This is a genomic window from Rhodococcus sp. DMU1, from assembly GCF_012272955.1.
In the GTDB taxonomy this organism is placed as follows: Bacteria; Actinomycetota; Actinomycetes; order Mycobacteriales; family Mycobacteriaceae; genus Rhodococcus; species Rhodococcus aetherivorans.
Map to the genome: position 1 here is coordinate 4,965,065 of NZ_CP050952.1, position 57,671 is coordinate 5,022,735.

Sequence of the window (57,671 nt, forward strand, 5' to 3'; positions counted from 1 at the left end):
CGGGGCGCGGCGGCTCACCGGACGGCGACCACGGCGTGGGTCCGGCGTCGCGCTGCGGTGCCGCCCAGCGCGGTGCCGACGAGCGCGGTGCCGCCCAGCGCGGTGCCGACGAGCGCGGTGCCGGGCCCGCGCACCGCGCGCACCGATCGTGGATCCGCTCCTCGAACGGGCCCATCACCCGGCCGCACCGCACGCACCTGCTCGGCCTCATCGCCGCCCACGCCTCCCGCCACTCACCGACTCGTGTCCGCTCCATCCTCGTCGGCGTCGGTCACGGTTCGGTCGCGGGGGGAGGTCGACGCTGTGGTCGCGCCCGGATTCGGGGCCCGCGTCCCGTCGAACAGGTGCGGTGGACGGAACCGGACACCGACACACGTCGCGACAGTTGTCGATGTCCGGGACCGTTGTCGGCGACGGGCTCAGTCCACCTGCGGCGCCCACTGGACACCGTTGATGTGGGCGCCGCCGTCGACGAACAGCGTGTTGCCCGTCACGTAGCGGGAGGCGTCGCCGGCGAGGAACACCGCGACGGGCCCGATGTCCTCGACCGGATCGCCGATCCGGCCCATCGGGTTGGCCGCCGCCGACGCGGCCGCCATCTGCGGGTTGGCCTCGGCCACCCGCCGGAACGCCTCGCTCTGCGCGCCCGGGCAGATCACGTTGCAGCAGATCTGCTTCGGCGCCCATTCCCGCGCGGCGGTGCGGGTGAGGGTGCGCAGCGCCTCCTTGGCGGTGTTGTACTGCACGGAGTACATGTGCGCGTTGACGCCGTTGAGGGAGCACAGGTTGATCACCCGGCCGGTGCCGCGACGCTCGAGTTCGGGCAGGGCGCGCCGCATCGCCCAGAACGCGGCCATCACCGCCATGTCGAAGCCGCCGCGCAGCTGCTCGTCGGTCATGTTCTCGAACCGGGCGTAACCGGAGCTGCGCCACGCGTTGTTGACGAGGATGTCGAGGCGGCCGAACCGCTCGACCGCGGCGTCGACCATCGCGTGGACCTGGCCCTTGTCGGTGATGTCGGTGCGCTGGAAGTGGGCGCGCACGCCCCACTCGTCCCGCAGCCACCGGGCCGTGCCGGCGCCGGCCGTCTCGTCGATCTCGGCGACGACGACGTCCGCGCCCTCCCGCGCGAACGCCGCGGCGATGCCCCGGCCGATGCCCATGCCGGCGCCGGTGACCAGCGCGACCCGGCCTTCGAGTGCTCCCATCGGTGTTCTCCTCCTAGCGGGGCCGCGGCACCGTCCTGTCGACGAACAGCCCCTCCACCGAGACACACAGCTGCCCGTCGGCCGTCGCGATGCTGCCGACGGTGCGGATCTTGCGGCCGTCGACGGAGACGAGCCGGCCGGTGACGACGAGCGGCTCGAACAGCGGCGTCGGCCGGTGGTAGTTCGTGACGAGGTTCGCCGTCATGCCGGACTTGCCGCCCCAGGCGTTGGCGACGCCGAGCACGTGGTCGAGGATCAGCGCGGATACGCCGCCGTGCACGCATCCGGGCGGGCCCTGGTACGGCAGCGTGAGCGTGACGGTGCCCTGTACCGAGCCGTCCTCGAGGCCCTCGAGGACCAGGGGCGGCGCGATCGCGTTCTCGGGGCCGGTGACCGGGTCGTGCCGGGTGACACCCTCGCCGTTCCACATGTCGATCAGCCGCTCGGCGACGGCGGGTGCGTGCTCCTCGAGGTGGTCGGCGATGCTGTCGAGTTCCTCGGCGACGCGGTCGAGGTTGGCGTTGCCCCGGTCGGTGCGCAGCATGGCGTCGACCACGCGCCGCGCAGCGGCGGTGGCCCGGTCGACGGGTGCGTCCTGCGGCGCCGACGTCAGCACCGTGCGGTGCGCGTGGGTGGCGGCGGTGGGATGGGTGCCGGTCTTCACGAGCGGACCTCCATCGTGGCGTGGGTGAGGACGGGGGCGCCGTCGCGCTCCGGGCAGGTGGCGAGCAGCGTCAGCCGGTCGCCGTCGCGCCAGACGGCGGTCTCGAGGGTCTCGCCCGGGAACAGGGAGCCGGCGAACCGCACCGAGAAGTCCCGCACCCGGGTGGGATCGCCGTCGAGGATGCCGTCGACGACGGCCTTGCACACGATTCCGTACGACGCGAGGCCGTGCAGGATCGGCCGGTCGAAGCCGGCGGCCCGCGCGAACGCCGGATCGGCGTGCAGCGGGTTCATGTCGCCGCTGAGCCGGTACAGCAGCGCCTGCCGCGGGCTCGTCGGGGAGACGAGGACCGCGTCCGCCTCCCGATCCGGAATCGACTGGGCCGCTTCCGGTCCGGGCTCACCGCCGAAGCCGCCCTCGCCCCGGGCCCAGATCTGCATGCCGGTGGTCCACAGCGGGGCGCCCTCGGGGGTGGCGGCGGACTGCTCCAGCACGATGACCGCGGCCTTGCCCTTGTCCCACACGTGCGCCACCCGCGACGAGATGTGCGCCGTGCCGGAGATGGGGATCGGTGCGTGCACCTGCAGCGACTGCCCGCCGTGCAGGATCCGGCGCAGGTCGATGTCGATGCCGGGCAGGTTCATTCCGGCCGGCTTCAGCGCGCCGGCCGAGATCCCCTGACCGGCGACCATTGCGAACGTCGGGAGCACGCGCAGGTTCTTCTCGTACACCCAGCTCAGCTCGGCCGGGTCGAGTCCGTCGCCCCCGGCGCCGAGACCGAGGTGGTAGAGCATGACGTCGCGGTCGGTCCAGATCGCTTCGCGCACCGCGGGTTCGGCGGACAGGGCGACGTTCGGGTCGATGGGCACGGTCAGTTCTCCTCTTCGTCCGCGGAACCGGCGCCTCGTTGCGTCGATGTCATCGCCGTGCTCACTTTCCGGGTTCGGGGTCGCGGGGCAGGCCGAGCAGCCGCTCGCCGATGATGTTGAGCTGAACGTTGGTGGTGCCGCCGGCGATCGACATGCACTGCGAGTTGAGGAACATCTGCGTCGCCGACCGGCGGTGCTGCCCGCCGAGCAGGGCGCGCGGCCCGGCCCAGTCCATCGCGACCTCCCACACCTGCTGGATGTGCTCGACGCCGAGCAGCTTCGCGACCGAGGACTCGGCTCCCGGCTGGGCCCCGGCGAGGGACCGCAGCGTGGTGCGCAGGCCCATCAGACCGCCGGTCTGGGCGTCGCACAGCACCTTTCCGAGCGTGGTGGCCTGCTCGTCGTCGAGGCCGCCGGGCAGTCCGGCCGCCAGCTCGAGGAGGGCCTCACCCCCGGAGCCGAGGGACGAGTCGTGCGAGAGGGAGACGCGTTCGTTGGCGAGGGTGGTGCGGGCGAGCTTCCAGCCGTCGCCGGGCTCGCCGACGAGGCAGTCGTCGGGGACGAACACGTTGTCGATGAAGACCTCGTTGAACAGGGCCTCGCCGGTGATCTCGCGCAGCGGGCGGATGTCGAGCCCCTCGCTGCTGCGCATGTCGACGAGGAAGTACGACAGGCCCTTGTGCTTGGGCACCGAGGCGTCGGTGCGGGCGAGGCAGATGCCCCAGTGGGCGTCGCGCGCCATCGAGGTCCACACCTTCTGGCCCTGCAGCACCCATCCGCCGTCGACCTTGGTGGCCTTGGTGGTGAGCGACGCGAGGTCGGAGCCGGCGCCGGGCTCGGAGAACAGCTGGCACCAGGCGATCTCGCCCCGCAGGGACGGCGGCACGAACCGTCGCTGCTGCTCGGGGCTGCCGTGCGCGATGAGGGTCGGCACCACCCAGTTGCCGATGATCATGTCGTGCGGCGTCAGGTTCGCCGCGCGCAGCTCCTCGGCGATCACCAGCTGGGTGACGGCGTCGGCGCCCTTGCCCCAGGGTGCGGGCAGATGCGGTGCGGTGTATCCCTTCTCGGCGAGATACCGCGTGCGTTCGCCGCCGCCGAGGTCGACGGCCGGGGCGAGTTCGTCACGCACCCCGGTGCGGATCTGCTCCGCCTCCGGCGGCAGGTCGATGCCGAGGACGCGGCGGGCGCCGCGGCGGGTGAGATCGGTGACGCGCCGGCGCCAGGACGCGGTGGAGCCCAGCAGGATTCGCAGCGACTGTGCGCGACGCAGATACAGGTGCGCGTCGTGCTCCCACGTGTACCCGATGCCGCCGAGGATCTGGATGCAGTCCTTGGCCACGGCGAAGGCGGCCTCGGGGGCGGTGGCGCCGGCGACGGCGGCCGCGAGGGACGCCTCGTCGGCGTCGGCAGCGCCGGGCGTCAGCGCGCGGGCGGCGTCCCACGCGCACACGCGGGCCTGCTCCGCGAGCGTGAGCATGCGCGCCGCCCGGTGCTTGACGCCCTGGAACTGGCCGATCGGGCGGCCGAACTGGCGGCGCACGGCGGCGTAGTCGGCCGCGGTGCGCACGCACCAGTCCGCGATTCCGGACGCCTCGGCCGCGAACAGAGTGGCGGCGAGGTCGGTGACCCGCTGCGGCTCGATCCGCAGCACGTCCGCCGCGGCGAGCGCGAAACCGTCCACCACGATCTGCGAATTGCCGCGCACCACATCGTGGCTGGGCAGGTCCTCGAGCTCGAGTCCGTCCCGGCGCAGCAGCACCCAGGCCCGGTTGCCGGCGTCCTCGGCGGCGACGAGCAGCAGGTCGGCGGTGTGGCCGCCGAGCACGTACCCGGACCGGCCGGACAGCGTGGTGCCCGAGGCGCCGCGCTCCACCTGCAGCGTGCCCGGGTCGAGGGCGATGCCGGCGAGCGTGGATCCGTCCGCGAGGCCGGCGAGCTCGCCGGTCCGGCCGGCGTCGCGCAGCACGGCCGCGGTCAGCACGGTCGGCAGGAACGGGCCCGGCACCATCGACCGGCCGAGTTCCTCGGTGACGACGGCGAGTTCGACGAGGCCGCATCCGGCGCCGCCGACCTCCTCGGGAAGGTGCAGGCCGAGCACCCCGAGCTCGGCGAGCGAGCCCCAGAACGCCGGGCGGGTGTCGGTCTTGGCCTCGACGGCCTCACGCAGCACCTCGGGGGTGACGTGCCGGGCGGCCCAGCTCCGCACCGAGTCGCGCAGGTCGCGATCCTCGTCTGTCAGTCCAATGGTCATGTCGGCCTCGTGGATTCGATGGTGTGGTCAGATGCGTTCGATGACGGTGGCGGTGGACAGTGCGCCGCCCGCGCACATGGTGACCAGTGCCGTGGACCGGTCGGATCGTTCGAGCTCGTGCAGTGCGGTGGTGAGGAGCCGGGCGCCGGTCGAGCCGACCGGGTGGCCGAGGGCGATGGCGCCGCCGTTGACGTTGACCTTGGACAGGTCGGCGCCGAGCACCTGCGCCCACGACAGCACGACCGACGCGAACGCCTCGTTGATCTCGACGAGATCGATGTCGCCCAGTGTCATGCCGGCCTTGTCCAGGACGTTCCGCGTGGCGTCGATCGGGCCGTCGAGGTGGTAGTAGGGGTCCGACCCGACCATTCCCGAGGCGACGATGCGTGCGCGGGGCCGCAGGCCCAGTTCCTGTGCGCGCTGCGCGCTGGTCAGCAGGACGGCGGCGGCGCCGTCGCTGATCTGCGATGCCGACCCGGCCGTATGGATGCCGCCCTCCACGACGGGCTTCAGGGCGGCCAGCCCCTCGGCGGTGGTCTCGCGCAGGCCGCCGTCGCGGGTGACGACGGTGGTCTCCCCGGTGGGCACGCCGTCGGCGAGGACGGGCGCCTCGGTGGGCACGATCTCGCGGTCGAACCGGCCCTCGGCCCAGGCCCGGGCGGCGCGGCGCTGCGACTCGAGGCCGAAGGCGTCGGTGTCACCCCGCTTGATGCCGCGATGGGTGGCGATGCGCTCGGCCGACGTGAACTGGTCGCCCATGTCGATGGTCCAGTCGTCCGGATACGGGTTGCCGGTCTCCGGGGTGAGTGCCTGGCCGAGGAAGACACGGCTCATGGACTCGACACCGCAGCCGATGCCCGCGGAGATCTGCCCGGAGGCGATGAGGCCGGCGACGATGTGGACGGCCTGCTGGGAGGAGCCGCACGCGCAGTCGATCGATGTGGCGGCCGTGCCGTAGGGCAGGCCGGCGTGCAGCCACGCCTGCCGGGTGATGTTGTTGGACTGTTCCCCGGCCTGGGTGACACAGCCGCCGACGATCTGACCCACCTGGTCGGGGGCGAGGCCGGCGCGGTCGAGCACGGCGCGCTGTGCGGTGCCGAGCAGGGTGGCCGGGTGCAGACCGGCCAGGGCGCCCCGGCGGCGGCCGATGGGGGTGCGCGCCGCCTCGACGATGACTACCTCGGTCATGAACAAGCTCCTCGGACGTGAGTGCTGGGCTGGAAGGCAATCGGACGCGCCGACGGACGAACCGGGAACGCGTTCATTTTTGGAATGTATTCTATTCACTACGCCGAGACAATGGCCTGTCGGCGGCGAGGCTGCTCTCGCAATGAGCTACCAGTATGCATGCGCACGTCGCGCAGCCGACCGGCCCGCGCGACCGTCGCCGATAGAAGAATTCATTTCAGTACTGTGCGGGCACGGCGCCCCGGCGGGGACCGGCGCGGCCCGGCGTCAGGCGGACGGAGCGGGCCGCGCGTTCGACAGGCCCGCGAGCAGCAGCTCGCAGGCCACGCGCAGGTCCGACTCCGCATCCGGCACCGAGATCCGGCCGTTGAGACTCGACTGGATGATCCCGAACCACGCCTGCTCGAGCACCCGCACGAGCGTCGCATCCCGTTCGGTGACGTACTCGAGCCCGGCCGCGCGGTAGAGGACCTCCCGGAACCGGCGGTCGATCTTGGCGACGTCGGGGATGGCCGTGGCCTTTGCGGTGCTCGTGGACTGGATCATCGCCGCCGCCAGCAACGGCCGTCGCCGCAGCGCCCGGGTGGCCCGCACGAGAGCCTCGTAGATGGCCTCCTGCGGAGTCGAATCCGGGTTCGGGCGCTGGGTCATCCGATCGCTCATCTGCTCGATCTGGTCGACCATCACCGCCACGAACAGGTGCGTCTTGGACGGGAAGTAGCGGTACAAGGTGCCGATGGCCACGCCGGCCATCTTCGCGACCTCATGCATCTGCACCCGCTCGAGTTCCTTCTCGGTTGCCAGGCGCGCCGCCGCGTCGAGGATGCGGCCGAACCGTGCGCGCTGCTCGGCGGACGTCGGCTCCGCGGCGTCCCGCGCTTCGGCAACTCTCGGCACCGTGGTTCCTCCGTCGTCTCGTACCTGCGGCTACGCCGTGCCGCCCAGCGTCCCTCATCCTGCGTCGCGCCGGCAGAAATCTTCCGCTCAGTGGGACCTGCCCTGGACTGTGCCGCACCCCTGCGTCCGGGTTCGACGTCCACGCCCAGGCCAGATGGAGAATACCGAACCGGGCGATCCCATGTGGTTGCGCGGCACGGTGCTTACTTGCGTGTTCCGACGCGCGCAGGAAGCATCGACGCGCGCGGGAAGGACCGGCTCAGACGAGGTTGTCCTCCACCGGCAGCCCGAACACGCCCCGGCCGTACAGGGCGAGGGCACGTTCGGGATCGTTGGCGACGTGCACGCTGCCGGCATGCGCGTCGCGCCACGCCCGCTCGACGGGGTTGCCGCGGCCGAGCGAGTTGCCGCCCGCGGTCTTGAACAGCAGATCGATCGCCTCGACGGCGCGCTCGGTGCCGCGCACCTGATCGCGGCGCACCCGCAGCCGCATGCTCGTCGGCAGCGGCTCCCCGGCCACGGCCAGCTCGTACAACTCGCGGATGTTGCGGTCCGTCTGCAGGATCGCCGCGTCGATCTCGGACGCGGCGCGGGCGACGGCGACCTGCGCGAACTGGTCCTCGGCGAACCGGCCTCCACCCAGGCTCAGGCGCACCCGGTCGCGCATCGCGCTCAGGTACTGCTCGTAGCATCCGGCGACCGTCCCGATGACCGGCGCGGCAACGGCGGTGGTGAAGACCGCCGCGAACGGCAGCCTGAACAGCGGCCCCGGGTTGACCTTGTGCCCGGGGGCCCGCAGCTGCGCGAGCTCGTAGTTGCGCACCGTCCGGTGGTGCGGGACGAACGCCTTCTCCACGGTGATCTCGTTGCTCGCGGTGCCGCGCATGCCGACGACGTCCCACACGTCCTGGATCCGGTAGTCGGTGCGCGGCACGAGCACCGTCATGAAGTCCACCGGCCGGCCCTCGGCCCCGACGACGAGCGCCCCGAGCAGCGCCCAGGACGCGTGTTCGCAGCCGGAGGAGAACCGCCAGCTGCCCGACAGCTCGAAGCCGCCCTCGACCGGGACGAGCTCGCCGACCGGTGCGTACGACGACGACAGGAGCGTCGACTCGTCCTGTCCCCACACGTCGTCCTGTGCCCGCGCATCGAACAACGCCAGATGCCACGAGTGGACGCCGAGGATCGAGGCCACCCAGCCCGTCGAGCCGCAGGCACCCGAGATCGCCCGCACCACCTCGTAGAAGCGCACAGGGTTGCTCTCCAGTCCACCGTGCCGGGCGGGCTGCAGCATCCGGAACACTCCCGCGGCGGCCAGGTCCTGGACGGTCTGGTCGGGCACCCGGCGCGTTTCGTCGACGCTGCGGGCGCGCTCCGCGATGGACGGCAGCAGCTCGCGGACCTTCGTCAGCACGTCGTCGGACATCGGTGTGTCTCCTTCGCGACCCGGACGGGTCACCGTGGCAGGAACAGGCACCCCATCCTGCGGTGCCGTCCGGATACACCGCCGCAGACGGTCCCGGACAGTGGGATGCGCTCCATCCCCGGTGAGCGGGCTCACCTAGCGTCGAGCACACGGTCGCAGGCGGCCACCGTCCCCCGGCCCACCCGCGCACAGCACCGGTGCCCGAGGTGCTCCATCCGATACGACATTCCATTCGAAAGGACGGACGACAGTGAGCTCCAGCAAGTCCGACGACGTCGAAGTTCGCGAGATCGAGGCCGGTTCCGCGCCCACCCGGTTCGCCCGCGGCTGGCACTGCCTCGGCCTGTCCGAGTCCTTCAAGGACGGCAAGCCGCACTCGGTCCATGCCTTCGGCACCAAGCTCGTCGTGTTCGCCGACAGCAACGGCGACCTGAAGATCCTCGACGCGTACTGCCGGCACATGGGCGGCGACCTCAGCCAGGGCACGATCAAGGGCGACTCGGTGGCCTGCCCGTTCCACGACTGGCGCTGGGGCGGCAACGGACGTTGCACCGCAATCCCCTACGCCCGCCGCGTTCCGCCGATCGCGAAGACCCGCGCCTGGCACACGCTCGATCAGGACGGGATGCTGTTCGTCTGGAACGACCCCGAGGGCAACCCGCCGTCGGCCGACGTGACCATTCCCCGCATCGCCGGCGCGACGAGCGACGAGTGGACCGACTGGGTCTGGTACACCACCGAGGTCGACACCAACTGCCGCGAGATCATCGACAACATCGTCGACATGGCGCACTTCTTCTACGTGCACTACTCGTTCCCCACGTATTTCAAGAACATCTTCGAGGGGCACGTCGCGACGCAGATCATGCACGGTCAGGCGCGGGAGGACATGCGGCCGCACGCCGACGGCCAGCCGAAGCTCGTCGGCAGCCGCTCCGAGGCGGCGTACTTCGGACCGTCGTTCATGATCGACGACCTGCAGTACAAGTACGAGGGCTACGATATCGACTCGGTGCTGCTCAACTGCCACTACCCCGTCACCGAGAACAAGTTCGTCCTGATGTACGGGATCATCGTGAAGAAGTCGGACGCCCTCGGCGACTCGGCCGACGAGACGGCCCGCAAGTTCGGTGACTTCATCGCCCGAGGCTTCGAGCAGGACGTCGAGATCTGGAAGAACAAGACGCGCATCGAGAATCCGCTGCTGTGCGACGAGGATGGCCCGGTCTACCAGCTGCGCCGCTGGTATGAGCAGTTCTACGTGGACGCGGCCGACGTCAAGCCGGAGATGACCGAGCGGTTCGAGTTCGAGATGGACACCGCCCGCCCGGTGGCGGCGTGGATGAGGGAAGTCGAGGAGAACCTCGCCCGCACGAAGGACGCCGAGGAGGCGGCGAATCCCGATGCAGCCCCTGCAGTGCACTGAGTGCGGTGCCCGCGTTCTCGTTTCGAAGAACAGCTGGGAGCACACCTCCGTCCAATGGAACGAACAGGCCCGCGCGCGGTGCCCCGAGATGCGGGAACGGGGCGGCCGGGACGACCGCCCCGGGGCTCCGCGCCGCGGCTGCGCCCGGCTCGCCGAGACGATCACGCGGGCCGCGACCGAGGGCCGCATCACCGTCCTCGACGACACCCCGGTGCCGGGGCCGATCGTCCAGTAAATCAGCTGGAAAGGAACTTTCGTGATCAACGTCCAGCAGTACGGCCCGTGGGCCGTCATCGCCGGTGGCTCCGAGGGCGTCGGCTCCGCCTTCGCCGACGAGCTGAGCAAGGCGGGGCTGAATCTGGTGCTCATCGCCCGCAAGCCCGGCCCGCTCGAGGAGACCGCGGAGAAGGTGCGCAGCAACGGCGTCCAGGTCCGCACCCTGGCACTCGACCTGCTCTCTGCCGACGCCGTCGAGCAGATCCGGCAGGCGACCGACGACGTCGAGGTGGGCCTGCTCATCTTCAACGCCGGCGCCAACAGCTACGGCAACGAGTTCGTCACCGGCGACCTCGACGGCTTCCGTGGCGTCATCGACCTCAACATCCATCGGCAGCTCGAACTCTCGCACCTGTTCGGCGCGAAGATGAAGGAACGCGGCCGGGGCGGCATCATGCTGCTCGGTTCGCTCGCCGGCTACATGGGGGCGGAACACCAGAGCATCTACGCGGCGTCCAAGGCGTTCAGTCGCGTGTTCGCCGAAAGCCTGTGGCTCGAGCTCGCCCCGCACGGGGTACACGTCGTCGAACTCGTCCTCGGCGTGACCCGCACCCCGGCGATGATCCGCGCCGGGCTGAACTTCGACATCCCCGGCATGCTCGTCGCCGAGCCGGAGGATGTGGCCCGCGAGGGGCTCGAACACCTCACCGACGGGCCGGTGTGGGTCGCCGGCGGCAACTACGACGCGGCGGTCAAGCGCAGCGGCTTCCCGCGCGACACGCTCGTCAAGGGCGCGGCCGACGCCATGCGCAAGCTGCTCAACCGCGGCTGACTCGCTCGCATCGCAGGGCCGGCATCCGGAATCGGATGCCGGCCCTGCGACGTCCGTTCCGAGCGCGAGAAACCTCACACCGGTTCCCCGGGCTCCGTTGGTGTGAAAGTGTCGACGGGCGGGTACCTTACCCGGGATCGGGTCGGCCGGGCGGCGCACATTCCATGACAGTCGGTCCACCGTCGACTTGCTGCGCCGGCAGGCCGGCCCGATCCACCGGAGCCGACGGCCGATGCCGTTCGGACACGGCTCAACCGCGGCGGATCAGGCCGTCGGCCGGGGGGACGGACGCACCGGCGGGGTGGGCGGGACCTGGGAGCTCGGCGCCTCGTCGGTGGGCGCGGAACGCCACTGCGCACCGAGCAGGGCCCCGATGATCTTGTCCTGCACGAGGACGAGGATCAGGGTCATGACGCAGCCGTAACCGAAGATCACGACGAGCCACGGCAGGTTCGGCACGGGCGCACCGTCGGGCAGCAGAACCGACAGGTTCGTCACGAGCTGCGTCTCCACGACGCCGAGCAGCACGGCGGGGACCATGCCGGGCGGGTGCGGCCCCCCTATGCGAGTGGGTGCATTGCGAGGACGAGGAAGACCACACGCCACTCCGATGCCCATCACGAGTCCGAGCGGTACGCCGGGCAGAGCGTTCTTCACGACGAGGAACGCTTCGCCCCCGGCAACGCCGCACGTGAAGCCGAGGAACATCCCCAACAGGGCGTGCGGTGGAGCCTGCAATGCGAAGTACAGCAGGACTGGCAAAATGACCATCGGACGGTAGAGCGCGAACGGTGTCGAGGCCTGGAACGGAATCATAAAGACGGTGATCAGCACCGCGCCGAGTACAGCCTGGACCAGAATTACATTGGTCTGCACCGACATTCGATTGATTCCTTGCAAGTGATGGTTGGGCTGGGCCCGCTCGCCGCCGACATGCCGAAGTCACTTCGAGGGGCGCCCTCGAGTGGGAAGTACGGCGAACCCGAGCCGGCACTGTCGGGCGGCACGGCCGAACCGCTACAGGTCGGACCGGGAGAGTTTCAAGATCTATCTTCCCCGATCGGTGCGCAGCAAAATGCCATCTGAACTGTACTTATACGCCCATTCGCGACCCCGTTTCGCTGCCGGGTACTCGAGGGTCGGGGGGTGGCCGCAGCGACCGCCGAAACCACGATCAGTAGAAGAACCAGAAGCCCCTCCGACACCGGCTGTCACCACCCGAACCGGGCGGCCGCAACGGCGAAACGACCTGTGCGCACAGAAGAGCGCGGCCAGGATCCCCAGCGCATTGAAGGTGAGAAGCACACCATTCGATCTCCCTGTCTCGGTGGGCGCGTCAGGCACATCCGCCGTCTCGTCGTCCAGCTGTGCCTACACCAGGGGGCAGGCAGCGCCGCGGTGCGCACACGTCGTAGGCCAGCAAAGCCCGGGGCGATGTGGGGGCAACTTCATCGGCGCGCCGCCCGTACCGGGTTCCACGGGTACGGTCGCCAGCGGCACGGCGACGCCTGGACACTGCGTGTTCGGCTGTCCGCCCTGTGCAGGGAGGGGCTCGTCGAGTACTCGGTGTCGTCTCGATTGCTCGCTGTCGTCGCCGGCTGCCAGGAGGTACAAACGGACCGGATCGAGACGGAAGGGAACGCGCCGTGACCACGCACGACGTTCGGGCACTGGTCGCCCGGTGGCGTGCTCTACCGGAGAACGAAAAGGTCTATCGGCGGCGCGCCGCCGTGGTCGATCACGTGATCCACAGCATGGCGATGGAAGGTGAGCCGGTCTCCGACCGGTGGATCGAGCAGGCACGGCAGCGCCAGCGGGTAGTGCTGGGCTCGCACTGATCGTGCACGCACGGATCCGCGCAGCAGCGGCGACCGGCGGGTGAGCCGGCGGAGCCGGTCGATACCGGCAACCCCCGCCAGTTCGAGACGGTTTTCGGGACCAAAACCCACCACCAGGTCGCCGATCTGATCGCCGAGCCGCTACGCTTGCTGCTCGACGAGCTGGCCTCCGGTCACGTCACCGACGAGGCAATGGACGTGGACCTGCTCCGCGAGTTCCATCGCCGGATCCTGATCGACGTGACGCCCGACATCGCCGACAGGTGGAGCAGGAAGCCGGTCCGGGTGGGAGACCACTATCGCCGGAACACATTCATATGGACCGGGAGATGCGGGAGATGTTTCACAGCTTCACCGGCCGGCTCGACTACTGCGCCGGCGACGTCGAGCGTCAACTCGAGGCCCTCGCCTACCTGGAAGCTCAGGCGCTGCCCGCGCATCCGTTCGAGGACTTCAACGGCCGAGCGGTCCGGGTGATGGTCGCCGAAGCGATGCGGCGTCTGGACTTTCCGGTCTCGAGCTCAGCGTCGAACGGGACACCGCCGAGCATGCCCGGAAGCCCTCACCCGATTCCCACCACCCCCTGGGACTTACCCCAGGGTACCGCCCGTGAGCACGGTCGAACATGCTGAACAAGCACGCCCAGCAGGGTTCCGAGCGAGTACGAACGCGGCTGTGCTGCGGACTGGGCCGAATACCTCGACCAAGCGGAGAAAGCGCGTACCGAGTGCGCAGACCCGCGGCGGCGGTGCCGAACCGAAGGCCCGGCCCGCCGCGACGCAAGGCTGCATGCATGGCGTGCATGCAGTGCATGCACCTCTCCGCCAGCCCGTTCGATTCATCCCGTCGGGACACCGCCACCCTCCCTGGTACGTGGATGATGCAGTTCCGTCACCGGATGCACCGACTGGAGGCCGGGCGCGGAAGACGAGAAGGGCCGGCTCGTACTGTGCAACCCCTGCAAGGCGCAGTCCGAACTGGCCGCCCTGCAGTGTCGCACGCTCGGTCGAGAGCGGCCCGAAATCGAACCGAGAAACCCCGCCGGAGAGAGTTTGGGGGGCAACTCCGGCGGGGCCTCGTGTCACCGTGCAGGGGGATGACGGTGACGTCCCAAACCCTACCGAACAGACACCGGCGTTGCGAGGTTCCCTGCCCGCCCCTGTCCGCTACCGGTGACCCCGGGAGTCGAACCATCACGCCCGCGCGACGCTGCCGCTCGTTCTGTCAGGCCCCGAGTTCGTGTTCGCGGTCGCGACCAGAAGGACCGTTGATGTTCGATACCGCAGATGCGGCGCCCGCGGCCTGGTTCGTGAAGCAGCATCGATCAGGACCCGAGGGAGAGGTGTCGCCGGTGCACTCATGATTGTCCATGATTGATAATTCCGGTTATCCATCAATCACGCTGGGAAGCAATGCGTTCCGGTCGGCAGCCGGCGTGTGATTCACCGCCCAACCGCGCGGTTCCTGCCGGAAACATCCTACGAACGCGAGCTGCTCCTATGCCTGTCGACAGACATCGCGACGGACCTTGGGCCCGGCAGAACCGCGTCAGGGCCGTCGGTGTTAGGGACGTGCTTCGGATAGCAGGGTTCTGCCGATCGGATAGCGCGAGTATGAGCTTCGGGTAGCGGTGCCGGTGCCTGTGTGTTCGTTTCGGTTTTGCGCGTGGCAATCGGCTGCGCGTAAAGCCGAACAGGAGGCACGGGTGACTGATTACCGAGTGGTGATGTCGCTACTGCTGCAGGACAGGTCCTACCGGGACATCGAGGCGATCGCGGGGTGCTCTCACCGCACGATCGCCAAAGCGAAGAAGGTCTGCCACGACCAGGGGTTGACCGCCACGAGCCAGGTCGAGGCCCTGAGCACCGAGGAGATCGACGGGTTGTTCGCCGATGGACGAAAGACGCCCTCGGGCGAGTTCGTCGCCTTCGATGTCGCCGCGATGGTCAAGAAGCGCTCGGGTAAGAAGAAACTGCCGCTGCGAGTGTTGTGGGCGAACTACCTCGATACCGACGGCGCGCCGGGCCAACGGCACTACAGCTACCAGCGGTTCTGCCAGATCATCGGCGAGTACGTCGAGGTCAACGAGCTCACGATGCGGATCGCCCACGTGCCCGGGCACACGATGCAGGTCGACTGGGCAGGCACAGCGATGGCGATCTTCGACCCCGTCACCGGCAGCCGAACCCGGGTGTCGGTATTCGTGGCGTCCCTGCCGTACTCGGGGATGGTCTTCGCCTGCGGATGCCTGGACGAAAAGATGCCGAACTGGCTCGATGCCCACCTTCAGGCCTTCGAGTACTTCGGCGGCGTGACCCAGGTGGTCATCCCGGACAACGCCTCCACGGCGTCGAACCAGATCGCCCGTGGCGACCGGGCCCGCGAGGTCAACCGCGAGTACCGGGATTTCCTCGAGTACCACCGCACTGCCGCGGTGCCGACCAGGCCGGTGCGCCCGACGGACAAGGGTCATGTCGAATCCGGGGTGAAGGTCGTGACGAACTGGGTAATCGGCCGACTCGCCGACCGTCGCTTCGCCAGCCTCGACGACCTGAGCGAGGCGATCGCCCTCGAGGTCGATGCGATCAACGACCGGATCCCGTTCCGCGGCCGGAGGGCCAGCCGCCGGGAGTTGTTCGCCGAGCACGAGAAATCAGAACTGATCGCCCTGCCCCACGTGCGGTGGCAGCCGGTGACGTGGAAGAAGTCCAAAGTCAATCGCGACTATCACGTGGAGATCGCCACGGTGAAGTACTCGGTGCCCCACACCTTAGTCGGCCAGCACGTCGATGTGAAGATCACCGGCCAGACCCTGACGATCATGTGCGGCGGCGAGGTCATCGCCTGCCACACAGTCTCCGGGCGGCGGCACTCATTCGTGACTGATCCGGACCATGTGCCCGCCCAGCACCTGCAGTCCGCGGACCTGTGGTCGCGGGCCTACTTCGTGCGCCAGGCCCATAAGGTCCCGAACACCGTCGCCGCGATCGGTGAGGTGCTCGATCGCCAGCGCATCGAAGCTCAAGGCTACCGGTCGTGCCAGAACATCCTCGCCCTGGCACGGGGCGAGAACAAGCAGTTGCTCGAACGCGCCTGCGGGCAGCTGATCTCCGAGACCTCACGCCGGGCGATCAGCTACACCGCGGTCAAACAGCACCTCGCGGTTCTGCGGGCCCAAGCCGCCGCCCGGCCCACCACCACGACCGCGGCGCCGGCGACCACGATACCGCTGGAGCCGCCGCCAGGGCGGCGAGACACAACCGGGGCGCATCTGGCCGGGCCCGAGCAGTTCAGCCTCGCCGCCCTGACCGGGCGCCCGAGCATCGGCACCTCGAGCCGCGAGGAACTGCAGTGATCGATCGCCACCTCACCGACGCCGACATGCCGCTGTTCACCCAGCTGCGGATGACCGCGTTCGGACAGACCGTCATCGACCTTGCCAACGACCCCGCCTGCGACGAGTGGACCTTCTCCCAGAAAATATTCCACGCCCTGGACAAAGAGATCACGGCCAGGCAGGAACGCCGGACCCAGAAACTACTCAAGGCCTCCAGATCGCCAAACCCCGATGCCTGCGTAGAAGAGATCCGCTACCTGCCTGACCGCAACATCAACCGCGAGCTGATCGCACGACTTTCCAGCTGTCAATGGATCGACTCGACCCGCAATCTAGTAGACTGTCGCCGCTAAGTCTTGGGATATAGGTGGCGGAGTTTGATGCGGGCGTCGTCGGTGGTGAAGTGCCACTGGACCTGGCGTTGATCGGCATTGGTCTGCCGTTGCCAGGCAGCGAGTTCGGCGCCCAGTGTCTCGAGGTCCTCGATGCGCCGGTCCAGGCACTGGCGGGTCAGCACCGAGAGCTCGATCTCGGCGATGTTGAGCCACGAGCCGTGTTTGGGGGTGTGGTGGATCTCGAGCCGCTGTGCGAGCGCGAACGCCTCGGCCGGCTCGAAGGCCTCGTAGAGCGATCCGATGCCGTGAGTATTGAGATTGTCCATCACCAGCACCACCGTCTCCGCGTCCGGGTAGTCCACGCACAATAGCTCTTTGACCTGCCGAGCCCAGTCGACCTTGGTGCGCCGGGGCTGGGCATCGACACGCCGCCAGCCGGCCAGAGGCTCGACCCAGCAGAAGATCGAACAGGTCCCGTGCCGCACATACTCGGAGTCCTCCTTCAGATCGCGCCCCGGGCCTGCCGGGATCGGCTCACGCACGTGAGCGAGGAGCTGGTAGGGCTTCTCGTCCATACACACCACCGGGTGAGAGGGGTCGTGGGGGCGGGCGTAGACCGACAGGACATCCTCCATCCGAGCGGCGAACTCCGCGTTCGCTTTTGGTGGGATGGTCCAACACTTCTTCAGGTGAGGACGAAGTTTCGTTTTTTTAAGATCCGGCCGATGGTCGAGTGGTCCAGGTCGGGGATGCCCTCGACCAGGGCGACGTGCTTCTCCAGCAGTCGCAGCGACCACCGGGCATGACCCTCGGGCGGCTTCGAGCAGGCCAACGCAATCAACCTGGCCTCGATCTCGCCGGTGATCTGCGACGGCACCGGCGGGAGGTCACGCTGTTTGCGCCCGATCGTGGCCTCCACGTCCCGACCGGTCTCAGCGAACCGCTTGGCCACCAGTCGCACCGTCTCACCCGAGACTCCCAACCGGGCTGCGATCACCTTCCTCTCATCCACCACCCCGGCCGAGGTGTCCAGCGCCAGCAACACCCGGGCCCGTCGGATCATCGAGGCCGGATGCACCCCGGTGGTGGTCAATCGTTCCAAGAACTCACGATCAGCCGAGCTCAACGTCACCGGACGCTTCTTCTGTGAAGGCATGACAACAGTCCTGACCGGCAGAGGGGAAGGGGAAGTCTGCCGCCCCAACCCTAACGAAACAGGACAGAATTAAGCAGCGACACGCTACTAGTGCTGCATCACGCAACGTTTGCCCTGTCTACGATGTGGCGTAGCTGCCGATCCTCGGCGTGCTTGTTGCGCCAGATGATGTAGCGGCGAATCATCGACGCCTGCTCGCGGTGACTGCCGTGGTCGGTGCCGTCGAGCGCGAAGTACCGCAACGCGGTGAACTGCGCCTCGATCCGGTTGAGCCACGAACTGTTCGTCGGCGTGTATACGATCTCGACGTTGTTCGCCTCAGCCCACTCGGCGACCCGCCGACACTTCTTCGTCGTCAGATGCGGGGAGAAGTTGTCACACACGATCGCAACACGGACATCGGCTGGATACAAGCTGCGCAGGTACCGGCAGAACTCGAGGAACTTCGTGCGGTTCTTCGTCGTCTTGACGTGCCCGTAGAGCCGATCGCGGCCCAGGTCGTAGGCGGCGAACAGATGCCGCACCCCGTGCGGGCGGGTATAGGTCGCCCGCCGGCGACGTCGCGGCTCCCGGTCCGGATCCTTGTGCTTGCCGCCACGCTCGGCCCACTGCCGACCTGGATGCGGCTGCAAGTTCAAGGGCCCGAACTCGTCGAGACAGAAAATCACTTGCGGCTCATCAGGATCGGGCACAACCTCACCGTCGGCGATCGCGTACAGAAGCTCGACGCGGGCCTTCTTGACGGCGTAGTCCGGGTCCTTGGACCGTTTGAAGGTTTTCACTTTTGAAAGGAGACACCCTCCTCGCGGAGCAGCACGCGCAGAGTTTCGTGGCTGATGTCGTCGACCACCCCCTCGGCGACCAGGAACTCGGCGAGTTTGGTCAGGCTCCAGGTCGAGAACGGCAGATCGTGCTCGACGGGGGTGGACTTGGCGATCTTCTTGATCTCCCGGCGTTCGGGGAGGGTGAATTTCTTCGGCCGGCCGCCGGCGTATTTCGGATACAGCGAGTCGAACCCGTCGGTGTTGAAGTTGTGGATCACGTCGCGCACGCGATCGGCGCTGGTGAAGCTCACCTCGGCGATCTTCGGCACCGGCATGCCTTGGGCGGAGAGCAGGATCATCTGGGCGCGGCGCCAGGTCACCACCGACCCGCTGCCGCGCCGGATGATCCGCACCAGCCTCTTGCCTTCGTCGTCGTCGAGTTCTCGCACTCGTACTCGTTCTGCCACCTCTCCAGGCTGACCGATGCCGTGGCCGACGCACCGCAACCGGTCGGCGTGTCGACCGCAACGGGGCAAAGGTTCACGGGTGCGGCACTAGTCGTCCTCGGCCAGTCCAGCGTGGGCAAGACCTACCTCGCCCAGGCGCTGCTCAACGCTGCGTGCCGAAAGTACTACACCGCGAGATTCTTCCGACTCGACGACCTGGCCAACCGCCTCGCCGTGCTGGAACCGACCTCGCAGCGACGGCTGGACTTCCTCACCGACCTGCACAACTGCGACCTGCTGGTCCTCGACGACTTCCTGACCACCCCGGTGGCCCCGCACACCGCGGCCGAACTGCTCAACATCCTGGCCGCCCGGGAAGGCCGCGGCTCCACTCTGGTGACCTCCCAGTTCGATCCGCCTGACTGGTACAAGTCACTCCAGGACGCGGTCATTGCCGAATCGATCCTCAACCGGATCGTCGCCGGTGCCGAGATCGTCGCCCTCGACGGACCCAATACGAGACGACACCTCGCCACGGCGACACCGTAGCGACCCAGCGGTCGGACGGGCAGGCACCGCTATCCGGTACCCGTCCGACCGCTACCCGATCACCAGAACCGCGCTACTCAAACACGTCCCAAACAGACCCGTTCGGCGAACTCGGACTGCAGAACCCGTGGTCGCGGTGTCGAACCACATTTGCGCATCCATGGCACAAGTCAACACGTCGGCTTCCTCGGTGGGAAGTAGGGCGATCACCTCTCCCGTGATCCCGAGACCGTGTCGAGCGGCGCCATCACGCTTGACGAAGATGCGCCCCGCGCCAGTTCGTCAACAAAGCGCCCGCCCCGAACACGATCGACGTCTAGAATTCAATAAGGCAATCTCCTCGTCATAGACGACCAGCTGGTCTTCTACACAGCACGAGAAGCCAACCGACCCGGTCAGCTCTGCAACCGGACGCGCCCCCAGATTCGACATGCTCGACGGTACCTACGACATGCCGGGCGGCGGGCGCACGGGACGAGCCATCGAGGAGCCGCCGGCCACGACACGGATACCAGAGGAGGATCCCGATGTCAGTGCACGCCCGGCCGAAGATGGCCACTGAAATCCCGGCATCCATCACGACCCCCGACGCGGTGGAAACGCGTCTGGGAACGCTGCGCTTCTTCGACGGCCTGCCCGACGAGGCGACCGTGCAGACGGTCTACGACAACCTTGACTTCCAGCGCGCGGTGCAAGCGTTCCTCCTGGCCATGCCGTGCGCGCCACACCACGCGTTGCGCGCGGGCTTCCGGACGTTCGGCCCCGACAACCGAACGGTACTCATCGCCGAGACGCTGCTGGATTCCCGCACATTGCTGCATGGGGCGAACACGGAGACGATCTACAACTTAGGCTGGCTCGACACGCACGGAGGCCCGCTGGTGATCGAGGTGCCGCCGCGCGTACTCGGCTTTGTCAACGACTTCTGGGGCCGCTTCGTCGTCGATATCGGCAACGCCGGTCCCGACAAGGGCCAAGGCGGGAATTACCTGCTGCTGCCCCCGGACTACACCGGCGACATTCCCGAGGGCTACTTCGTCCTGCGCTCTCGCACCTACGGCAATCTGCTGACCTTTCGCGGCTTCATCGTCGACGGTGACCTGCGGCCCGCAGTCGAGAACACGAAACGACACTACCGCGCCTACCCGCTGGCCGAAGCGGCAGAACCGCCCGCAACGACCTTCGTCAACATCTCCGGTGAGGCATTCACCGTCATCCACCCCACCGACGCATCCTTCTACGAGGCGCTCGCTGAGGTTGTTCACGAAGAGCCGTTGGACGCGATCGACCCCGAGACGCGTGGGCTGCTCGCGGCCATCGGCATCCGCAAGGATCAGCCATTCGCGCCCGACCCGCGCATGCGGCGGATCCTGACCGAGGCCGCGTCCGTCGGCAACGCCACCGCCCGCACGCTGGCTTTCAGCACGCGGAATGAGGAGGGCTACTACTATCCGAACAGCGCTTGGCAGATCGGCTGGATCGGCGACTACGAGTTCTCGCCGGGTGGCGTGCTGGATATCGACGCGCGGACGTATCTCTTCTACCTCGGCTGGGGGATCAGTCCCTCGATGACGATCAAGATGGTCGGCATCGGCTCCCAGTACGCATGGAGCTGTCGCGACGGTGCTGGCCACTACCTTGACGGCGGTAAAGCCTACCGTCTTCACCTGCCGCCGGACGTCCCGGCCAAGGACTTCTGGTCGGCGATCGTCTATGACCCGCAGACGCGCTCGCTGTTGCAGACCGACCAGCAGTTCCCCAGTCTGAGCAGCCAGAAGCCAGACATCGCCGTCAATCCCGACGGCTCGGTCGACATCTCCTTCGGCCCCGAGCCACCGGCCGGCGGCAAGGAGCCGAACTGGATCCAGACCATCCCAGGCAAGGGCTGGTGGATCATCCTGCGGATCTACGGCCCGCTCGAACCGTGGTTCGACCAGACCTGGCGACCGGGCGAGATCGAGATGATGTAGTAAGACAGAGCGCAAAGAAATCTGACGCGAGCTGCCCGGAACAGCTCGAATATTCGGCTTGGGACCGAACGCGGGGCAAGAAAGTTGCAGCTCACCAAAGAAACCGATGGCGACCAAAACACCGGCAAGCTGAAGCGAAGATCTCAATCGGAGGCACCTGATGAGCACATACAAAATGGTCACCGACATCCCCCCGTCCATCACCACACCGAACAGTGTCGAGACCCGACTAGGTACGTTGCGGTTCTTCGACGGCCTGCCCGACGAGGCGACCGTGCAGACGGTCTACGACAACCTTGACTTCCAACGCGCCGTGCAGGCGTTCCTCACGGCCCTTCCGGCGGCGTCACTCTCCGCGACGCGCGCGGGCATCCGCACCTTCGGCCCCGACAACCAGACGATGCTGATCACCGAGTCGCTGATGGACTCGCACACGCTGCTCCTCACCGCCAACACGGAAACCATCTACACCATCGGCTGGCTCGACACGAAGGCAGGCCCGCTGGTGATCGAGGTGCCGCCGCGGGCGCTCGGCATGATCGACGACTTCTGGCAGCGCTACGTCGGTGATGTGGGCAACGCCGGTCCGGACCGAGGCCAGGGCGGCAAGTACCTGCTCCTCCCCCCGGACTACTCCGGCGACGTGCCGGCGGGCTACTTCGTCCTGCGTTCCCGTACCTACGGCAACCTGCTCGGTGTCCGCGCGTTCATTGTCGGCGGCGGCGACGTGCGAGCGGCGGCGGACAGCGTCAAGAGTCAACTCCGCATCTATCCGCTGGCCGAGGCGGCGGATCCGCCCGCAACGAGCTTCGTCAACATCTCCGGGGCCTTGTTCAACACCATCCACGCCAACGACGTGACGTTCTTCGACGAGGTCGTGCCAGTCGTTCAGGAGGAGCCCCTCGAAGCCACCGACCCGGAGGTTCGCGGGCTGCTCGCCGCGATCGGTATCCGGAAGGGCACACCCTTCGCGCCGGACGACCGGATGAGGAGCATCCTGGCCGAGGGCGCTGCCGTCGGCAACGCGACCGCCCGGGCTCTCGTCTTCAGCGCGCGGAACCAGGACGCCTACCACTACCCGGACAGCGCCTGGCAGCTTGTCTGGATCGGCAACGACTACCAGTTCTCGCCGGGCGGTGTCCTCGACCTCGACGCGCGAGCGCTGTTCTACTACATGGGGCTCGGCATCAGCCCGGCGATGGCGGTGAAGATGGTCGGCATCGGCTCGCAGTACGGCATGGCCTATCACGATGGGGCCGGGCAATACCTCAATGGCGGGAAGAGTTACCGGCTTCGCCTGCCGGGACCGATCCCGGCCAAGGACTTCTGGTCGATCGTCGTCTACGACCCACAGACCCGAACAATGTTGCAGACCGACCAGCAGTTCCCCAGCCTGAGCAGCCAGAAGCCCGACATCGCGGTCAACCCCGACGCGGCGGTGGACATCTACTTCGGCCCCGAGGCCCCGGCCGGCCAGGAGGCGAACTGGATCCAGACCATCCCCGGCAAGGGCTGGTTCGTCGCCCTGCGCCTCTACGGCCCGCTCGAGCCGTGGTTCGACAAGGCCTGGCGGCCCGGAGAGATCGAGCTGGTGTCGTAACCGCGCGCCAAGGGCGGCGGGGCCGACGGTCACTTCCTCGGGCTTCGCCGGGCGCGAGCGCATGCCGTCCCTTTCACCGAATCAACTGGGTCAGTGCCACACGGCACCATCTGGGAGAATGTAGGCGTGCACGAAGGGAAACTCGACCGGTTCGACCGCGAACCAAGGTTGCTCGCGGATGTGCGACGACGACTGCGTCGGTCCCTCGGACCGGATGTCCGGTTGCCGACCACCGGGGCGGGAGTCGGCAGAGACGAGCGGACGATCACAACCCATCGAGCACGGTGAGCAGTTCCTTGAGCAGCGCATCGGCGCGGGCTTCGATCTCGTCGAAGACATCGGTGAGACCGTCCAGGCTGTCGCGGGCCTGGCGGCGGGCGGCAACACCCCGTTCGTAGTAGTGCGGATCAAGATTGACCTCGGTGTCAAGCCGGACGTGCGGGTCATCGTCCCGGTCCCCCGGCTTGCGTAGGGGTAGTGGGGTGCCGGGGCCCGGCCGGCCAGGTGGTCGCGGACCAGCGCGGCGATGGACTGCGCGGTCATCGGTTGCGGCATCAGTGGCAGATGGCCCCAGCGGTCGATCGTGGACAGCAGGGGTTGCCGGGCCTGCCGGTCGGTGAGCCCGCCGTGCTCGACCTCGATCGGTTCGGTCAGGTGCTGGGCGAGAAGGTCGGTGTTCGGGTACCGATCGAGGAACGCCAGGATCTCCGCCCACCTGCGATACACCGCCATCGCCGGACTCTCACCGGTGCCGGACTCCGGGGGCAGACAGAATCGTTCCCCGCCGTCGGTGGTGGCGACGAGGACACCGGCGTCGACGGTGATGTCGCCACGGCGCAGTCGGGCCAGCTGCGCGAACGGCATCCCGGTTGCCGCGAGTGTCAACAGGAGGGCGTCGCGGCGGCCGAACAGCCCGCCGGGCCAGCCAATGACCGGCAGCTCGGCGGCTTTGTGCAGTAGAAGCGGGGCGAGCCGGTCGAGCCGGATGGCGCGGGCGGTGTCGAGGCGGCGGCGGACGGTCTCGCTGCGGCCGGGCGGCGGGTGGCCGTGGCGGGTGTGGACGGTGTTGATCGCCGACACCCGGCGACGCTGGGTGGTGGGCGCGGCCGGGTGCTCGTGGAGGAACAGCGCGAGCGCCTCCGGACTGGCGGGGATGGGGTGCTGGTCGGTGGCGGTGCACCAGTCGGCGAACAGCGCCCAGTCGTGCCGGTACCGAGCGGGTATTGCCGGCTCGGACAGGGACTCCTGACGAGTGTCGTTGTACTCCCTCGCGGTGCTCATCGCGCTACAAGCCCAAGTCGATGACAGCGTTGCCCAAGAGGGGGGCGTGTTCGCGGGCGTAGACCTCGGGGCTTCCCCCCGGCGTGTGGACACCAGTTCCTATGCGGCGGTGGCCAGCGTAGCCGACCGCTGTTCGTGCTCGATCGGGCAGATCTGGCCGAGAGTGGAGTGCCTCCTTCTGGTGTTGTAGCGCGTGATCCAACGGAACACCGCGGCCCGCGCGTCACCCGCATTGTTCCAGCGCTTTCTGCCCTGGAGTGTCTCCCGTTTCAACGTCGCGTTGAACGATTCGGCGGCGGCGTTGTCCGCGCTCGTTCCGACCGCACCACGCGATCTGGTGACACCCAACTCACGGCACACGTCGGCGAACTCCGCCGAGGCGTACTGAGCGCCGTTGTCGGAGTGAAAGACAGCACCGTCGAGACCGGCGGCACCGCGCACAGAAGCGGCGGCCCGCAGTGCGTCGGTGACCAGCCCGGTACGCATGTGGTCGGCGATCGACCACCCCGCCAGCCGTTTCGAATGCAGATCCAACACCGTTGCCAGATAAAGGAAGTCACCATCACCGATCGGCAGATACGTGATGTCGCCGACGTACCGAGTGTTCGGTGCGCTCGCGGTGAAATCCCGCTGGATCAGGTCCGGCACCGGGGTCGCGGACGGCTCGGGGACGGTGGTGCGCACCGTTTTGCGTAGATGCACGCCGACGATCCCATGCTCGCGCATCAGCCGTTCCACCCGCTTGTGATTGACGACCACCCCGTCCGCGTGGAGCTCGGCGGTCACCCGTGGGGACCCGTAGGTGCCGTCGGAGTCGGCGTGGATCCCACGGATCCGCACGGCCAACTCCTCGTCGGCGCGGGCGCGTTCGGCGCGGGCCGCAGCTGCGGCCCGCCATCGGTAGAAACCGGAACGGGACACCTCGAGGATCTGGCACAGCCACTTCACCGAAACGGTGTCGCGGTGGTCGTCGACGAACTGAAAGCGGCTCACCAGTTCGTCTCGCCCGCGAAATACTTCGCGGCCTTGCGCAGGATCTCCCGTTCGGTCTCGAGTTTCCGGATCTGGGCCTTGAGCTGCCTGTTTTCCTCCTCCAGCACGGACTCGGACGATACCTCGCCAGCAGGCGCCGGCTTCCGGGCCCGCTCGACGGTCCCGGACGCACCGCGGCGTTTGCGTTCGGCGCGGACCCAGTTGCGCAGGGTTTCCCGGCTGATCCCCAGGTCCTTGCCGATGCCCTCGAAGGTGTGGCTCGGATCGGACAGGTACAGCGCGACGGCATCTGCCTTGAACTCCGCCGAGTATGCCTTCATCACCATCAGTGACATCTCTTCCTCTGGATCCTCACGACCCAGTGTTCAGGATGTCCACACTCAAGGGGGAGCCCCCCTCGAGCATGGCGGGGGTGGTGTGCCCGGTCTGGCGCATGATCGCGTGTGCGGAGGCGCCGTTGCGGAAGGCCTGGGTGACGAACCCGGCGCGCAGCGAGTGCCCACCGAGCTGGGCAACGATCTCGGGGTCGTAGCCCGCCTGTTCGGCGCGGCGGCGGATGGCCTGGTGCACCGCCGCCCCCGACAACGCGGTGGTGGAGAGGTGGCCGTTGCGGCGGATCGCGCGCAGTAACGGCGCACCCGAGGTGGCGCGGGGGCGGGTGCCGCGGCACACGTGCGCCGCGAACGGCTCCGGGTTGCGGAGCAGCCGGATCACGGCGGGCCGGCCGCCGGTGTCGTACGCGGCGACGACCTGCGCCCACCGCATCCACGCGCACGGCGGGCAACTGGTGTGGCTGTGGGTGAACGGCAGGGCCCGGACGACGCCGCGGCCCTCCTGATCGGTCTTGGACTTCCGCAGCCGGATGTGCAGGCCGTCGAGCCGGTGCAGGGCGACGTCGCTGCACGTGAGGGCGACGAGTTCGCTGCGGCGGAACGCCCCGGCGAATCCGAGCAGCAGGATCGCGGTGTCGCGGCGTTCGACCACCTCGTCCGCCCAGCCCTGGCAGTTCGCCCGGGCCTTGTCGACGATCGCCACGATGGGGCTTCCCCCCGGCGTGTGGACACCAGTTCCTATGCGGCGGTGGCCAGCGTAGCCGACCGCTGTTCGTGCTCGATCGGGCAGATCTGGCCGAGAGTGGAGTGCCTCCTTCTGGTGTTGTAGCGCGTGATCCAACGGAACACCGCGGCCCGCGCGTCACCCGCATTGTTCCAGCGCTTTCTGCCCTGGAGTGTCTCCCGTTTCAACGTCGCGTTGAACGATTCGGCGGCGGCGTTGTCCGCGCTCGTTCCGACCGCACCACGCGATCTGGTGACACCCAACTCACGGCACACGTCGGCGAACTCCGCCGAGGCGTACTGAGCGCCGTTGTCGGAGTGAAAGACAGCACCGTCGAGACCGGCGGCACCGCGCACAGAAGCGGCGGCCCGCAGTGCGTCGGTGACCAGCCCGGTACGCATGTGGTCGGCGATCGACCACCCCGCCAGCCGTTTCGAATGCAGATCCAACACCGTTGCCAGATAAAGGAAGTCACCATCACCGATCGGCAGATACGTGATGTCGCCGACGTACCGAGTGTTCGGTGCGCTCGCGGTGAAATCCCGCTGGATCAGGTCCGGCACCGGGGTCGCGGACGGCTCGGGGACGGTGGTGCGCACCGTTTTGCGTAGATGCACGCCGACGATCCCATGCTCGCGCATCAGCCGTTCCACCCGCTTGTGATTGACGACCACCCCGTCCGCGTGGAGCTCGGCGGTCACCCGTGGGGACCCGTAGGTGCCGTCGGAGTCGGCGTGGATCCCACGGATCCGCACGGCCAACTCCTCGTCGGCGCGGGCGCGTTCGGCGCGGGCCGCAGCTGCGGCCCGCCATCGGTAGAAACCGGAACGGGACACCTCGAGGATCTGGCACAGCCACTTCACCGAAACGGTGTCGCGGTGGTCGTCGACGAACTGAAAGCGGCTCACCAGTTCGTCTCGCCCGCGAAATACTTCGCGGCCTTGCGCAGGATCTCCCGTTCGGTCTCGAGTTTCCGGATCTGGGCCTTGAGCTGCCTGTTTTCCTCCTCCAGCACGGACTCGGACGATACCTCGCCAGCAGGCGCCGGCTTCCGGGCCCGCTCGACGGTCCCGGACGCACCGCGGCGTTTGCGTTCGGCGCGGACCCAGTTGCGCAGGGTTTCCCGGCTGATCCCCAGGTCCTTGCCGATGCCCTCGAAGGTGTGGCTCGGATCGGACAGGTACAGCGCGACGGCATCTGCCTTGAACTCCGCCGAGTATGCCTTCATCACCATCAGTGACATCTCTTCCTCTGGATCCTCACGACCCAGTGTTCAGGATGTCCACACTCAAGGGGGAGCCCCCGATGTCGGCGGTGAGCAGCGGCGCCCGCGGAGCACGGGGCCGGTCCCCGGCGGTGGCGTAGCCGCGGCGGATCCCGGACATCGTCGCTTTCACCAGGTCGTCGACGGTGGGGCTGGGGTGTCCGGTCTGGCGGTGGTGGTGGGCGATGGCGGCGAGGCGGTGCGCCAGGGTGGCCGGGGCGTAGGCCCGCTCCCCCGCCTCGGTGACGGTGTCGGCGCACGCCACGAGGTAGGCGGCGACGGTGACCGGATGCGCCGGCAGCGCGGTGTGTCCTTCGCGCGCGCACCAGGTGGTGAAGGCCCGCCACGCGGAGGCGTAGGTGCGGCGGGTGCCGGCGGCCCGCGCCGACGCCACCGACTCCGCGATCCGCGCCGCCGTATCGGGCGCGAGGTCCGGCAGTGCGGGCCCCGGCGGGGTCCCAGGCAGCGCGAGCGGCGCGTCGTCGGCCGGTTTCGTCTCCGTGTCCACGGTCGGGCACGGTACCGGGCGGCGCCGACACCGTCCCGGCGACCGAAAACACGCCCACCACGGGGTTCGCGAAGATAGCTGCGTAAATGGGAATTTTCATGCCCCACAATATTCAGCGGTCGAAGCGTCGGACGAGGGCCGCCATCCTCTTCTGCCCCGACAGGATTCCAACACGTTCGGGTGACGGACGGTTCCGTACGAGCGAGTCGCTGTCGTGAGACCGGTCGACACCCACGAAACTCGATGTCGTGGCAGCGGTGAGTCTACCGACGCCAGCAGGTCTACCCCTACGACCGCGACACACCACTCGACCGGGAGCTACGGCATGTGACTGATCCATATTGAACTGTTCGCCACCCTCGACCTCGTTGGACAGGCACCCGCGGCCCCGACGAAGACCCGGAAGGATTCGACTTCGGCGGATGGCAGGCACCCCTTCTCGACGAGGTCACCGGCGAGCAGATCGGGGCCGCCTACGAAGGCACCGACGCCCTGTTGCTCAGCCGCTGGACCTACGACATCTTCGCCGCCTACTGGCCGCACCAGGGCGGCGGCGTGGACAACGCGATCGCCACCCTCTTCAACCGCGCCCCCACGTACGTGCGCACCAGCTCGTCGGGCGCCTGGGCGGCGGTGGCGGACAACACCCGGACAGGTTGCGCCGCAACTGAACCGGCCCACAACCGCGGGCCGCGCCGTCGGCGGCGACCTCGAACATGCGCATCGCCCACCGCTGCGGCAATGCGCGCACCACCCGCCACCCCGCCGCGTAACCGAGATCGACTGCTCGGACCGTCGGATTCATCGCCCACCTCCGGCCGCCGCCGAATCTCGCACGCTGTCCCGCACAGATCCCCACGTGAGTAGACAACACGCTCCTCGACGTGTCCGACCTGCGAGACGCAGAGCCCAGCCTTCGATCCACCCCCTTCAGTGTGCGCTCCGGGGTTCTCTCCTCCACCGGCCATGACCGCCCGCGCCCCGCCTGATCCACGTGCCGGCGGACCACGGAGCACGACTCCCGGGGCGAGAAGCACGTAAGCTGGGCCGGTGATCCCCGGCCGGGCCTTCGTCGTGTTCCCTCTGCGAGCTAGGACTTCGGGCTGAACGCCGCCAACGGCTCGGACTCGGACCAGTCGTGGCCCCAGTAGCTGTCGGCGGTGATCTCCTCGGCCGTGTAATAGGTTTCGTCGACGAGCATCCCCTCGGTGCCGAACTCGAGGTCCCACCCGCCCGGCGCGCGAACGTAGAACGACACCATCTTGTCGTTCGTGTGCCGGCCCAGCGTCGAGGAGATGGAGAAGCCGAGCTTGCGCACACGGTCGAGCGCCTGCCCGACGGCGTCGAGGGTGTCGACCTCCGTCATCAGGTGCACGAGGCCGGGCTCCTCGGTCGGCGGCGCCGGGCACAGGGCCAGGCTGTGGTGGCGCTGGTTCACTCCGAGGAAGCGCACGCGCCGCGCCGGTCCGGGTGCCTGGAGGCGGATCGCGCCACGCGGCAGGAAACCGAGCACCTCGGTGTAGAACGCGTACGCCGCATCGAAATCGGTGGCGGGCAACACGACATGGCCGAGCCCCTGTTCGCCGGTGACCCACCGGCCACCGTGCGGAGTCACCACCGGGCTGTGATCGAGCACCGGACCGAAGAACACCTCGACGCGGGTGCCGATCGGGTCGTCGAACGCGATGACCTGCTCGGCATCGCGGTAGTCGCACTCCTCCTGCGAGAGGACGTCGACGGTGATACCCGCCTTCTCCACGGTCTCCCGGACACGCTGGAGTGCGAACTGATCCCGCACCTCCCAGCCGACCGCGAGCGCCCTGTCCGATTCGCCGGGCAGGACGATCAGGCGTGCGCGCCGCTCGTCCACCCGCAGGTAGAGGCCGTCCGGCTCCGGGCCGGAGCCCACGGCCATGCCGAGTCCGTCGACGACGAGTTCGCGCCAGCGCGCGACGTCGGTGGTCTGGATCCGGAGGTATCCGAGTGCTCGAATGTCCGTCATTTGTCTTCCATCCTGAAAAGGTCGGCGGGGCAGGCTAGATCATCGAGCGGTGGACGCCCTGCGGCTCGCCGCCGAGCTGGGTCAGCGAAGACGCGTGGAAGATCGAGCCGGGGACGTGGATCGCGTGCGACAGGCCGACGTGCGCGTCGCGCCAGAAGCGCTGCATCGGGAACTTCAGGTGCATCGCGCCGCCGCCGGAGCGGGCAAAGATCTCGTCGACGGCGCGCACGGCCCGCCACGCGGCGGCGGTCTGGGTGCGGCGGCCGATCGCGCGCTCCTCGAACGTGACCTCCTGGCCCTTGTCCGTCTTGTCCCAGAAACGGTCGACGGTCTCGAGGATCGCCGCGCGCGACGCGGCAATCTCGGCGGCCGCCTCACCCAGGGCGTAGAGGACGTACGGGTCCTCCTTGATCGGGACGCCGGTGACCGCGACGCGCTCCTTCTGGGCCGCGATGTAGCACGCGAGCGCGCCCTCGGCCATGCCGATGAGCGACGAGGTGATGCCCAGCGGGAAGATGCACGAGAACGGGAACTTGTAGAGGGTTTCGTCCCGGCCCGCGTGACGCCACCCGTTGCCGCCGAGGACGATGTCGGCGTCGAGGGTGCGGTAGGCAGGGATGAAGGCGTCCTCGACGATCAGGTCCTTCGAGCCGGTGCCGCGCAGGCCCACGACGTTCCAGCTGTCCTGGTCGATGTCGTAGTCCGAGCGCGGCAGCAGCACATGCAGGACCTGCGGCGGGTTCAGCCGGTTGCCGTCCTTGTCGCCCACTGCGGCGCCGATCATGATCCAGCCGCAGTGGTCGGTGCCGGAGGAGAACGACCAGCGGCCGTTGAGGACGTAGCCGCCGTCGACCGGAACCGCGACGCCCATCGGGGCGTACGGGGAGGCCATCCACATGTCGGGATCCCCGCCCCAGATCTCGTCCTGCGCCTTGGGATCGAAGAACGTGAGTTCCCACGGATGCACGCCGACGATGCCGGCGACCCAACCGGTGGCGCCGTCCATCGCGCCGATCGCCATCGCGGTCTCGGCGAACTCGCGCGGGTGGACCTCGAGGCCGCCGTGCTCCTTCGGCTGCAGCATGCGGATGACACCGGCGTCGCGCAGCCGCTTGGCGTTGTTGTCCGTCAGGCGCATGAGCTTGTCGCCCTCGGCGCCCTCGGCGCGGATCTCGTCCGCGTACTGGATGATGTTGTCCAAAACCTGGCCCATGACTGTCAGCTCTCTCTCAAGACCCGGGGGTCTACTTCTGGGCGGCGAGACCGACGGCGATCTCGATCAGCTGGTCTTCCTGGCCACCGACGAGGTTGCGCCGGCCGGCCTCGATGAGGATCTCCGCACCGGAGACCCCGTACCGCTCGGCGTGGGCGGCGGCGTGCTTGAGGAAGCTCGAGTACACACCGGCGTAGCCCATCGTCAGCGACAGCCGGTCGAGGAGGCACTCGCCGTCCATGACCGGCCGGACGACGTCCTCGGCGGCGTCGATGATCTTCAGGGTGTCGATACCCGTTCGGATACCGAGCTTTTCGGCCACGGCGACGAACGCCTCGACCGGGGTGTTGCCCGCACCGGCGCCGAACCGGCGGGTGGACCCGTCGATCTGCAGGGCCCCGGCCCGCACGGCGAGCACCGAATTGGCCACGCCGAGGCCCATGTTCTCGTGGCCGTGGAATCCGACCTGGGCGTCGTCGCCCAGCTCGGCGACCAGAGCCGCGACCCGGTCCGAGACCCCCTCGAGGACGAGGGCGCCGGCCGAGTCGACGACGTACACGCACTGGCAGCCGGCGTCGGCCATGATGCGGGCCTGCTTCGCGAGCACCTCGGGCGGCTGACTGTGCGACATCATCAGGAATCCGACGGTCTCGAGGCCGAGTTCCCGGGCGAGACCGAAGTGCTGGGCGGAGATGTCGGCCTCGGTGCAGTGCGTGGCGATCCGGCAGATCGCGGCACCGTTGTCGGCGGCCTCCCGGATGTCCGAGCGCACCCCGAGCCCCGGGAGCATCAGGAACGCGATCTTCGCCTGCCTCGCCGTCTCGACGGCGGCCTTGATGAGCTCCTGCTCCGTGGTGCGGCTGAAGCCGTAGTTGAACGACGAGCCGCCGAGGCCGTCGCCGTGGGTGACCTCGATGACGGGCACGCCGGCATCGTCGAGCGCACCGACGATGGAGCACACGTCCTCGACGGTGAACTGGTGACGCTTGGCGTGGGAGCCGTCACGCAACGAGGAGTCCGTGATCCGGATGTCGAGATCTGCGCTGTAGGGCATCGACTGTGTTCCTTCGAAAGTACGGTCTGCGGTGGGGGTCTACACGCGGGCGGCGAGCAGCTTGGCCGCGAAGCTCTCGCCCACCTTGGTGGCGGCCGCGGTCATGATGTCGAGATTGCCCGAGTACGGCGGCAGGAAGTCGCCGGCGCCCTCGACCTCGAGGAAGATCGCGACCCGGGCGCGCCCGCCGCTCATCGGGGTGGGATCGTCGAACTGCGGCTCGGCACGCAGCCGGTAACCGGGAACGTAGCCCTGCACGGTCGCGGCCACGTCGTGGATCGACGCGGCGATCGCGTCCCGGTCGGCATCCTCGGGGATCGAGCAGAACACGGTGTCGCGCATGAGCATCGGCGGTTCGGCGGGGTTGAGAACGATGATGGCCTTGCCCGTTCGGGCACCGCCGATCGTCTCGATGCCGCGGCTGGTGGTGATGGTGAACTCGTCGATGTTGGCGCGGGTTCCGGGACCGGCCGACGGCGAAGCGACGCTCGCGACGATCTCGGCGTACTCCACCTCGGTGACGCGGGAGACGGCGTGCACCATCGGGATCGTGGCCTGGCCGCCGCAGGTGATGAGGTTAACGTTCGGTGCGTCCTCGTGCTCCCCCATGTTCACGGCGGGCACGACGGCGGGTCCGAGGGCGGCCGGGGTGAGGTCGACGACCTGGATGCCGAGCTCGGCGTAGCGGGGCGCATTCACCCGGTGCACGTAGGCCGAGGTGGCCTCGAAGATCACGTCGGGGCGCTCGTCCTGGGCGAGCAGCCAGTCCACGCCCTCGTGGCTCGCGACCAGACCCTCGGCGGCCGCCCGGGTGAGCCCCTCGCTGGCGGGGTCGACGCCGATCATCCAGCGCGGCTCGATGACGTCCGAGCGCAGCAGTTTGTACATCAGGTCGGTGCCGATGTTGCCGGGCCCGACGATCGCGGCGGTAGCCTTGGTCACTGGTCTGTTCCTCACTTGAATTCGACTGAGACAGAGCCGATATCACTGAACTCGGCCCGGAAGGTGTCGCCCGGCCGGGCGTCGATCGCGCGGGTGCACGAGCCGGGCAGGATCACGTGCCCGGCCTCGAGCCGCACCCCGAAGCCGGCAACCTTGCGGGCCAGCCACGCCACGGCACGGGTCGGGTCGCCGAGCACGGCGGCCGCCGCACCGCGCGCGATCTCCTCGTCGCCCTGGTACAGCACCGCGGCGATACCGCCGATGTCGACCCGGTCCGGCGCGATGCGGCCGGCACCGAGGATCACGCCCGCCGAGGAGGCGTTGTCGGCGATCGTGTCGGCGAGGCCGATGCGCCAGTCCTCGATCCGGGAGTCGATGAGTTCGATGCTGGGAACGATGTATTCGGTGGCCCGGAGCACGTCCTCCTCGGTGCAGTCCGCGCCGGGCAGCGTCTCGCCGAGGACGTAGCCGATCTCGACCTCGATGCGCGGGTAGCAGAACTGCGCGGTGTCGATCGGCTCGTCCTCGGAGTACACCATGGTCGAGAGCAGGTGCCCGTAGTCGGGTTCGTCGACGCCCATCATCTTCTGCATGACCTCGGACGAGAGCCCGACCTTGTGGCCGTACACCGTGGCGCCGGCCTCGAGCCGCCGGCGGATGTTGATCAGCTGGATCTCGTACGAGTCCACCACGTCGATCTCGGGGAACGTCTCCGTCAGCGGACCGATCGGGGCGCGGTCTCGCTCGGCGGCCCACAAGAGATCGGCGGCGGCGATTCGCTGCGAACCGTCGAGCATCGTGCACTCCTGGAACTGGTGAAGGATCCGCGCTTCTTCTCCGCGCCGATCGACTGACTCGAAAGGTGACATATGCGCAGGTGGGAGGGCAAAAGCTCTCCCGCTCAGCGGGACCGTGGGCTAGGTCCGCCGCTCGTCGCGCAGCAGGAAGGCGAGGACGGCCGAGAGCCACGCGTCGCGGGCCTCGATCATCGTCCAGTGCCCGCACTTCGGGAAGGTGTGCAGCTCGCTGTTCGGGATGTCGCGCATGGGCAGCATCGCCATGTCGACGGGGCTGACCCGGTCGTCGCGGCCCCACGTCAGCAGGGTGGGGGCCTTGATCTTGTGCAGCTGCGCCCAGTACGGGGTCGCGTTCGACGCCGCGGCGGCCGCGGCGCCGGCCGCGAACGCCTGCGAGCTGTACATCCGGCGGGCGATCTCGAGCGTCTTCGGCTCGGTCGCCAGCGCCCAGCGCTCCTCGATCAGCTGTTCGGTGACGACGGCCGGGTCGTAGACCATGGAGTGGAGCCAGCGGACGAGCCCCTCGCGCGTGGGATTGTCGGTGAATTCCATCAGCAGCTTGATGCCCTCGCCCGGCCCCGGCGCGAAGACGTTCTTTCCCATGCCGCCGATGGTGACGAGTCTGCGCACCCGGTGCGGCTCGTCGATGGCGACCTTGGTGGCGACGATCCCGCCCATGGAGTTGCCGATCATGTCCACGGCCCCGAGGCCGAGGCCGTCGAGGAAGGTGCCGACGGCGCCCTGGGCCATCACCATGGGGTGGCCGTCGCCGGGATCGCTCACGCCGAAGCCGGGGAACTCGAGCACCAGGCAGCGGAAGTGCCGCGCGAAGTCGGCGAGGACGCCGCGGTAGTTGCGCCAACCGGTCACCCCCGGGCCGGAGCCGTGCAGCAGGAGCAGCGGCGGGCCGTCGCCGGCCTCGTGGTAGCGCAGCACACCCTGGTCGGTGGAGAGTTCCTTCAAGGTCCCCTCGTAGCTCACATCCGTCATCGTCGTCCCTGTTCGTCGCCGTGGTGCCGGGCGCACCGCCCATACGAACCGCAGGTTGCCAGCCGTGGCCCGCAGCGGCCATACACCATCCCGTTCAGCGAGATCGCCCGGCCCGCCGAGGCGGCGCGCGCGGCCGCTTCCGCTCAGCGGGACCCCGATGGGGGGCACGCCGGGCCTGCCCTAGCGTCGGTCGCATCGACCACGGCGTATGCACGCCGATCCGTCCCCACAACCGGAGGTGGACTCATGCCCCTCGAGACGACGACACTCGCACGATCGACCGTCGCTGCGCCCGATCCGGAGGAGATGCGCCGGGTGATGGGACAGTTCGCCACCGGGGTCACCGTGGTGACGGGACTGGACGACGCGGGCCCGGTGGGGTTCGCGTGCCAGTCGTTCGCCTCGGTGTCCCTGGAGCCGCCGCTGATCCTCATCTGCGCCGATCACCGGGGCCGCGCGTGGCCGCGCATCCGGGCCGCGGGGCGCTTCTGCGTCAACGTGCTCCGCGAGGACCAGTCCGACCTGTGCGCGCGGTTCGGCTCGAGCCGGGGCCGCAGGTACGAGGAACTCGACTGGGAGGTCTCCCGGTGGGGGACGCCGACACTGCCGGACGTGCTGATGCGCGTGCACGCCGAGGTGCACGAGGTGCACGTCGCCGGCGATCACGACGTGATCATCGGCCGGGTGCTCGAGCTGGACACCGTGTGCGAGGAGCGGCCGATGCTGTTCTTCCGGGGCCGGTTCGGGATCGACCACCCGGCGCCGGTGGTCTGACCGGGGCCGTCGCCAGGCACAGGAACCACCGTCGCCGATACCGTGCATGCCGACACCACCGCCCGCCACACGGAGACACGCATGCCGGTACCGCACACCGAGGACGAGTTGCTGCGCGCCCTCACCGAGACGTACGGCGCGCTCACGCGCGCGCTGCAACGTGTGCCAGTCGAACGGGCCCGGGAGGCGTCGCTGCCCGGGCACCGCACCGGAACCCGGATGAGCCCGGCCGATCTGGTGGCGTACCTGATCGGATGGAACGAACTGGTCGTTTCGTGGCACGACGACCGCGCTCGCGGCATCGAACCGCAACTCCCGGCACCGGGATTCACCTGGAACCAACTCGGCTCGCCGGCGCAGAAGTTCTACCGCGATCATGCCGACGTACCGTGGCCGCAGCTGCTGCAGCGGCTCGATGCCGCCCACGACCGCATCGTTGCCCTGGTGCGTGGGCTCGACAACGGCGAACTCTACGGCGCGCCCTGGTATCGCACGTACACCGCGGGACGGATGATCCAGCTCAACACCTCCTCCCCGTACACCAACGCCCGACGCCGCCTCCGCACCTGGCTACGCGCCGACGGCCTGTGAGCCGCCCGCCGTCGACGGCCGGGTGATCCACTCCTCGCCGATCTCCTCGGTGACGTCGCGGACGGCCCGGTCGCTCGCGTGTCACTTCTCAGGTTTCGTAGCACCCGGGACAACACTGGATGCGTGCCCATGACCAGCGAGGTCCGGTACGTGCAGGACGGCAGCGACCTTCGACACCACGGGTCGCCCGCAGCTCTGCGGCAAGTACATGTCGAGATCCCAGACCCGCCTCCGTCCCAGCATCGGCACAACGACAATCGGAGGATGGATCCCATGGCGCACGTGAAACGTTTCGACCACATCGGCATCACCGTCGCGGACCTCGACTCGGTGACAGCGTTCTTCGTCGGACTGGGTCTCGAAGTGGAGGGCACCGGATCCGTGGAGGGCGAGTTCGTGGAGACCGTCTGCGGCATCCCCGGAGCGCACTGTGAGATCGCCATGCTGCGGCCGCCCGACGGAGGGACCCGACTCGAGCTCGCAACCTTCGTCACGCCCGACCACGTGCCCGGATCACCCTTGGCGATGGCCAACGAGCTCGGGCTGCGCAACGTGTCCTTCGAGGTCGGCGACCTCCAAGCGGCCGTCGATGCGGTGGCTGCGGACGGATACGGGCTCATCGGCGGCATCGGCGAGTACGAGAACAGCGTGCGGATGGCCTACGTGCGTGGACCCGAAGGGATCATCGTGTCCCTCTTCGAGCAGATCGGCTGACGCGCGCGCCGTTGCCCATGTGTCGATCCGTTGCCCTGGACGCGGCGGTAGCTCCGAGAATGCCCTTCTGCAGCAGTCCCGTACGACGATCGATGACGGTCACGATCGGCCGATGAAGTAGGCGCCGTTCTTCGTCCACGTCCGAATGCCTGGGCGGGACAATTGCTTGCGCCCAGAGCCTTCCCGTGCCATCCTCGATAATCATGACTACAGGAAAGGCGGCCACCGCCACCATCCGGTGAGCGCCGTGCCGATCTCATCAGCGGTTCCACACCGCACCCTGTCCACCAGAATCACCGATCCTCACGCGATTGCCGCCGCGGTGTCCGTCCGGCGCGACCATTGGCTCGCGCAAGGACTGTGTACGAGACCTTCCGACCGGCCCTCCGCGGAATCCGCCGTCGCAGGACTCTACCGACGAGCGGGGTTCGAGGAACCGGAGTTCGTCTGGGTACCCTCTCCCCCAGCGGCACTGCAGTTGATTGCCGACGAAGGCTTATCGGTCCCCCCGCTGCGCTTCGGAAAGCCTGCACACCCTTCGGCAGGGATCGCCGCACTCTGGTCCGCGTCCCGTGACCGGATGGACGCGCGCATACTTCGGCGGCACCGGCCGGACCCGCTCGTTCGTGCGGCCGTGTGGGATTCGTTGCGGACCTCTCTGTACGTCGGTGTCGCGACGGCGATACGCACACTGTGGCCGCGCCCGACTCCCGGCGTCACCTGGTACGGGCAACAGGAGGCACATAGGGTCGCGTACTACGACACGGTCCGACGCTTCGGCCTCGCGAGCTTCGAGTCGCGCGACGACGACCTTCTCGACCTTCAGGCCGCACTGGTCCGCGCCACCGGGTGGTGGTGGGCGTTCGACGGAGTCTGCGTCATGGCCGAACGGCCCACCGCCGTGCACACCGAACCCACACCCGAGGGCGTCCACAACGAACGCCGCTTACACCACCCCGATCGTCCGGCGCTCGAATTCTCGGACGGCAGCCATGTTTTCGTGCAACATGGCACCGTCGTTCCCGATTGGGTCGTCCTCGATCCCACCGTCGAGCGGATCAACGACGAGCGCAATGTCGAGGTCCGCCGATGCGCTGTCGAGCGAATCGGCTGGGACAGGTACATCGACATGGCTGCGCTCGCACTCGTGGACCATGCAGACGATCCGGGAAACCCGGGATGCACGCTCGGACTGTATGCATCACCGACCGGTTGGGGTCGCCCCGGCCGGATCCTGCTCGTCGTCAACGGTTCCGTCGAACGCGACGGGCAACGGCGCCGGTACGGCCTTCACGTCCCCGAATGGGTTCCGTCCGCTCTGGACGCCGCGGGCTGGACCTATGGCATCAGCGGTACCGACTATGCACAACTCGTTCGCCGAACCTGAACCCCACCAAGGTGATCCCATGCATTCCGAACTCACACTGTCCGACCTCACGGCCCTCAGCGGGCTGGACGTCCTCGACCACCTGGACCGGGAGGTCACCGTCCCGGTGACCGGTGGTCTCCAGGCCCAAGGTGATCTGATCGTCATCCCCTACCCGGTGGTCGGTGCCGCCGTCGAACGCACACCGTGGGCGCGCTCCATCCGGGTGCCACGGTCGGGAGTGGAGTTGCTGCGGAGCGCCGCCGGCGGCAACCCGCATTCCCTCGTCGCCGACGAGGGCACCTGCACGTGGACGACGCCCGTCCGGGACACCATGGGTCTCGCTCTGGGCATCGTCGAGACCACCGGGACGGCGTATCTTCTTCACCCCGAGCACGGGGCGACGGGTATCGCTCCGGGCTGCTACGTGATCCGTCGACAACGAGAGCACGGCGCAGGACGCTACGGGTCGGCGCGACTGGTCGCCGATTGACCTGAACACGTCGTCGAATCGACGTCGCCGAGCTGACGCGTCGCCGGTCCGCGCAGTCCGGAGGTGTGGCGGGCTCGCGGCGGTAACCTCGGTGATCGTGCTGGTGTGGCTGACCGTGGCATCGACAGCCACCGTCGACGTCATCGGCTCCAGGCTCGGCACGCCCCGGGCGGCACTGTGGGTGCTGGTGGTGTGGACGGTGCGCTGCCGCCGGCACCGACCGGCGGCGGGATCGAGCTGCAGGCACGCCTACACCCGGGTCAGCAGGTCGTGCCCCCGGCCGAGCCCTGACCCCTAACTCGGGTGTCTGAGCGGCGCCCTCCCGGCCCGCCGACTGCTGAAGGTCACAACTCGAGAAATCCGACCAGATCACGAGAGCCCCGCACTGTGCCGATAAGACACAGGTCAGCGCTCGATTCAGAAGTGCCAGCCCAACATTGCGGGGCGGGCGACGTCGAATGCGCGGTCCAGGTCGTCGATGTCACCGGCGCTGCGCGCCTCCACCCGGCCGGCGGCAGCAAATGTGCGGGCCCTGTGCGCGCCGAGATACAACGCGGATAGCGCGTCCAGATCCAGCGTGATCACCGGCGCCGAGTCGGTGCGGACACACCGGGCCCGGCCGTTGCGTACCGTCAACGCGAAAGTGCCCCCGGCGCTGCGGAACGGATCTCGGACCGTCAGCACGGTGTCCAGATCGGCGGCATAGTCGCGGGCGGTCAACGCGGCCGGCACGTCCATGATCCGCAGCCACAACTCGTCCACCCGGGAGGTGGTGCGCGGCAGGCGGTAGTCGGTCAGCAGCAGGCGCAGCGGATCGTCGGGATGCTGGACGGTTTCGATGCGGTGGGTCAGGTCCAGTCCGCACAGGGTGCGCCACAGCGCGGCGTGAGCGTCGTCGGTGATCGCGACCAACTCCTCGACCACCGCGACCGGCTCGGCGTCGGATCCCTTGCGGCGGAAGGTCGCGTACCCGTCGGGATGAACCAGGAAGAACAGCGCCGAGGCGCCGTCGCGGCGCTCTTCGGGATCGGCAAAGGTGTAGTCCCACTCGGCTTTCGGACGTGCCTGCGCTCCCGGCGTGCGCAACCGCCACCGGTCGTAGAGTTCCGGCAACTGGTTGGCCGCCGTCACAGCGTCGGCAAGGACCACCCCGCCGGGATCGGGGGCGTCCTCGCGGAAGCGAGCGAAGCGCCGATCGACGGTGACCTCGGTGGCGACGGTGGCCGGACCGTATCCGAAGCGCCCGTAGATGCCGGCGTCGCTGGCGGTCAAGGCGGCCAGCGGTGCCCCGGTCGCCTCCATCCGGCGGTGCAGTTCGGTGAACATCGACCGCAGCACGCCGCGGCGACGGTGCGTGGGAGCGACCGAAACCCAGCTGACACCACATGCCGGGACCTGGTGCCCGCCGGGCACGGTGAGCTCCATGTCCAGATACAGCGCCTGACCGATCGGCGCCCCCCGCTCGGTCGCCACCACGATGTTCTCCGTGCGGAACATCGGACGAAGCAGCGTCCGATCGGCATCGATGGGGTGATACCCGAACGCCACCGAGTCGAGCAGCTCCAGGGCCGGCCAGTCGTCGTCGGTGGCGGTACGGATGGTGAGGGCGTCGTGCACGGTCATGTCCGAGAGACTGACACAACCGGCTCCCCGAACGCGAGTGATTTGTCCGGTTCGGGCTCGGTGCGGATACAGTCGGGTTTCCTCGGCGACGGACGCGGCGATGCGCGCTCACGGCGGTTCCCCGTTCGTGGCCGGGAGCGTCATGTCGACGATCCGGTCGGCGACCGCGTCCACCACGGCGCCGTCGTGGCTGATCATCAGCAGGGATATGCGTTGTGTTCGTACGAGATCGGACAAGATGTCGAGCACCCGCTGTCGGGATGCGGGGTCGAGTCCCGTGGTGACTTCGTCGCAGATGAGCAGCGACGGCTCGACCGCCAGGACACGGGCGAGGGCGGCGCGCTGGGCCTCGCCGCCGGAAAGGGCGGAGGGATGCTGTCGGGTGATCCGTTCGGCCAGACCCATTTGGTCGAGCGCGCGGCGGGCCGCCGCGGCCGCTTCCGGGCCGGTGGCACCGCGCAGGCGTGTCGGACCGCGCAGGATCTGATCCCACACGCTGCGGTACGGGTCGAAGGCCGCCTTGGCGTCCTGGAAGACGTACCCGATCGCCGCCGCTTGGTGCCGGGTCCGTCGCCGTACCGATGCGGCCAACGGGTGGCCGTCGAGAAGAACCCGCCCGGCCGTGGGTGGGTGCAAGCCCGCGACGACCCGAGCCGCGGTGGTCTTACCGCAACCCGAGGGGCCGTGAAGTGCCAGACATTCGCCCGGCTGCAACGAGAGCGAGTAACGCTGCAGAACTTCGGTGTTGCGGTACCCCGCCGAGACGGCGTCCAGGATCAACCGGGCGTCGGCCCGGGTCGGGCGGCAATCAGCGCTGTCGGCGCGTGTCTGCGGGATCCGCGGGGCGGCGACCGGCAGGATCGCGGCGTCACCGGTCTCGAGCACCCGGCCGCCGCCCATGACGATCACACGCTGGGCGACCGCGCGGACCGCGTCCAGGTCGTGGGTGACGAGCACGATCGTCAGGCCCTGCCGGGCAAGTCGGGTGATCTCGTCGAGGACCGCCGTGCGACGAGCCGGGTCCTGCCCGGTAGTGGGTTCGTCGAGGATCAGGCATGTCGGGTCGGTCAGCAGAGCCTGGGCGATGACCAGTCGTTGTTGCTGTCCGCCCGACAGTTGATGCGGGTAACGGCGCAGCATGCCCGGATCATCGGCGAATCCTGCACGTTCGAGTGCGTCGGCCACGGTCACCGGATGCCCGTGCCGTCGGCCGGCACGAGCGATGTCGTCGAGCACGGTACCGATCCGCAGGGCCGGGTTCAGCGCCGAGGAGGGGTGCTGGGGCACATACCCGAACCGTGCCCCGCCCGTGTCCAGGGCGGTCGTGGTCACTTCGACCCCAGGGCGGCGCTCGCCCATCAAGGCCAGCGCGGTAGTGGTCTTGCCGCTCCCGGAGGCCCCTACGAGCGCGGTGACCACCCCGGCGGGAATGTCCAGGTCGACGCCTTCGACCAGGAGCCGATCCCGTGTCCGTGCGGTCAGACCGCGCACTCGGATGGTGCCGCTGGGCACAGCGGCGGCCGGGGCCGCCGGGATTACCTCGGTCATCGCCACTTCCTCGTCGACACCTCGCGTGTTACCGCGCGAGCGCCGGAGTCGAACAGCAGATTCACACCCATCGCCAAGGCGATGATCAGGGCCGCGGGCAGGACGACACCCCACGGGACCAGGGCGAGGCCCGCGCGGTTGCGGTCGATCATCACGGCCCAGTCGGTGCCGGCGGAGTCCGCGCTCACCCCCAGGAAGCTGGCCGAGGCAACCAGGTAGATCGCCCCGACGAACCGCAGTCCTGCGTCTGCCGCGAGGACCGGGAGCAGCGATCGTCCCAGATAGCCGAGGTGCCGGCGCCACCAGGTTTCGTGTTGCAGCAGCAGCGCCTCCATGGCCGGGGTGTGCGCGGCGTGCAGCGCCGATGCCCGCACCAGACGCGCCGCATCCGGGAACAGCAGCACCGCCACGGTGACTGTCAGAACGACCAGGTCGGCGTCGGTGAGCGCAACGGCCAGCAGCAGCACCATGATCGACGGCAGCGACAGCAGCAGGTCCAGGGGGCGCATCAGCATCTCGTCGACGATCCGTACCCGAGCGGTCGCGGCAGCTGCCCCCCACGGCACGGCGAGCAGGTAGGTCAGGGCCACGGATGCCGCGGCCACCAGCACCAGCGAGCGCCCCCCGAGCAGGACCTGCGTGAGCAGGTCGCGCCCCTCGGAGTCGGTTCCCACGAGCCACTGGTCCCCGTAGGTGAACGCCGGGCCACGGGCACCGGGTTCGGTGAACAGGGGCCCCAGCAGCGCGACCGCGAGCGGGACCGCGGTCAGGGCAGCCCCGATGCGCACCCGGGACCGCCCACCCGCACGCTCGAGAAGCGTGGAGCCGGTCACGATGCCAGTCCGGCCGTGGGGTTGAGCTGGAACGCCGCGATGTCCGCGACCGTGTTCACCGCCACCGTGATCACCGCGAACACCGTCACCAATCCCATCAACAGCGGAATGTCGCGGCTGCTGACCGCGCTGACCAGCAACTGCCCGAGACCGCCGAGCGCGAACACCGCCTCGACGACCACGACCCCGCCGAGCAGCCAATCGGCGACCCGCGCGAGATGCTGTGCCGCCGGGGTGAGCGAGCCCGGCAGGGCATGCCGCCAGATCACCCGGCGCACGGGCACACCGAGGCGACGGGTGTGCCGGATGTATTCGGTGTCGAGGGTGGTAATCAGCGACGAGCGCACCAACCGCGACAGCGAGCACACCGGGCGGATCACCAGCACCAGTACGGGCAGCACCCACAGCTCCGGTTGCATCAGCAACGGACCGCCGGCGCCGACCGCGGTGGGCGCGAACCATCCCAGCCCGACCGCGAACACTGCCACCAGCACGATCGCCAACGCGAATTCCGGTGCCGCGTAGAACGCTACGGTCAGGGCGGTGACGGCCCGGTCGATCCGGTGGCCGCGGCGCACCGCGGCGACCACTCCGAGGAGCAGTGCCAGCGGGACGAGCACCACGAACGCCAGAGCGGCGAGGGTCAGCGTCGGCGCCAGCGCCGAGCCCAGCATCGCGGTGACCGGGCGACCGGATACCACGGAGGTGCCCAGGTCGCCGCCGAGCAGACCGGTCAGCCAGTCCCCGAAGTGCACGGACAGCGGCCGGTCCAGCCCGAGGAGCTCGCGTAGCTGCGCAATCCGCCTCGGATCTGCGTCATCGCCCGCGATCACCACCGCAGCGTCCCCCGGCAGCGCGGAGGCGATCGAGAAGACGACGACGAGTACGCCCAGCACCTGGGCCAGTCCCACCGTGAGGCGGGTACCGGCGTAGCGGGCGAGCATCACGAAAGCCAGGCCCTGTCGAAGCGGGCGTACCCGAGGGTGTTGCTGGGCGCGTTCTCGGCCATCCCCGCCAGGTGCGGCGCCATCCCGTGCAGGCCGTCGGAGAAGCCCCACACCAGCAGACCTCCCTCGCTGTGGAGCAGCGACTGCATCTGCTGATATGCGCGGGCCCGGATGTTCTCGTCGGTGGTTTCGCTGGCGGTGGCGAACAATGCGTCGAACTCGGGGCGGCGCCACTGGGTGTAGTTCTTCGCCGAGGTCGACAGCATCCGCTGCGCGAAGTGGGTTTCGATGGGCATGGCCCCGGAACGGAAACTCGACAACACACCCTCGTCGAGGGTGTGTGTCCAATAGGTCGATCCCTCCGTCACCTTGACGTCGATGCGCAGTCCGGCGCGACCGGCCTGTTCGGCGAGGATGTTCGCGGCCTCGACGAATCCATTGGTGGCGCCGGTGGTCTGCAGTTCGATGGTGGTGTTCCGGGCGCCGGCCTTGCGGATCAGGGCCTCGGCCTCGTCCAGGTCCATGGTGCGCTGCGGCAGGTCGGCGGCGTAGTACTTGAAGTCCTTGCCGAACAGGTCGTTGCCGACCACACCGGTGCTCCCCAGCACGGTGGTGACCAGCTCGTCGCGATCGACGAGGGCGAACATCGCCCGCCGCAGATCCACGTTGTCGAAGGGTGGCCGGTCCACCTTCATCGCGAACGCCGACATCGCGCTGCGCGGGGACCGCAGGATCTGCATCCGGGCATCGGTTTCGTAGGTGCGCGCCGAGGTGACACCGAGGTCGTCGGCGTAGTCGACCTGCCCCCCGAGCAGGGCGTTGATCCGTGCGGTCTCGTCCGGAGCGGTGAGGATCTCGAGTTCGTCCACGTGAGGGGCGCCGTCCCAGTAGTCGGGGAATCGCGCGGTGACGAGCGAGCGACCCGGTTCGAACGAGACGAACGTGAACGGCCCGGAGCCGATCGGACGGCTGAAGTCGGTGGTGCCCTCCGGGATGATGTAGGCGCCGAACGCGGCCAGCACGTTCGCCAGTTCCCCGCACGGGCGGGCGCAGACGAATTCGATCATGTGGTCGTCGAGAGCTCGGGAGCGCGCGATGTCGATCACCTCGAGAGAGGCCCGCGGGCGCAGTGCGTTCGTCGGGTCCAGGATCCGCTGGTAGGAGTACAGCACGTCGGCGGCGCGCACCGGCCGGCCGTCGTGGAAGACCGCCGGGCGCAGCTCCACCGTCCAGGTGGTCGCGTCGGCGTTCGGATGCCAGGCGGTGGCGAGCCGCGGTACCGGACCGAGGTCGTCGCCGTATTCGACGAGCTTGTCGTAGAGCGCGTTCGCGCGGGCGACGTCGGCGTACAGGTTGGTCTTGTGCGGGTCCAACACCTCCTGTGCGCCGCCGCCGGCGAACACCGCTCGCAGTCGGCCGCCGTCCCGGGGCGCGGCGGTGGCCGCGGGGGCGGTCTCGCCGCTCGTGCTGCATGCGCCGAGCAGTACGGCGCCGGCGGCGGCGCCGAGTCCGAGGAACGAGCGCCGGCTCAGGTGCGGAAGCGGTGGCAGGGGAATCGGATTCATCGGGGTATCTCCTCGGGCAGTGGATCGAGCGGGTCGGGGTGGAGCGTGGGGGTGAATCAGACGGCCTCGGCGATCACGTGCAGCCGGTCGCCGCAGAGAGCAGTGCCGCCGAGATCGGTTCCTCGTCCCGGCCAGCCGGTCTCGGTGCGGGGTCCGGGCGTGTCGAACAGTGCCCGAACCACGAATCCGGCGCGCTGCAGGTGGCCGGTCAGCTCCAGCGGAAACAGCAGCCGCCACGCCGAGGTTTGGACGAGGGGCTCGGTGCACTCGGGGATCTGCCACTGCCGGCGGCGGCGTAGCAGCTGTGCGGCGTGGTCGATCCACAGGGTGGTCTCCGCCCGCCAGGTGTGACCGTGCCAGGAGAAGGCCGAGTGGGTGGGGCCGTCGAGGAGTTCGGGGTTGCCGAGGAAGAAGGCGCCGTTGCGCATTTCGGCGATCAGCAACCCACCGGGACGTAGGTGCCTGCGGCAGCAGCGCAGGCACGATTCCAGCTCGGCGTCGGTGTGGCAGTACAGCAGGGCACTGTCGAGGCAGACGATGGCGTCGACGCTCGCGTCGACCTCGAAGGTGCGCAGGTCGCCGACCGCGGCTCTCACGCCGGGATACTGTTGTTGCGCGTATCGCACCATCGCCGGGGATTGGTCGATGCCCAGGCAACGGTATCCCCGCCGGGCCAGGTATCCCAGGTCGCGGCCGGTGCCGCAGCCCAGGTCCAGCACCGTCGCCGGGTGTGTCCGCGGCGCCGCGTCGTCGGAGGTCAGGTAGGTCGCGAGAATGTCGTCGACGAACCGGGCGGCACTGTGGTCGGGGTCGGGGAATCGTGCCTCGTACAGAGCGGGGTTGTCCGTCAACAGGTTCCGAGCCCCTGCAGCCGTGGTCATGTCCGCGCTCCGGCCTGGTCGGCGAGCAGGCCGCGGCGGTGCAACAGCCAGATCCCGGTGGCCGAACCCCACGCAAGGGCGACGCACACCAGCGCACCGGGCCACCCGTTGCCCAGGTCGAGGCCGTACCCGATCAACGCATTGCCGGCGGCGGCGGCCACCCCGGAGACCAGGTAGAACATCCCGAACAGAGTTCCGGAGATGTTCGACGCCCCGTATGCCGGGATCAGTTCCATCACGAACGGCTGCGCGATCAGGATGCCCGCTTCGAGGATCAGGGCGGAAAGCAACAACGGCGCCAGCGTCAGCCCGATCCGTCCCGCGCCGTGGGAGGGTTCGCCCCACAGGACCGGCAGTGCCACCACGAACGCGGCGCCCATCAACATCAGCCCCGCCGTGATGGCCGTGCCCCGGCTGGTGTGGCGATCGAACCATCGGGTCAGCCGCACCTGGGCGAGCAGACCGAAGACGGTGGTGGACAGGAACAGCACCGCCACTGCCCCACTCCAGTCGGTGATCCGCCCGGCCAGCACCGGATACACCAGGTACATCTGCGTCTGCAGGGCGAACATCCCGAGCATGGTCACGGTGAACAGCACGAACCGGCGGTCGGCCAGCACCGCACCCCAGCCGCGGAGCACCGTCGTCTCGGCGCGGTCCACCGGGTGGGAGGGCAGAAACCGCAACTGCGCCAGGGTGAGGGCGGCGAAGACGGCCGCCGCGGCGACGGCGACGGTACGGAAGTCCACCGTCAGCAGCGCGCTGCCGATCAGCGGTCCGGACAGTGCCCCCGCCTGTGCGAAGACGTTGAAGACCGCGAATGCCTCCGCCCGGCGCCGGGGTTCGGCGACCGCGATGTAGGAGCGCACGGCCGGATTGAACAGAGCCCCAGCCAATCCCGACAGAACTGAGGCGAGAAGCAGCAGCGGCACGCTGGTGCCCACAGCGAACACTGCGAAGCCCACCGACCGCAGGGCACAGCCGGCGATGATGACCCGATGGGGTCCGAGCCGGTCGGCAGCGGTGCCCCCGATCAGGAACAAGCCCTGCTGGCTGAGGGTACGCACCCCGAGGACCAGGCCGGTGATCGTCAGGGACAGACCCAGGTTCCCGGTCAGATGCATGGACAGGTACGGCACCAGCATGTAGAAACCGGTGTTGACGCCGTACTGGTTGAGCACCAGCAGTTGTACCGAGCGGGGGAAGCTGCGCAGCAGAGCGAATGTCCCTGCCGGGGAGTCGTTGGCGGTCATCGCGTTTCCTCGTTGTCGGGTCGGTACACGCCGAGTCCGGGCAGGCCGCTCGGGCGCAGCTTTCCGTCTTCACCCCCGAGGCCGGCCCACGGGTCTCGGGCGAGCAGCAGGTGCCCGTCCAGGTCGCACCATCGGGCCAGGGACGCCAGCTGCGCCGCGGGGGCGATACCCAGCGAGCTGCACACCAGGCAGCCGAGCATCACCTCCATTCCGCGCGCGCCGGCCGCCGCGGCCAGTGCGTGGGCGCGGTAGATGCCGCCGCACTTGGCGAGTTTGATGTTCACCACGTCCGCGAGGCCGGTCAGCTCGTCCAGGTCCGCCAGGCCGTGGACGGCCTCGTCCGCGACGAGCGGAAGATCGGTGCGGCTGCGCAGCTCCCGCATTCCGTCGCGGTCGTGCACCGGCAGCGGTTGTTCGAGCGCGACGATCGGCAGACCACCGCTGTCGGCGAGCACCGACAGGGCGGTGGCCGCGGTCCACGCTTCGTTCGGGTCGACGATCAGATCCACGCCTGGAGCGGCAGCGGCGATGGCAGCCAGCCGCCGTACCGATTCGGTCGGGTCGGCGTCGGTCTTGACCTTCAGCAGAGCGAACCCACGCCCGGACAACTCGGCGGCCTCGGCGGCCATGTCCTGGGGCGCACCGATTCCGAGGGTGCGGGAGATCGGGATCTCGGCGGGCAGCGGCAACCCGAGGTGCGCAGCGACCGTCTGCCTGTTCACACGTGCCCGGTAGTCGGCGACGGCGGACCACACGGCGCCGGCAACCGCCGGGTGCACCTGTGCCGGAATCGTTTCGGGGATCCCTCGGGCACCGCAGTACGCCGCGACTGCCCGCAGCTGGGTCTCGATGTGGTGCACGTCCAGGCCCGCGAACACGGAGGTGACGACCTCGCCGCGGCCGCACGATCCCGTTTCGGGATCGGTCACGGTGACCGTGACCGCCTGGCGGGACGACATCACCGCCCGGCTGATCCGGAACGGCCGGGCCAGGGCGAGGGTGCTCACCGACCAGGTCAGGCTCATCGCGCCGTCTCCATCCGGTCCCTCGCCGACGGGTGCGGGGCCCGCACGGATTCGCACCGCGTCCAGCACTCCGCCGGGTCACCGCACTCGGCGATCTCGTGCGGATGTGTTCGCGGCGGAGCGAGCAGGCCGTGCCGAGCGCACCAGTCGTCGTCGAAGATGGTGCGCAGGTAGCGGTCGGGGCCGTCCGGAAAGACGGTGACCACCGGGCCCGGCCAGCGGGTGGCCGCCCACCCGGCCACCGTGGCCACCGCACCCGTCGACCAGCCGCCGGTGTGGAACCCGTCCCGCGCCAGGCTGCGGCAGGCGTGCACTGCCTCGCGCGGGCCGACCCAGTGCACCTCGTCGAACATCTCGTATCGCACATTGCCCGGATGCACGCTGCTGCCCAGTCCCCGCATGACCCGGCAGGCGGCAGGCTGTCCGAAGATCGTCGACCCCACCGCATCGACCCCGATGATCCGCAGGTCCGGCCACACCTGCCGCAACCGCAGACCCACTCCGCTGCTGTGGCCGCCGGTGCCCACACTGCACACAAGCACCTCGGCCCGCTCGATACCCTGTGCGGCCAGGCCCGCGACGATCTCGTCGGCGAGCCCGTGGTAGCCCACGGCGTTGTCGGGATTGTCGTACTGGTTGGGCCAGTACGCATCCGGGTCGGCGGCAAGAATTTGGTGCAGGACGTCGAGCCTGGCCTGCTGCCACCCGCCCTCCGGGTGCGGACGGCCCACGATCTCCAAGGTGGCACCCAGCGCGCACAGCAGATTGCGCATGGCGGGTTCGAGCTCGCAGTCCACCACCAGGGTGACGGGGTGGCCGAGTGGCTGTGCCACGTATGCCAGCCCGACCCCCAAAGTGCCGCTGGTGGATTCGACGATCCGCGCGCCGTCACGCAGTTCCCCGCGTCGCCGGGCACCGGCCAGCATCGACAGGGCCGACCGCGCCTTGAGCCCACCGAAGCCGAGCGACTCGATCTTCGCGAAGTAGCCCGGATGCGGGTTCGGCACCGGGGTGAGGATGCGCACGAGTGGGCTGTTCCCCACCCGCGCCGGCGAATCGATCACGGTCATCGTGCACGCGACCCGTGGTACAGGTAGATCGGGCCGGCGTCCCCGGTCAGCCAGAAGAACGGGTACGGCTCGGCGGAGAGTGCGTCGATGCCGCGTCCGAGCAACTCCCGGGCGACCGCGGCGCCACTCTGGGCGAACATCGTGACCGGAAGCCGCCGGCCGGACCCTGCCACCCGCGCGAACAAGGTGTCGACGGTGCCGTTGCCCAGCATCATTCCGCTGGCCAGCACCGCATCACACTCGTCGAGATGCTCGGCGAAGTCGGTAACGATCGGCTCACCCCACTCGGTGGTGCCGCCCTTCAGATCACACGGCACGTACCGCAGCCCGCGCTCGCGCAAGCTGACGAGCAGCGAGTTGACCACTCCGATCACCAGCACCCGCCCGTCGGGTGGTGCGTCGACCAGCCCGGTCACGTGATGCGCCCGGGCCAGCGAACGCTGCAGCGAATCCCCGGAATCCAGCTGCACCGTCACTGCGCGGGGCTCACCCGAGTGCGGGCGCTGGTGCGTCAGGTAAGCGTCGAGTGCGGCGATCTGCACGGCGATCTCGGCATGGTGCAGCAGATCGGCCACCGCCACCCCTGCGCACGCGTGCACGATCTCCGGATCCACCGAGCCCGGCTCGACCGCGCACGAGCCCGTCGCAGCCCCCACCCGCAGCGAGATCACCTGGTTGCGGTAGCCGCCACTGCGCCCGCCGTGCCGTACTCCCTGTGACGTGGTGAACGCAACCGACACCACCACGTCGCGCGCGGGACGCCGGGCAGGGTCGGTGCGGTAGCGCTCGAGAAGCGCAGCCAGGCGACCGTTCGTCACGGTACCGATCGCTGAGGCGGCGGTCATGACGCCGGCTCCTCGCCGTATGTGGCGGAGATCGACGACAACAGGCGCTCCGCCAGCGGGCGGGCCCCGGACCGCTCCGGCGAGATGACGACGACGCTGCCCAGGTAGCTGTTGTTGTCCATTCCCGGCGTGGTTCGGTGACCGGGCCCCTTGAACGCCGCCGAGACCACCGACGGATCGGCTGCGACGGTGTCCACTCCCTCGATTCCGGTGACAACACCCGCCCTCGTCGGCACCAGCATGCTCACGGCTGCGCTCGAGGGCCGTCCGCCGTCACGGTCCTCGTCCGGGACCGTCGGGACGATCGGCTCGCGTCCCAGTGCGAGCTCGACCGCCACCCGCGGCAGGTCGACTCCGCTCACATGCCGGATCAGCTCGGTGATCTGATTGCCGGCCGGCCGTGGATTGATCTCGATGATCCGCGGCCCGGCGGCGGTCAGGCGTAGTTCGGTGTGCACCACACCGTGATCGAGACCCACCGCATCGATCGCCTCCTCCGCGGCGGCCACCACTCTCGCGCGGTCCCCCTCAGCCAGGTCGGCCGGGAACATGTGCCCGGTCTCCACGAAACCCGACGCCCCACCCAAGCTCTTGTCGGTCACGCCGACCGTGTGGACCTTGCCGCGCGAAATCCAGCTCTCCACACTGAATTCCGGGCCGGTGAGGAACTCCTCGAGCAACACCGTCGAGTTCCGCCGCTGCCCGCGCGCATTGATCTCGAACCCCCGCAGCGCGTGCACCGCCGACTCGACATCCAGCCAACTGTCCGCGCGTCGCACGAACATTCCCGCACACAGATCGGTGGGTTTGACCACCAAGGGGAATCCCACCGACTCGGCCGCGGTACGGAGCCGGATCGTGTCGTCGACCGACGCGGTGGTGTGCCGCGGCCCCGGGACACCGACGCAATCCAACACCGCCCGGGTGCGCGCCTTGTCGCAGGCGGTCTCGATCGCCTCGGGTGTCGGACCGGGAAGTCCGAGTGCGGAGGCAATTCGCGCGGCGGTCGGCAGGTAGTAGTCGCAGCTGGTGAGGACGCCGTCGATCCTTGCCTCGGCATCGATCCGCCGCGCCGCCTCGAGTGCGGCAGCCGGATCGTTGGTCTCGGCAGTCGCTACCGCGCGACCGAGACGCAGCGGATGCGGGGAACCGTCCGGCAGGGTGTCCGGGTAGTGCTCCGGCCGTCGGGTCAGGAACGTGAACTCGACTCCCAGGTCGGCAATCGCTCTCGGCAGCAACGTTCCCATTGCGCCGACCCAGCTCTCCACCAGCAGTAGGTGTGCCACACGTGGCCTTCCGCTCGCATCTCCCGCAGTACCCAGCGCCACAGAAGCTACTGATAATCGTTATCGTTAGCAAGACCGGTGTGTCGAAGATTGCAAGCCTGGTGAGAACAGTTGCCCAGGAAAGGTCCGGCAGCTCGTGCCGGTCAGCCGATCGAGCCGGGGCTCGATACCAGGCCGGCCGGCGACCCCGGCGACGCCGGGAAAGCCCGGAACAGCGGTGCGAACGAGATCGCGACGAACGACTGGCGGGCTGCTCACTCCGCCGGGTCATGGACCCCTTCCCCGCCCGAGGAAGTCGCACGGGAGATCTCGGTACGGACCGCCAGGACGGCGTCCCGATGCGCGGCATCGGTGGCGACGTTGCAGCCGAGCGCGAGATCCTCGAGGAGAAGACCTCGATGGGCCGCGAGGATGCGCGAGGCGACGGACCGGGCCGCGCCCGGTGACGCGCCCGCGGCCTCGATCGCCGCGGCCATGGGGTCGACCCATTCCGTCACCACCGGGACGAGGAATGTCTGCTGCAGCTCGGGATCCCGCGTCGCCGCGGCATAGATCTCCAAGAACATGGCGGTTCGCCGGCGCCCATCCGGCGTGTGCGCTTCCGCCCACGCCATCTCGAGCCCCTGCGAGATCACGGCGGTCACGTGGGCGGCGGTCGCCGACGGCGACGACTCGTCGGCCGAGAGATCGCGGATCCGCAGGAGCAGATCCCGCGACGCGGTCAGATGGGTCACCAGGGTGCGGTCGACGATCTCGACGATCAGGTTCTCACGACTGCCGAAGTGGTGGAGGAGATTTCGGGTCGACGTTTCGAGCCGATCGGCCAGCGGGCGGAGGGTGAGACCGAACAGCCCCTGCTCCTCGGCGTAGGCGCAGCAGCCCTCGAGGAGCGCGCGCCGACGCTCGACATCCTTGTGGCGACCCATGCCCGCGAGTTTATACTCCACTTGTTTCATGAATCAAACGTGGAAGGAATAGTGGTGATGCAGGCACCGTCCCGCGACGACGTCCTCGGATCGTTCGTCAACAGCTCGCGCAGCAAGATCAGGACGGTGACGTTCCCGCCCGACTTCGACACCGTGCGCTGGGCGGAACTCGACTTCTTCGGCTGGACGGACCCCCGAGCCCCGCTTCGCGCGTATCTGATTGCCCAGCACGCCGGGCAGGTGGTCGGAATCGAGTTGCGACAGGCCGAGACCGACAGCTCCCGGCCGCGCAGCACGATGTGCACCATCTGCCACGCCGTTCACCGCATCGGCGGAACGGCGCTGTTCACGGCACGCAAGGCCGGCGCCGGCGGCAAGGCCGGAAACAGCGTCGGAACCTACATGTGCAGCAACTTCGCGTGCTCACTGTATGTGCGAGAGCTGCTGCCACTGCCTGGCAATCAGCCCGATCGAGCACTGCCCACCGAGACTCGGATCCGCCACCTCGAGACTCGACTCGGTGGCTTCATCGGGCGGGTGCTCGACGAGCAGGACCCATAACCCGCTGTCCACTACCCGAGCGGCGCCATCACCCGAGCGCCTTTACGCGAAGGACCACAGTCCCAGACTGTCGCGCAACGTGGTACCCGGGTACGTGGCGCGAAACAGGCTGCGGCGCTGCAGTTCCGGGACGACGAGGTCGACGAAGTCGTCCAGCGAATCCGGATACGCCGGACACATCAGGTTGAATCCGTCGCAGGCGCCGGCAACGAACCACTCCTCGACGAGTGCGTGAGATCGTCGACGACTTCCGCGTTCGTGATGGCCGCAGACGGCAGGGGCCATGGTGCGGCTCACACTCCTGACGGTAGGCTGAACGGTGTGAGTAGGGCCAGTTCGGCGCGCCAACGGTTGCTCGCTTTCGGTTCCGGTGAAGACTTGTCGCGACGCGCCCGATTGTTGAGCGACGTCCACGACGCGGTGATGTCCGGTCGGACGCCGCCGGTGCCTCCGCGTGACGTTGTCGCCCGGTCGTGGTCGCGTCTTCGGGCAGACGGTGTCAGTCCCGCCCGGTGTGAGGACGTCGTACTCGCGGACGTCTCCGAACTCGAAGCTCGCCGTGCACGAAGTGCCCTGACGTCGGTTCTGCCCGAGCTACGCGGCGCCTTGACCGAGGTGGCGAGCGACGCGAACTTCATCGTGGTCGTCGCCGACTCGGACGGGGTGGTGCTGTGGCGAGAGGGTGCACGCGACGTGCAGAGGGAAGCTGACGTCCTCGGATTCGTGGAAGGCGCCCGCTGGTCGGAGAAGTCGGTAGGCACCAATTCTGTCGGCACGTCGCTGGTCGAGGACGCTCCGGTACAGCTCTTCTCGGCCGAACACTATGCGCGGTCCCACTACGGCTGGTCGTGTACGGGGTCACCGGTCCACGATCCACGCTCCGGCGAGGTACTCGGCGTACTGGATCTCAGCGGGTCGGCGATGTCGGTGCATCCGGCCACCGTGGCCCTCGTGCAGACGGCTGTGCGGTTGGCTGAGTCGATGCTCTGGCGCGAGCATGCCGCCCACCTCGACAGGCTCCGTACTGACGCGGCGCCGGTGCTCGCAAGGACGTGCGGGCCTGCTGTCGTCGTGGACGGTCACGGCTGGGTCGTGGCAGCCAGCGGCATCGGCGTTCCCGAACGACTGGCATCACCGGAGGCCGACCGACCACTGCTCGTGCCCGGTCTCGGACTTTGCGTACCCGAACCGCTCGGTGACGCATGGTTGGTGCGCCGCCGCGCGGAACGGACGGCCATCGAACTCGAACTCGACCTGGGGGCGGCCCCTCGGGCGACGGTGCGGGGGGAGATGGAATGGACGCGTGCCCTGTCACCGCGGCACGCGCAGATTCTGAGGGTATTGGCACGTACCCGATCGGCCGGTATCGATGCCGCGTCGTTGAGCGAGGCCCTGTTCGGCGACCGGGACCACATCGTTGCCGTCCGCGCCGAGGTCTCCCGGCTGCGCAAGAGCCTCGGCCCTGTGCTGACGCCCCAGCCGTACCGGTTCGCGGACGGTGTCGAAGTCCGTGTGATCAGGTGACATTCCGCCTGCGAACATCTCGCTCCGAACCCCGCCGCCTCCGTGTCGACGAATCTGGGGGCACGCGTGCCCTGCTCCCGGGGCTCACACCGCGGCGGACCGGGATCCTCTCCGAACCTGGTCGCTCCGATTCGGCGCGGCGCGCGGCGCAGGGGTGCGCGCAGCGACGAAGTTGCGCAGGTCCGCACGTAGCCGGGGGTGCAGTCGTAAGGCGACAGGGCTGTCGAGGATCTCACCCAACCGGATCAGATAATCGGCTGGGGTCATACCGAATTCGACCAGAAGGTCGCCGGGACTTCCGCCCCCGTACGGCAGCCCGCGACGGGCGAATTCGATGATGCGGTTGTCTTCGATAGCGGAACTCATGTAGTCAATCTCCTGACGGGTGCGCTTCGGCGAGATGGCTGAGGGGAGCCGCGAGTTCACGGCGGTGGTGAGCCATGGCGTCGGCGTAGAGGCGGCCGGCGCGGTACGAGGAACGCACGAGCGGCCCCGCCAGGACGCCGGCGAAACCGACCTCCTCGGCGGCCTTCGAGTACTCGACGAATTCTTCCGGCTCGACCCACCGCTCTACCGGGTGGTGCCGCGGCGAGGGACGCAGATACTGGGTGATGGTGAGGATGTCGCAGCCGGCATCGTGCAGGTCGATCATCGCCTGCTGCACTTCCTGTGGGGTCTCCCCCATACCGAGGATCAGGTTCGACTTGGTGATCAGGCCGAAGTCGCGGGCCGCGGCGAGCACACCGAGCGAGCGTTCGTAGCGAAACGCGGGGCGGATCTGCTTGAAGATCCGCGGCACGGTCTCGAGGTTGTGGGCGAGCACCTCGGGCCGGGAGTCGAACACCTCGGCCAGCAGGTCGGGCCTTCCGCTGAAGTCGGGGACGAGATTCTCGACGCCGGTCCCGGGGTTGAGGGCGTGGATCTGTCGGACGGTTTCGGCGTAGAGCCAGGCGCCGCCGTCGGGCAGGTCGTCGCGGGCAACCCCGGTGATGGTGGAGTACCGAAGTCCCATCGCGTGCACGGACTCGGCGACGCGGCGGGGCTCGTCCCGGTCGAGGTCGGTGGGTTTGCCGGTGTCGATCTGGCAGAAGTCGCAGCGGCGCGTGCACTGCCGACCGCCGATCAGGAACGTGGCTTCGCGGTCTTCCCAGCATTCGAAGATGTTGGGGCAGCCGGCTTCCGCACACACCGTGTGCAGTCCTTCGCGTTCGACCAGGCTCTCGAGTTCGGCGTACGCAGGACTCGTCTTGACGCGGGTCTTGATCCAGTTCGGCTTGCGTTCGATGGGGGTTTGCGCATTGCGGACCTCCAGTCGAAGCAATCTGCGGCCCGACGGAACCGGCCCCTCGGGTGATGTTCCAGGTATGGGATTCACGTTTTGTTCGATTCCTGGGCGTGAGTTCCCGCCGAACCACGGTCCCACCCGGGTCCGCGGTTCGGCGGGACTTGCTACATGTTGATCGGACGGCCCAGTGCGGCCAGAACCGATTCGTGCATCGCCTCCGATAGTGTCGGGTGCGCGAAGACGACCTCGGCGAGATCGTCGGCGGTCGCCTCCAGGGATCGAGCGATGCCGAATCCCTGAATCTGCTCGGTGACATCCGGGCCGACCATGTGGGCACCGAGGAGTTCGCCGCTGTCGGCGTCGAAGATCGTCTTCACGAAGCCGTCGGCTTCGCCGATCGCGCGCGCCTTTCCGGACGCCTGCAGATCGAACTGCCCGATCTGCAGGCGACGGCCGGTCGCACGCGCTCGTTCTTCGGTGAGACCGAGGCTGGCGACCTGCGGCCTCGCGTAGGTACAGCCCGGAACGTAGTCGCGGTCCAACGGCCGGACGTGATCCGCACCGGCGAGCTTGTCCACACACAGCACGGCTTCGTGGCTGGCCTTGTGGGCGAGGCAGGGTGCGCCCGCCACGTCACCGATCGCGTACACGCCGAATGCGGTAGTGCGACACCACTGGTCGGTGGTGACGAATCCGCGATCGACTTCGACACCGAGTTCCTCGAGGCCGAGACCCTCGACGTTGCCCTGGATTCCGGCCGCAACGAGAACTCTGTCCACGGTCGCTTCATCGATCGTTCCGTCGGCCGACCGGACGGCCACGGTGACGGCATCCGTGCCGACCGTCAGTTCGGACACCGAGGCGCCGGTGTGAATCCCGATGCCTCGCTTCTCGAACTGCCGCCGTACATGGCCTGCGACGGCAGCATCCTCGACCGGCATGATCTGCGGGGCCAATTCGACGAGGGTGACGTCAGTCCCGAGATCGTTGTACAGACTCGCGAATTCGACGCCGATGGCACCGGATCCGATGACCAGCAATGACTTCGGCAGCTCCGACGGGACCAGAGCATCGAAGTATGTCCAGACCCGGTCGCCGTCAGGCACGACACCGGGAACCGAACGCGGCCGGGCTCCGGTGGCCAGGATGACGTGGTCGGCCCGATACTCGGACACCGACTCGTCCGCGGCCGTCACTGCGACGACTCCCTTGTCGAGCAGCCGCGCCGACCCCCGGACGACGTCGATGCCGTTCTTCTTCATCAGGTAGCCGATGCCGTCGGACAGTCGCCCCGACACCGACCGGCTGAACTCGACGAGGCGTGCCATGTCGAATTCCACACCACTCGCACTGAACCCGAGCGGCCGAAGGTTCGCCAGCGTGTGGGCGACATCGGCACCGTGCAGCAACGCTTTGGTAGGGATGCACCCCCAGTTCAGGCAGATCCCGCCGAGCCGGTCCCGCTCGACGACGGCGGTGCGCAGAC

Annotated in this window: 51 protein-coding genes and 6 pseudogenes (1 of these 57 cut by a window edge); 18 read left to right on the top strand and 39 right to left on the bottom strand. The window is 68.7% G+C overall.

Going from position 1 to position 57,671, the window contains the following annotated elements; genetic code table 11:
* Positions 1–14: 14 nt before the first annotated feature.
* The 8 genes from HFP48_RS32135 to hsaA form a co-directional block, all read right to left on the bottom strand.
* A complete protein-coding gene (locus tag HFP48_RS32135) occupies positions 15–143 on the bottom strand; it encodes a hypothetical protein (RefSeq protein ID WP_282597439.1) in 129 nt (42 codons plus the stop codon).
* Between the two features lie 276 nt (positions 144–419).
* Entirely contained in the window at positions 420–1,208 is a 789-nt protein-coding gene (locus tag HFP48_RS22565) for an SDR family oxidoreductase (RefSeq protein ID WP_168580085.1), read from the bottom strand.
* Positions 1,209–1,221: 13 nt separating this feature from the next.
* A complete protein-coding gene (locus HFP48_RS22570) occupies positions 1,222–1,872 on the bottom strand; it encodes a PaaI family thioesterase (RefSeq protein ID WP_006935148.1) in 651 nt (216 codons plus the stop codon).
* Positions 1,869–2,741 (bottom strand): MaoC/PaaZ C-terminal domain-containing protein, encoded by an 873-nt coding sequence (locus tag HFP48_RS22575; protein WP_168580086.1) that lies wholly within the window; start codon positions 2,739–2,741, stop codon positions 1,869–1,871. Before HFP48_RS22575 ends, HFP48_RS22570 begins: the two co-directional genes overlap by 4 nt.
* A gap of 61 nt (positions 2,742–2,802) precedes the next feature.
* Positions 2,803–4,995, bottom strand: a complete 2,193-nt coding sequence (locus HFP48_RS22580) for an acyl-CoA dehydrogenase (RefSeq protein ID WP_168580087.1) — start codon at positions 4,993–4,995, stop codon at positions 2,803–2,805.
* Positions 4,996–5,022: 27 nt separating this feature from the next.
* Positions 5,023–6,183, bottom strand: coding sequence for a steroid 3-ketoacyl-CoA thiolase (locus HFP48_RS22585; RefSeq protein ID WP_029545923.1), 1,161 nt, complete (start codon positions 6,181–6,183; stop codon positions 5,023–5,025).
* A gap of 267 nt (positions 6,184–6,450) precedes the next feature.
* Complete coding sequence (locus HFP48_RS22590; RefSeq protein ID WP_006935134.1) at positions 6,451–7,080, bottom strand: TetR family transcriptional regulator; 630 nt, start codon at positions 7,078–7,080, stop codon at positions 6,451–6,453.
* 259 nt (positions 7,081–7,339) lie between these two features.
* Complete coding sequence (gene hsaA, locus HFP48_RS22595; RefSeq protein WP_006935131.1) at positions 7,340–8,506, bottom strand: 3-hydroxy-9,10-secoandrosta-1,3,5(10)-triene-9,17-dione monooxygenase oxygenase subunit; 1,167 nt, start codon at positions 8,504–8,506, stop codon at positions 7,340–7,342.
* A gap of 250 nt (positions 8,507–8,756) precedes the next feature.
* On the opposite strand from hsaA, the gene HFP48_RS22600 reads away from it, so the two are divergent.
* The 3 genes from HFP48_RS22600 to HFP48_RS22610 are packed head-to-tail and all read left to right on the top strand — an operon-like array spanning position 8,757 to position 10,980.
* Positions 8,757–9,932, top strand: a complete 1,176-nt coding sequence (locus HFP48_RS22600; RefSeq protein ID WP_168580088.1) for a Rieske 2Fe-2S domain-containing protein — start codon at positions 8,757–8,759, stop codon at positions 9,930–9,932.
* Positions 9,910–10,167 (top strand): hypothetical protein, encoded by a 258-nt coding sequence (locus tag HFP48_RS22605; RefSeq protein WP_168580089.1) that lies wholly within the window; start codon positions 9,910–9,912, stop codon positions 10,165–10,167. The genes HFP48_RS22600 and HFP48_RS22605 overlap by 23 nt, the downstream gene beginning before the upstream one ends.
* Positions 10,168–10,188: 21 nt before the next feature.
* Positions 10,189–10,980 (top strand): SDR family NAD(P)-dependent oxidoreductase, encoded by a 792-nt coding sequence (locus HFP48_RS22610; RefSeq protein WP_168580090.1) that lies wholly within the window; start codon positions 10,189–10,191, stop codon positions 10,978–10,980.
* 264 nt (positions 10,981–11,244) lie between these two features.
* Here HFP48_RS22610 and HFP48_RS22615 read toward each other — a convergent pair whose 3' ends face one another.
* Complete coding sequence (locus HFP48_RS22615) at positions 11,245–11,862, bottom strand: hypothetical protein (protein WP_168580091.1); 618 nt, start codon at positions 11,860–11,862, stop codon at positions 11,245–11,247.
* A gap of 764 nt (positions 11,863–12,626) precedes the next feature.
* Between HFP48_RS22615 and HFP48_RS22620 the strand changes: the two genes are divergently transcribed.
* The 4 genes from HFP48_RS22620 to HFP48_RS22635 all read left to right on the top strand — a co-directional run bounded on the left by HFP48_RS22620 (position 12,627) and on the right by HFP48_RS22635 (position 16,508).
* On the top strand, positions 12,627–12,818 hold the full coding sequence (locus tag HFP48_RS22620) for a hypothetical protein (protein ID WP_050035875.1): 192 nt from the start codon (positions 12,627–12,629) through the stop codon (positions 12,816–12,818).
* A 317-nt stretch (positions 12,819–13,135) separates the two neighbouring features.
* Entirely contained in the window at positions 13,136–13,450 is a 315-nt protein-coding gene (locus tag HFP48_RS31700; protein WP_239010552.1) for a hypothetical protein, read from the top strand.
* Positions 13,451–14,523: 1,073 nt separating this feature from the next.
* Positions 14,524–16,173 (top strand): IS21 family transposase, encoded by a 1,650-nt coding sequence (gene istA / locus HFP48_RS22630; RefSeq protein ID WP_246872459.1) that lies wholly within the window; start codon positions 14,524–14,526, stop codon positions 16,171–16,173.
* On the top strand, positions 16,170–16,508 hold the full coding sequence (locus HFP48_RS22635; RefSeq protein ID WP_246872460.1) for an ATP-binding protein: 339 nt from the start codon (positions 16,170–16,172) through the stop codon (positions 16,506–16,508). Before istA ends, HFP48_RS22635 begins: the two co-directional genes overlap by 4 nt.
* On the opposite strand, the gene HFP48_RS22640 is transcribed toward HFP48_RS22635, so the two are convergent.
* The 3 genes and pseudogenes from HFP48_RS22640 to HFP48_RS32185 all read right to left on the bottom strand — a co-directional run bounded on the left by HFP48_RS22640 (position 16,505) and on the right by HFP48_RS32185 (position 18,877).
* Complete coding sequence (locus tag HFP48_RS22640; protein ID WP_210432779.1) at positions 16,505–17,287, bottom strand: IS630 family transposase; 783 nt, start codon at positions 17,285–17,287, stop codon at positions 16,505–16,507. The two genes, HFP48_RS22635 and HFP48_RS22640, sit on opposite strands and share 4 nt — an antisense overlap.
* Positions 17,176–17,646 carry a helix-turn-helix domain-containing protein gene (locus HFP48_RS31305; protein ID WP_246872461.1) on the bottom strand — a complete coding sequence of 157 codons (471 nt, stop codon included), beginning with the start codon at positions 17,644–17,646 and terminating at the stop codon, positions 17,176–17,178. The genes HFP48_RS22640 and HFP48_RS31305 overlap by 112 nt, the downstream gene beginning before the upstream one ends.
* 98 nt (positions 17,647–17,744) lie before the next feature.
* Positions 17,745–18,877: pseudogene (locus HFP48_RS32185) on the bottom strand (IS630 family transposase).
* A 48-nt stretch (positions 18,878–18,925) separates the two neighbouring features.
* On the opposite strand from HFP48_RS32185, the gene HFP48_RS22650 reads away from it, so the two are divergent.
* The 3 genes from HFP48_RS22650 to HFP48_RS22660 all read left to right on the top strand — a co-directional run bounded on the left by HFP48_RS22650 (position 18,926) and on the right by HFP48_RS22660 (position 22,975).
* Positions 18,926–19,405, top strand: coding sequence for an ATP-binding protein (locus tag HFP48_RS22650; protein WP_241010907.1), 480 nt, complete (start codon positions 18,926–18,928; stop codon positions 19,403–19,405).
* A 527-nt stretch (positions 19,406–19,932) separates the two neighbouring features.
* Complete coding sequence (locus HFP48_RS22655; protein ID WP_168580092.1) at positions 19,933–21,375, top strand: DUF1254 domain-containing protein; 1,443 nt, start codon at positions 19,933–19,935, stop codon at positions 21,373–21,375.
* A 160-nt stretch (positions 21,376–21,535) separates the two neighbouring features.
* Positions 21,536–22,975: a DUF1254 domain-containing protein gene (locus HFP48_RS22660; protein WP_144415050.1), complete on the top strand. Its 1,440-nt coding sequence runs from the start codon at positions 21,536–21,538 to the stop codon at positions 22,973–22,975.
* A 265-nt stretch (positions 22,976–23,240) separates the two neighbouring features.
* Here the strand turns inward: HFP48_RS22660 and HFP48_RS22665 are convergent.
* The 5 genes and pseudogenes from HFP48_RS22665 to HFP48_RS22685 form a co-directional block, all read right to left on the bottom strand.
* Positions 23,241–24,256, bottom strand: a pseudogene (locus tag HFP48_RS22665) (hypothetical protein).
* 99 nt (positions 24,257–24,355) lie between these two features.
* A protein-coding gene (locus tag HFP48_RS22670) for an IS3 family transposase (RefSeq protein ID WP_168580637.1) occupies positions 24,356–25,575 on the bottom strand; the annotation gives its coding sequence in 2 pieces (ribosomal slippage) (positions 24,356–25,266 and positions 25,266–25,575; 1,221 coding nt in all).
* A gap of 25 nt (positions 25,576–25,600) precedes the next feature.
* Positions 25,601–26,287, bottom strand: a pseudogene (locus tag HFP48_RS22675) (site-specific integrase); the annotation flags it as partial.
* A gap of 32 nt (positions 26,288–26,319) precedes the next feature.
* A protein-coding gene (locus HFP48_RS22680; RefSeq protein WP_168580637.1) for an IS3 family transposase occupies positions 26,320–27,539 on the bottom strand; the annotation gives its coding sequence in 2 pieces (ribosomal slippage) (positions 26,320–27,230 and positions 27,230–27,539; 1,221 coding nt in all).
* Positions 27,540–27,609: 70 nt separating this feature from the next.
* Positions 27,610–28,077: pseudogene (locus tag HFP48_RS22685) on the bottom strand (integrase); the annotation flags it as partial.
* A gap of 331 nt (positions 28,078–28,408) precedes the next feature.
* Here HFP48_RS22685 and HFP48_RS31715 point away from each other — a divergent pair.
* Positions 28,409–28,680 (top strand): annotated as a pseudogene (locus HFP48_RS31715) (deaminase); the annotation flags it as partial.
* 487 nt (positions 28,681–29,167) lie between these two features.
* Here the strand turns inward: HFP48_RS31715 and bphC are convergent.
* From bphC to HFP48_RS22725, 6 genes are all read right to left on the bottom strand, one after another.
* On the bottom strand, positions 29,168–30,079 hold the full coding sequence (bphC, locus tag HFP48_RS22700) for a biphenyl-2,3-diol 1,2-dioxygenase (RefSeq protein ID WP_010593428.1): 912 nt from the start codon (positions 30,077–30,079) through the stop codon (positions 29,168–29,170).
* Positions 30,080–30,113: 34 nt separating this feature from the next.
* Positions 30,114–31,292, bottom strand: coding sequence for an acyl-CoA dehydrogenase family protein (locus HFP48_RS22705; RefSeq protein WP_050035880.1), 1,179 nt, complete (start codon positions 31,290–31,292; stop codon positions 30,114–30,116).
* A gap of 31 nt (positions 31,293–31,323) precedes the next feature.
* Positions 31,324–32,346, bottom strand: coding sequence for a 4-hydroxy-2-oxovalerate aldolase (gene dmpG, locus HFP48_RS22710; protein WP_168580093.1), 1,023 nt, complete (start codon positions 32,344–32,346; stop codon positions 31,324–31,326).
* A 39-nt stretch (positions 32,347–32,385) separates the two neighbouring features.
* Positions 32,386–33,288: an acetaldehyde dehydrogenase (acetylating) gene (locus HFP48_RS22715; protein WP_006935110.1), complete on the bottom strand. Its 903-nt coding sequence runs from the start codon at positions 33,286–33,288 to the stop codon at positions 32,386–32,388.
* 11 nt (positions 33,289–33,299) lie between these two features.
* Entirely contained in the window at positions 33,300–34,085 is a 786-nt protein-coding gene (locus HFP48_RS22720) for a 2-keto-4-pentenoate hydratase (RefSeq protein WP_006935104.1), read from the bottom strand.
* 120 nt (positions 34,086–34,205) lie between these two features.
* Complete coding sequence (locus tag HFP48_RS22725; RefSeq protein ID WP_029545938.1) at positions 34,206–35,075, bottom strand: alpha/beta fold hydrolase; 870 nt, start codon at positions 35,073–35,075, stop codon at positions 34,206–34,208.
* Between the two features lie 246 nt (positions 35,076–35,321).
* Here HFP48_RS22725 and HFP48_RS22730 point away from each other — a divergent pair, with 246 nt between their 5' ends.
* The 5 genes from HFP48_RS22730 (at position 35,322) to HFP48_RS22750 (ending at position 39,013) form a co-directional block, all read left to right on the top strand.
* Entirely contained in the window at positions 35,322–35,849 is a 528-nt protein-coding gene (locus tag HFP48_RS22730) for a flavin reductase family protein (protein WP_029545940.1), read from the top strand.
* Between the two features lie 81 nt (positions 35,850–35,930).
* Positions 35,931–36,440 (top strand): ClbS/DfsB family four-helix bundle protein, encoded by a 510-nt coding sequence (locus tag HFP48_RS22735; RefSeq protein ID WP_029545942.1) that lies wholly within the window; start codon positions 35,931–35,933, stop codon positions 36,438–36,440.
* Between the two features lie 273 nt (positions 36,441–36,713).
* The gene (locus HFP48_RS22740; RefSeq protein WP_029545944.1) at positions 36,714–37,154 is read left to right on the top strand and encodes a VOC family protein; all 441 of its coding nucleotides are present in this window, start codon (positions 36,714–36,716) and stop codon (positions 37,152–37,154) included.
* Positions 37,155–37,392: 238 nt separating this feature from the next.
* The gene (locus tag HFP48_RS22745; RefSeq protein ID WP_168580638.1) at positions 37,393–38,541 is read left to right on the top strand and encodes a DUF6745 domain-containing protein; all 1,149 of its coding nucleotides are present in this window, start codon (positions 37,393–37,395) and stop codon (positions 38,539–38,541) included.
* Between the two features lie 19 nt (positions 38,542–38,560).
* Positions 38,561–39,013 (top strand): hypothetical protein, encoded by a 453-nt coding sequence (locus HFP48_RS22750; protein WP_050035883.1) that lies wholly within the window; start codon positions 38,561–38,563, stop codon positions 39,011–39,013.
* A gap of 417 nt (positions 39,014–39,430) precedes the next feature.
* Here HFP48_RS22750 and HFP48_RS22755 read toward each other — a convergent pair whose 3' ends face one another.
* From HFP48_RS22755 to HFP48_RS22810, 12 genes are all read right to left on the bottom strand, one after another.
* Positions 39,431–40,636, bottom strand: coding sequence for an enhanced intracellular survival protein Eis (locus HFP48_RS22755; RefSeq protein ID WP_006935090.1), 1,206 nt, complete (start codon positions 40,634–40,636; stop codon positions 39,431–39,433).
* Positions 40,637–40,744: 108 nt separating this feature from the next.
* Positions 40,745–42,184 (bottom strand): ATP-binding cassette domain-containing protein, encoded by a 1,440-nt coding sequence (locus tag HFP48_RS22760; RefSeq protein ID WP_168580094.1) that lies wholly within the window; start codon positions 42,182–42,184, stop codon positions 40,745–40,747.
* Positions 42,181–43,017: an ABC transporter permease subunit gene (locus tag HFP48_RS22765; RefSeq protein ID WP_006944265.1), complete on the bottom strand. Its 837-nt coding sequence runs from the start codon at positions 43,015–43,017 to the stop codon at positions 42,181–42,183. Before HFP48_RS22765 ends, HFP48_RS22760 begins: the two co-directional genes overlap by 4 nt.
* Complete coding sequence (locus HFP48_RS22770; RefSeq protein ID WP_168580095.1) at positions 43,014–43,961, bottom strand: ABC transporter permease; 948 nt, start codon at positions 43,959–43,961, stop codon at positions 43,014–43,016. Before HFP48_RS22770 ends, HFP48_RS22765 begins: the two co-directional genes overlap by 4 nt.
* Positions 43,961–45,529 (bottom strand): ABC transporter substrate-binding protein, encoded by a 1,569-nt coding sequence (locus HFP48_RS22775; RefSeq protein ID WP_168580096.1) that lies wholly within the window; start codon positions 45,527–45,529, stop codon positions 43,961–43,963. The genes HFP48_RS22770 and HFP48_RS22775 overlap by 1 nt, the downstream gene beginning before the upstream one ends.
* Before the next feature lie 56 nt (positions 45,530–45,585).
* Positions 45,586–46,410 (bottom strand): class I SAM-dependent methyltransferase, encoded by an 825-nt coding sequence (locus HFP48_RS22780; protein ID WP_006944257.1) that lies wholly within the window; start codon positions 46,408–46,410, stop codon positions 45,586–45,588.
* Entirely contained in the window at positions 46,407–47,663 is a 1,257-nt protein-coding gene (locus tag HFP48_RS22785) for an MFS transporter (protein WP_102799503.1), read from the bottom strand. Before HFP48_RS22785 ends, HFP48_RS22780 begins: the two co-directional genes overlap by 4 nt.
* Positions 47,660–48,688: an enolase C-terminal domain-like protein gene (locus HFP48_RS22790; protein WP_065923388.1), complete on the bottom strand. Its 1,029-nt coding sequence runs from the start codon at positions 48,686–48,688 to the stop codon at positions 47,660–47,662. Before HFP48_RS22790 ends, HFP48_RS22785 begins: the two co-directional genes overlap by 4 nt.
* Complete coding sequence (locus HFP48_RS22795; protein WP_029545965.1) at positions 48,685–49,758, bottom strand: pyridoxal-phosphate dependent enzyme; 1,074 nt, start codon at positions 49,756–49,758, stop codon at positions 48,685–48,687. Before HFP48_RS22795 ends, HFP48_RS22790 begins: the two co-directional genes overlap by 4 nt.
* The gene (locus tag HFP48_RS22800) at positions 49,755–50,603 is read right to left on the bottom strand and encodes a hypothetical protein (protein WP_006944243.1); all 849 of its coding nucleotides are present in this window, start codon (positions 50,601–50,603) and stop codon (positions 49,755–49,757) included. The genes HFP48_RS22795 and HFP48_RS22800 overlap by 4 nt, the downstream gene beginning before the upstream one ends.
* Positions 50,600–51,889: an ATP-grasp domain-containing protein gene (locus HFP48_RS22805; protein WP_006944236.1), complete on the bottom strand. Its 1,290-nt coding sequence runs from the start codon at positions 51,887–51,889 to the stop codon at positions 50,600–50,602. The genes HFP48_RS22800 and HFP48_RS22805 overlap by 4 nt, the downstream gene beginning before the upstream one ends.
* 254 nt (positions 51,890–52,143) lie before the next feature.
* Complete coding sequence (locus HFP48_RS22810; RefSeq protein WP_232334153.1) at positions 52,144–52,845, bottom strand: TetR/AcrR family transcriptional regulator; 702 nt, start codon at positions 52,843–52,845, stop codon at positions 52,144–52,146.
* A 27-nt stretch (positions 52,846–52,872) separates the two neighbouring features.
* Between HFP48_RS22810 and HFP48_RS22815 the strand changes: the two genes are divergently transcribed.
* Positions 52,873–53,376 (top strand): FBP domain-containing protein, encoded by a 504-nt coding sequence (locus HFP48_RS22815; protein ID WP_029545972.1) that lies wholly within the window; start codon positions 52,873–52,875, stop codon positions 53,374–53,376.
* 42 nt (positions 53,377–53,418) lie between these two features.
* Here HFP48_RS22815 and HFP48_RS22820 read toward each other — a convergent pair.
* Positions 53,419–53,601 (bottom strand): annotated as a pseudogene (locus HFP48_RS22820) (nitrilotriacetate monooxygenase); the annotation flags it as partial.
* A gap of 171 nt (positions 53,602–53,772) precedes the next feature.
* On the opposite strand from HFP48_RS22820, the gene HFP48_RS22825 reads away from it, so the two are divergent.
* Positions 53,773–54,900 carry a GAF domain-containing protein gene (locus HFP48_RS22825; protein ID WP_180986965.1) on the top strand — a complete coding sequence of 376 codons (1,128 nt, stop codon included), beginning with the start codon at positions 53,773–53,775 and terminating at the stop codon, positions 54,898–54,900.
* A gap of 84 nt (positions 54,901–54,984) precedes the next feature.
* Here the strand turns inward: HFP48_RS22825 and HFP48_RS22830 are convergent, their stop codons facing one another.
* The 3 genes from HFP48_RS22830 to lpdA all read right to left on the bottom strand — a co-directional run.
* Positions 54,985–55,266: a DUF3263 domain-containing protein gene (locus HFP48_RS22830; protein ID WP_006944226.1), complete on the bottom strand. Its 282-nt coding sequence runs from the start codon at positions 55,264–55,266 to the stop codon at positions 54,985–54,987.
* A gap of 4 nt (positions 55,267–55,270) precedes the next feature.
* Positions 55,271–56,275, bottom strand: a complete 1,005-nt coding sequence (gene lipA, locus HFP48_RS22835; RefSeq protein ID WP_044476367.1) for a lipoyl synthase — start codon at positions 56,273–56,275, stop codon at positions 55,271–55,273.
* 74 nt (positions 56,276–56,349) lie between these two features.
* Positions 56,350–57,671, bottom strand: the 3' portion of a protein-coding gene (lpdA, locus tag HFP48_RS22840; RefSeq protein ID WP_168580097.1) for a dihydrolipoyl dehydrogenase. It continues 79 nt past the right edge of the window; the window shows 1,322 of its 1,401 coding nt (coding positions 80–1,401); its start codon lies beyond the right edge, outside the window; it ends in the stop codon at positions 56,350–56,352.

Coding starts and splice junctions, on each gene's coding strand:
- hsaA (WP_006935131.1), bottom strand. CDS start 8,506: ATGTCCGACGACGTGCTGACGAAGGTCCGCGAGCTGCTGCCGTCCATC.
- bphC (WP_010593428.1), bottom strand. CDS start 30,079: ATGACGGACATTCGAGCACTCGGATACCTCCGGATCCAGACCACCGAC.
- HFP48_RS22795 (WP_029545965.1), bottom strand. CDS start 49,758: ATGACCGTGATCGATTCGCCGGCGCGGGTGGGGAACAGCCCACTCGTG.
- HFP48_RS22775 (WP_168580096.1), bottom strand. CDS start 45,529: ATGAATCCGATTCCCCTGCCACCGCTTCCGCACCTGAGCCGGCGCTCG.
- HFP48_RS22750 (WP_050035883.1), top strand. CDS start 38,561: ATGCATTCCGAACTCACACTGTCCGACCTCACGGCCCTCAGCGGGCTG.
- HFP48_RS22730 (WP_029545940.1), top strand. CDS start 35,322: ATGCCCCTCGAGACGACGACACTCGCACGATCGACCGTCGCTGCGCCC.
- HFP48_RS22725 (WP_029545938.1), bottom strand. CDS start 35,075: ATGACGGATGTGAGCTACGAGGGGACCTTGAAGGAACTCTCCACCGAC.
- HFP48_RS22810 (WP_232334153.1), bottom strand. CDS start 52,845: ATGAAACAAGTGGAGTATAAACTCGCGGGCATGGGTCGCCACAAGGAT.
- HFP48_RS22830 (WP_006944226.1), bottom strand. CDS start 55,266: ATGAGTTCCGCTATCGAAGACAACCGCATCATCGAATTCGCCCGTCGC.
- HFP48_RS22770 (WP_168580095.1), bottom strand. CDS start 43,961: ATGCTCGCCCGCTACGCCGGTACCCGCCTCACGGTGGGACTGGCCCAG.
- HFP48_RS22720 (WP_006935104.1), bottom strand. CDS start 34,085: ATGCTCGACGGTTCGCAGCGAATCGCCGCCGCCGATCTCTTGTGGGCC.
- HFP48_RS22755 (WP_006935090.1), bottom strand. CDS start 40,636: ATGACCGTGCACGACGCCCTCACCATCCGTACCGCCACCGACGACGAC.
- HFP48_RS22760 (WP_168580094.1), bottom strand. CDS start 42,184: ATGACCGAGGTAATCCCGGCGGCCCCGGCCGCCGCTGTGCCCAGCGGC.
- HFP48_RS22815 (WP_029545972.1), top strand. CDS start 52,873: ATGCAGGCACCGTCCCGCGACGACGTCCTCGGATCGTTCGTCAACAGC.
- dmpG (WP_168580093.1), bottom strand. CDS start 32,346: ATGCCCTACAGCGCAGATCTCGACATCCGGATCACGGACTCCTCGTTG.
- HFP48_RS22655 (WP_168580092.1), top strand. CDS start 19,933: ATGTCAGTGCACGCCCGGCCGAAGATGGCCACTGAAATCCCGGCATCC.
- HFP48_RS22705 (WP_050035880.1), bottom strand. CDS start 31,292: ATGGGCCAGGTTTTGGACAACATCATCCAGTACGCGGACGAGATCCGC.
- HFP48_RS22735 (WP_029545942.1), top strand. CDS start 35,931: ATGCCGGTACCGCACACCGAGGACGAGTTGCTGCGCGCCCTCACCGAG.
- HFP48_RS31305 (WP_246872461.1), bottom strand. CDS start 17,646: ATGCCTTCACAGAAGAAGCGTCCGGTGACGTTGAGCTCGGCTGATCGT.
- HFP48_RS31700 (WP_239010552.1), top strand. CDS start 13,136: ATGGACCGGGAGATGCGGGAGATGTTTCACAGCTTCACCGGCCGGCTC.
- HFP48_RS22615 (WP_168580091.1), bottom strand. CDS start 11,862: ATGTCGGTGCAGACCAATGTAATTCTGGTCCAGGCTGTACTCGGCGCG.
- HFP48_RS22740 (WP_029545944.1), top strand. CDS start 36,714: ATGGCGCACGTGAAACGTTTCGACCACATCGGCATCACCGTCGCGGAC.
- HFP48_RS22605 (WP_168580089.1), top strand. CDS start 9,910: ATGCAGCCCCTGCAGTGCACTGAGTGCGGTGCCCGCGTTCTCGTTTCG.
- HFP48_RS22780 (WP_006944257.1), bottom strand. CDS start 46,410: ATGACCACGGCTGCAGGGGCTCGGAACCTGTTGACGGACAACCCCGCT.
- HFP48_RS22565 (WP_168580085.1), bottom strand. CDS start 1,208: ATGGGAGCACTCGAAGGCCGGGTCGCGCTGGTCACCGGCGCCGGCATG.
- HFP48_RS22800 (WP_006944243.1), bottom strand. CDS start 50,603: ATGACCGCCGCCTCAGCGATCGGTACCGTGACGAACGGTCGCCTGGCT.
- HFP48_RS22785 (WP_102799503.1), bottom strand. CDS start 47,663: ATGACCGCCAACGACTCCCCGGCAGGGACATTCGCTCTGCTGCGCAGC.
- HFP48_RS22660 (WP_144415050.1), top strand. CDS start 21,536: ATGAGCACATACAAAATGGTCACCGACATCCCCCCGTCCATCACCACA.
- HFP48_RS22790 (WP_065923388.1), bottom strand. CDS start 48,688: ATGAGCCTGACCTGGTCGGTGAGCACCCTCGCCCTGGCCCGGCCGTTC.
- HFP48_RS22580 (WP_168580087.1), bottom strand. CDS start 4,995: ATGACCATTGGACTGACAGACGAGGATCGCGACCTGCGCGACTCGGTG.
- HFP48_RS22585 (WP_029545923.1), bottom strand. CDS start 6,183: ATGACCGAGGTAGTCATCGTCGAGGCGGCGCGCACCCCCATCGGCCGC.